Source organism: Ruegeria sp. CDSC021 (genome assembly GCF_059610845.1).
The window spans coordinates 793,518-851,188 of record NZ_JBXWOK010000001.1 but is presented as its reverse complement, the minus strand read 5'-3'; the positions used below and the strand labels follow the sequence as shown (position 1 = coordinate 851,188).

At 56.8% G+C, this 57,671-nt stretch carries 49 protein-coding genes (1 of these 49 only partly in view); 13 read left to right on the top strand and 36 right to left on the bottom strand.

Translation table 11 applies throughout. The features are described 5' to 3' along the window. Positions 1 to 545 carry the 5' portion of an adenylate kinase gene (locus AC2FGB_RS04235; RefSeq protein WP_142634327.1) on the bottom strand. The gene continues 139 nt to the left of window position 1, outside the view, so only the first 545 of its 684 coding nucleotides appear in the window; its start codon is at positions 543 to 545; its stop codon lies off the left edge, out of view. Positions 546 to 552: 7 nt separating this feature from the next. Beyond that, positions 553 to 2,517 (bottom strand): acetate--CoA ligase, encoded by a 1,965-nt coding sequence (gene acs, locus AC2FGB_RS04230; RefSeq protein WP_142634325.1) that lies wholly within the window; start codon positions 2,515 to 2,517, stop codon positions 553 to 555. 428 nt (positions 2,518 to 2,945) lie between these two features. Between acs and dctP the strand changes: the two genes are divergently transcribed. From dctP to AC2FGB_RS04215, 3 genes are all read left to right on the top strand, one after another. Beyond that, positions 2,946 to 3,962, top strand: coding sequence for a TRAP transporter substrate-binding protein DctP (gene dctP / locus AC2FGB_RS04225; protein ID WP_496693269.1), 1,017 nt, complete (start codon positions 2,946 to 2,948; stop codon positions 3,960 to 3,962). A gap of 65 nt (positions 3,963 to 4,027) precedes the next feature. Beyond that, on the top strand, positions 4,028 to 4,657 hold the full coding sequence (locus AC2FGB_RS04220; RefSeq protein WP_142634321.1) for a TRAP transporter small permease subunit: 630 nt from the start codon (positions 4,028 to 4,030) through the stop codon (positions 4,655 to 4,657). A 3-nt stretch (positions 4,658 to 4,660) separates the two neighbouring features. Further along, on the top strand, positions 4,661 to 6,064 hold the full coding sequence (locus AC2FGB_RS04215; protein WP_142634319.1) for a TRAP transporter large permease: 1,404 nt from the start codon (positions 4,661 to 4,663) through the stop codon (positions 6,062 to 6,064). A 67-nt stretch (positions 6,065 to 6,131) separates the two neighbouring features. On the opposite strand, the gene ocd is transcribed toward AC2FGB_RS04215, so the two are convergent. The 3 genes from ocd to rocF are packed head-to-tail and all read right to left on the bottom strand — an operon-like array spanning position 6,132 to position 9,022. Beyond that, complete coding sequence (gene ocd, locus AC2FGB_RS04210; RefSeq protein ID WP_142634317.1) at positions 6,132 to 7,172, bottom strand: ornithine cyclodeaminase; 1,041 nt, start codon at positions 7,170 to 7,172, stop codon at positions 6,132 to 6,134. A gap of 9 nt (positions 7,173 to 7,181) precedes the next feature. Further along, the gene (ctlX, locus tag AC2FGB_RS04205; RefSeq protein WP_271946611.1) at positions 7,182 to 8,102 is read right to left on the bottom strand and encodes a citrulline utilization hydrolase CtlX; all 921 of its coding nucleotides are present in this window, start codon (positions 8,100 to 8,102) and stop codon (positions 7,182 to 7,184) included. Then, entirely contained in the window at positions 8,102 to 9,022 is a 921-nt protein-coding gene (rocF, locus tag AC2FGB_RS04200) for an arginase (protein ID WP_142634313.1), read from the bottom strand. Before rocF ends, ctlX begins: the two co-directional genes overlap by 1 nt. An 86-nt stretch (positions 9,023 to 9,108) precedes the next feature. On the opposite strand from rocF, the gene AC2FGB_RS04195 reads away from it, so the two are divergent. After that, the gene (locus AC2FGB_RS04195; RefSeq protein WP_142634311.1) at positions 9,109 to 9,537 is read left to right on the top strand and encodes an Lrp/AsnC family transcriptional regulator; all 429 of its coding nucleotides are present in this window, start codon (positions 9,109 to 9,111) and stop codon (positions 9,535 to 9,537) included. 98 nt (positions 9,538 to 9,635) lie between these two features. Next, positions 9,636 to 12,245 (top strand): bifunctional lysylphosphatidylglycerol flippase/synthetase MprF, encoded by a 2,610-nt coding sequence (mprF, locus tag AC2FGB_RS04190; protein ID WP_496693268.1) that lies wholly within the window; start codon positions 9,636 to 9,638, stop codon positions 12,243 to 12,245. Positions 12,246 to 12,248: 3 nt separating this feature from the next. On the opposite strand, the gene AC2FGB_RS04185 is transcribed toward mprF, so the two are convergent. The 6 genes from AC2FGB_RS04185 to AC2FGB_RS04160 form a co-directional block, all read right to left on the bottom strand. After that, complete coding sequence (locus AC2FGB_RS04185; RefSeq protein ID WP_281972232.1) at positions 12,249 to 13,811, bottom strand: efflux transporter outer membrane subunit; 1,563 nt, start codon at positions 13,809 to 13,811, stop codon at positions 12,249 to 12,251. Between the two features lie 11 nt (positions 13,812 to 13,822). Further along, positions 13,823 to 14,968, bottom strand: coding sequence for an HlyD family secretion protein (locus AC2FGB_RS04180; RefSeq protein WP_281994737.1), 1,146 nt, complete (start codon positions 14,966 to 14,968; stop codon positions 13,823 to 13,825). Between the two features lie 21 nt (positions 14,969 to 14,989). Beyond that, positions 14,990 to 15,352, bottom strand: a complete 363-nt coding sequence (locus AC2FGB_RS04175) for a DUF3302 domain-containing protein (RefSeq protein WP_142634304.1) — start codon at positions 15,350 to 15,352, stop codon at positions 14,990 to 14,992. 34 nt (positions 15,353 to 15,386) lie between these two features. After that, positions 15,387 to 15,956 carry a disulfide bond formation protein B gene (locus tag AC2FGB_RS04170; protein WP_496687687.1) on the bottom strand — a complete coding sequence of 190 codons (570 nt, stop codon included), beginning with the start codon at positions 15,954 to 15,956 and terminating at the stop codon, positions 15,387 to 15,389. A 9-nt stretch (positions 15,957 to 15,965) separates the two neighbouring features. Further along, the gene (locus tag AC2FGB_RS04165; protein ID WP_271946630.1) at positions 15,966 to 16,121 is read right to left on the bottom strand and encodes a DUF5993 family protein; all 156 of its coding nucleotides are present in this window, start codon (positions 16,119 to 16,121) and stop codon (positions 15,966 to 15,968) included. 97 nt (positions 16,122 to 16,218) lie between these two features. Continuing rightward, positions 16,219 to 17,001 (bottom strand): DeoR/GlpR family DNA-binding transcription regulator, encoded by a 783-nt coding sequence (locus AC2FGB_RS04160; RefSeq protein ID WP_496687690.1) that lies wholly within the window; start codon positions 16,999 to 17,001, stop codon positions 16,219 to 16,221. A gap of 203 nt (positions 17,002 to 17,204) precedes the next feature. Between AC2FGB_RS04160 and glpD the strand changes: the two genes are divergently transcribed. Beyond that, positions 17,205 to 18,782: a glycerol-3-phosphate dehydrogenase gene (glpD, locus tag AC2FGB_RS04155; RefSeq protein ID WP_496693267.1), complete on the top strand. Its 1,578-nt coding sequence runs from the start codon at positions 17,205 to 17,207 to the stop codon at positions 18,780 to 18,782. Between the two features lie 38 nt (positions 18,783 to 18,820). Here the strand turns inward: glpD and AC2FGB_RS04150 are convergent, their stop codons facing one another. The 3 genes from AC2FGB_RS04150 to metG form a co-directional block, all read right to left on the bottom strand. Beyond that, positions 18,821 to 21,958, bottom strand: a complete 3,138-nt coding sequence (locus AC2FGB_RS04150) for an efflux RND transporter permease subunit (RefSeq protein ID WP_142634295.1) — start codon at positions 21,956 to 21,958, stop codon at positions 18,821 to 18,823. Between the two features lie 3 nt (positions 21,959 to 21,961). Beyond that, complete coding sequence (locus AC2FGB_RS04145) at positions 21,962 to 23,140, bottom strand: efflux RND transporter periplasmic adaptor subunit (RefSeq protein WP_142634293.1); 1,179 nt, start codon at positions 23,138 to 23,140, stop codon at positions 21,962 to 21,964. Positions 23,141 to 23,429: 289 nt separating this feature from the next. Continuing rightward, positions 23,430 to 25,148: a methionine--tRNA ligase gene (metG, locus tag AC2FGB_RS04140; RefSeq protein ID WP_281994733.1), complete on the bottom strand. Its 1,719-nt coding sequence runs from the start codon at positions 25,146 to 25,148 to the stop codon at positions 23,430 to 23,432. A gap of 217 nt (positions 25,149 to 25,365) precedes the next feature. On the opposite strand from metG, the gene AC2FGB_RS04135 reads away from it, so the two are divergent. Next, positions 25,366 to 26,121, top strand: coding sequence for an OB-fold-containig protein (locus tag AC2FGB_RS04135; RefSeq protein WP_496693266.1), 756 nt, complete (start codon positions 25,366 to 25,368; stop codon positions 26,119 to 26,121). A gap of 34 nt (positions 26,122 to 26,155) precedes the next feature. Beyond that, on the top strand, positions 26,156 to 27,817 hold the full coding sequence (locus tag AC2FGB_RS04130; protein ID WP_496693265.1) for a flotillin family protein: 1,662 nt from the start codon (positions 26,156 to 26,158) through the stop codon (positions 27,815 to 27,817). Between the two features lie 33 nt (positions 27,818 to 27,850). On the opposite strand, the gene AC2FGB_RS04125 is transcribed toward AC2FGB_RS04130, so the two are convergent. The 7 genes from AC2FGB_RS04125 to AC2FGB_RS04095 all read right to left on the bottom strand — a co-directional run bounded on the left by AC2FGB_RS04125 (position 27,851) and on the right by AC2FGB_RS04095 (position 34,781). Next, positions 27,851 to 29,074 (bottom strand): MFS transporter, encoded by a 1,224-nt coding sequence (locus tag AC2FGB_RS04125; protein ID WP_496687701.1) that lies wholly within the window; start codon positions 29,072 to 29,074, stop codon positions 27,851 to 27,853. Between the two features lie 70 nt (positions 29,075 to 29,144). After that, positions 29,145 to 29,741 (bottom strand): YceI family protein, encoded by a 597-nt coding sequence (locus tag AC2FGB_RS04120; protein WP_281994730.1) that lies wholly within the window; start codon positions 29,739 to 29,741, stop codon positions 29,145 to 29,147. Further along, complete coding sequence (locus AC2FGB_RS04115; protein WP_271946656.1) at positions 29,738 to 30,952, bottom strand: MFS transporter; 1,215 nt, start codon at positions 30,950 to 30,952, stop codon at positions 29,738 to 29,740. Before AC2FGB_RS04115 ends, AC2FGB_RS04120 begins: the two co-directional genes overlap by 4 nt. Before the next feature lie 61 nt (positions 30,953 to 31,013). Next, on the bottom strand, positions 31,014 to 31,640 hold the full coding sequence (locus AC2FGB_RS04110) for an ImuA family protein (protein WP_496687704.1): 627 nt from the start codon (positions 31,638 to 31,640) through the stop codon (positions 31,014 to 31,016). Positions 31,641 to 31,688: 48 nt separating this feature from the next. Continuing rightward, positions 31,689 to 32,270 carry a retropepsin-like aspartic protease family protein gene (locus tag AC2FGB_RS04105; RefSeq protein WP_496693264.1) on the bottom strand — a complete coding sequence of 194 codons (582 nt, stop codon included), beginning with the start codon at positions 32,268 to 32,270 and terminating at the stop codon, positions 31,689 to 31,691. Between the two features lie 40 nt (positions 32,271 to 32,310). After that, positions 32,311 to 32,931 carry a MarC family protein gene (locus tag AC2FGB_RS04100; RefSeq protein WP_142634274.1) on the bottom strand — a complete coding sequence of 207 codons (621 nt, stop codon included), beginning with the start codon at positions 32,929 to 32,931 and terminating at the stop codon, positions 32,311 to 32,313. Beyond that, the gene (locus AC2FGB_RS04095; RefSeq protein ID WP_496693263.1) at positions 32,928 to 34,781 is read right to left on the bottom strand and encodes an ABC-F family ATP-binding cassette domain-containing protein; all 1,854 of its coding nucleotides are present in this window, start codon (positions 34,779 to 34,781) and stop codon (positions 32,928 to 32,930) included. Before AC2FGB_RS04095 ends, AC2FGB_RS04100 begins: the two co-directional genes overlap by 4 nt. Before the next feature lie 106 nt (positions 34,782 to 34,887). On the opposite strand from AC2FGB_RS04095, the gene AC2FGB_RS04090 reads away from it, so the two are divergent. Together AC2FGB_RS04090 and ndk are read left to right on the top strand one after the other, a co-directional pair. After that, positions 34,888 to 36,090, top strand: coding sequence for a multidrug effflux MFS transporter (locus AC2FGB_RS04090; RefSeq protein WP_271946668.1), 1,203 nt, complete (start codon positions 34,888 to 34,890; stop codon positions 36,088 to 36,090). Between the two features lie 116 nt (positions 36,091 to 36,206). Further along, positions 36,207 to 36,629, top strand: a complete 423-nt coding sequence (ndk, locus tag AC2FGB_RS04085; protein ID WP_142634270.1) for a nucleoside-diphosphate kinase — start codon at positions 36,207 to 36,209, stop codon at positions 36,627 to 36,629. A 54-nt stretch (positions 36,630 to 36,683) separates the two neighbouring features. Here the strand turns inward: ndk and AC2FGB_RS04080 are convergent, their stop codons facing one another. The 10 genes from AC2FGB_RS04080 to AC2FGB_RS04035 form a co-directional block, all read right to left on the bottom strand. Further along, a complete protein-coding gene (locus tag AC2FGB_RS04080; RefSeq protein ID WP_496693337.1) occupies positions 36,684 to 37,031 on the bottom strand; it encodes a TfoX/Sxy family protein in 348 nt (115 codons plus the stop codon). Positions 37,032 to 37,088: 57 nt separating this feature from the next. Then, positions 37,089 to 38,459 carry a sensor histidine kinase gene (locus tag AC2FGB_RS04075; protein ID WP_282027448.1) on the bottom strand — a complete coding sequence of 457 codons (1,371 nt, stop codon included), beginning with the start codon at positions 38,457 to 38,459 and terminating at the stop codon, positions 37,089 to 37,091. Next, the gene (locus tag AC2FGB_RS04070) at positions 38,452 to 39,132 is read right to left on the bottom strand and encodes a response regulator transcription factor (RefSeq protein WP_142634264.1); all 681 of its coding nucleotides are present in this window, start codon (positions 39,130 to 39,132) and stop codon (positions 38,452 to 38,454) included. Before AC2FGB_RS04070 ends, AC2FGB_RS04075 begins: the two co-directional genes overlap by 8 nt. Positions 39,133 to 39,315: 183 nt before the next feature. Continuing rightward, on the bottom strand, positions 39,316 to 40,752 hold the full coding sequence (locus tag AC2FGB_RS04065) for a Do family serine endopeptidase (RefSeq protein WP_496693262.1): 1,437 nt from the start codon (positions 40,750 to 40,752) through the stop codon (positions 39,316 to 39,318). A gap of 753 nt (positions 40,753 to 41,505) precedes the next feature. Further along, positions 41,506 to 42,105: a nucleotidyltransferase family protein gene (locus AC2FGB_RS04060; RefSeq protein ID WP_142634260.1), complete on the bottom strand. Its 600-nt coding sequence runs from the start codon at positions 42,103 to 42,105 to the stop codon at positions 41,506 to 41,508. Positions 42,106 to 42,136: 31 nt separating this feature from the next. Further along, on the bottom strand, positions 42,137 to 44,554 hold the full coding sequence (locus AC2FGB_RS04055; protein ID WP_496693261.1) for a GcvT family protein: 2,418 nt from the start codon (positions 44,552 to 44,554) through the stop codon (positions 42,137 to 42,139). Positions 44,555 to 44,647: 93 nt separating this feature from the next. Next, positions 44,648 to 45,955 carry an HlyC/CorC family transporter gene (locus tag AC2FGB_RS04050; RefSeq protein WP_142634257.1) on the bottom strand — a complete coding sequence of 436 codons (1,308 nt, stop codon included), beginning with the start codon at positions 45,953 to 45,955 and terminating at the stop codon, positions 44,648 to 44,650. Positions 45,956 to 46,018: 63 nt separating this feature from the next. Next, a complete protein-coding gene (locus AC2FGB_RS04045) occupies positions 46,019 to 46,972 on the bottom strand; it encodes a site-specific tyrosine recombinase XerD (protein ID WP_496693260.1) in 954 nt (317 codons plus the stop codon). A gap of 2 nt (positions 46,973 to 46,974) precedes the next feature. Next, positions 46,975 to 48,498: a hypothetical protein gene (locus tag AC2FGB_RS04040; protein ID WP_496693259.1), complete on the bottom strand. Its 1,524-nt coding sequence runs from the start codon at positions 48,496 to 48,498 to the stop codon at positions 46,975 to 46,977. Next, positions 48,488 to 48,637 carry a hypothetical protein gene (locus tag AC2FGB_RS04035; protein WP_185956616.1) on the bottom strand — a complete coding sequence of 50 codons (150 nt, stop codon included), beginning with the start codon at positions 48,635 to 48,637 and terminating at the stop codon, positions 48,488 to 48,490. Before AC2FGB_RS04035 ends, AC2FGB_RS04040 begins: the two co-directional genes overlap by 11 nt. 79 nt (positions 48,638 to 48,716) lie before the next feature. Here AC2FGB_RS04035 and AC2FGB_RS04030 point away from each other — a divergent pair, with 79 nt between their 5' ends. Both AC2FGB_RS04030 and aroB read left to right on the top strand, forming a co-directional pair. After that, positions 48,717 to 49,304 carry a shikimate kinase gene (locus AC2FGB_RS04030; RefSeq protein WP_496693258.1) on the top strand — a complete coding sequence of 196 codons (588 nt, stop codon included), beginning with the start codon at positions 48,717 to 48,719 and terminating at the stop codon, positions 49,302 to 49,304. Beyond that, positions 49,305 to 50,411 carry a 3-dehydroquinate synthase gene (gene aroB / locus AC2FGB_RS04025; protein ID WP_496693257.1) on the top strand — a complete coding sequence of 369 codons (1,107 nt, stop codon included), beginning with the start codon at positions 49,305 to 49,307 and terminating at the stop codon, positions 50,409 to 50,411. Here aroB and AC2FGB_RS04020 read toward each other — a convergent pair whose 3' ends face one another. Together AC2FGB_RS04020 and ssb are read right to left on the bottom strand one after the other, a co-directional pair. Further along, positions 50,412 to 51,482: a site-2 protease family protein gene (locus AC2FGB_RS04020; RefSeq protein WP_496693256.1), complete on the bottom strand. Its 1,071-nt coding sequence runs from the start codon at positions 51,480 to 51,482 to the stop codon at positions 50,412 to 50,414. Positions 51,483 to 51,500: 18 nt separating this feature from the next. Continuing rightward, on the bottom strand, positions 51,501 to 51,998 hold the full coding sequence (ssb, locus tag AC2FGB_RS04015; RefSeq protein ID WP_142634245.1) for a single-stranded DNA-binding protein: 498 nt from the start codon (positions 51,996 to 51,998) through the stop codon (positions 51,501 to 51,503). Positions 51,999 to 52,205: 207 nt separating this feature from the next. Here ssb and AC2FGB_RS04010 point away from each other — a divergent pair, with 207 nt between their 5' ends. After that, positions 52,206 to 52,784, top strand: coding sequence for a lytic transglycosylase domain-containing protein (locus tag AC2FGB_RS04010; protein WP_496687729.1), 579 nt, complete (start codon positions 52,206 to 52,208; stop codon positions 52,782 to 52,784). Positions 52,785 to 52,925: 141 nt separating this feature from the next. Here the strand turns inward: AC2FGB_RS04010 and AC2FGB_RS04005 are convergent, their stop codons facing one another. The 3 genes from AC2FGB_RS04005 to AC2FGB_RS03995 all read right to left on the bottom strand — a co-directional run bounded on the left by AC2FGB_RS04005 (position 52,926) and on the right by AC2FGB_RS03995 (position 57,628). After that, positions 52,926 to 55,013, bottom strand: a complete 2,088-nt coding sequence (locus AC2FGB_RS04005) for a dipeptide ABC transporter ATP-binding protein (protein ID WP_496687732.1) — start codon at positions 55,011 to 55,013, stop codon at positions 52,926 to 52,928. Between the two features lie 91 nt (positions 55,014 to 55,104). Next, positions 55,105 to 56,568, bottom strand: coding sequence for an ABC transporter permease (locus tag AC2FGB_RS04000; protein ID WP_142634239.1), 1,464 nt, complete (start codon positions 56,566 to 56,568; stop codon positions 55,105 to 55,107). A gap of 13 nt (positions 56,569 to 56,581) precedes the next feature. Next, positions 56,582 to 57,628, bottom strand: a complete 1,047-nt coding sequence (locus tag AC2FGB_RS03995; RefSeq protein WP_142634237.1) for an ABC transporter permease — start codon at positions 57,626 to 57,628, stop codon at positions 56,582 to 56,584. Positions 57,629 to 57,671: the final 43 nt, after the last annotated feature.

The following is a 57,671-nucleotide window of genomic DNA, read 5'->3' as shown; positions in this document are numbered from 1 at the left end:
AGCCGTGAGGCGACGGTTTCAGCATTGTCATCTGCGCGGCGCTTGAACTCGGTCTTGCCGCATTTGTCGCATTTGCCTTCGACTGCGGGCGTTTTGAACCGATCATGGAACCCTTCGCCACATCCGGCACATGTGTAACGGCCGGAAATACGGATCACCATTTCAGCGTCTTCAACCTCAAGACTGATGGCTGCGTTGATCTGCTGACCGGTCTCTGACAGCAGCGCGTCCAGCGCCTGTGCCTGAACCGTGGTGCGGGGGAAGCCGTCCAGAATGACGCCCTTGGCGCAGTCCGGTTCGGCCAGGCGATCCCGCAGGATTGCAATTACGATATCGTCACTGACCAGATCACCCGCCTCCATGACAGCTTTGGCGGCTTTTCCGGCTTCGGTTCCCGCGGCAACTGCCGCCCGTAACAGGTCACCCGTGCTGAGTTGGACAAGCCCGAACTTGTCTTCGAGCATACGGGCCTGGGTACCCTTCCCGGCGCCCGGGGGGCCGAGAAGGATCAGTACGGTGGGTGTAGTGATCGTGGCAGCGTCCATCACATCCTCACTTGCTTGCGCGGTTTTCGATCAAGTTGTCGACCACGGACGGATCAGCCAGGGTCGATGTGTCACCGAGCGATCCAAAATCATTCTCGGCGATCTTACGCAGGATACGGCGCATGATCTTGCCCGAGCGGGTTTTTGGCAGGCCAGGAGCCCATTGGATCACATCCGGGCTGGCAATCGGTCCGATCTCGGTCCGAACCCAGGTGCGCAGCTCTTTCACAAGCTCGTCCGAGGGTTCGCGATCATTCATCAAGGTGACATAGCAATAGATGCCTTGCCCCTTGATATCATGGGGATAGCCCACAACCGCGGCCTCGGCCACGGCAGCATGTGCCACCAGAGCGCTTTCGACCTCGGCCGTACCCATGCGGTGCCCCGAGACGTTGATCACATCGTCCACACGTCCGGTGATCCAGTAATCGCCATCCTCGTCCCGGCGGCAGCCGTCACCGGTGAAGTAGTAGCCTTTGTAGTCCGAGAAATAAGTCTTCTCGAACCGTTCATGATCGCCCCAGACCGTACGCATCTGGCCGGGCCAGCTGTCCTTGATGCACAGCACGCCTTCGACGCCGTTGCCGTCGATCTCGACCCCGGATTGCGGGTCCAGAACCACAGGCTGGATGCCAAAGAACGGCTTCATGGCCGAGCCGGGCTTCATCGCGTGGGCGCCGGGCAGGGGGGTCATCAGGTGACCACCGGTTTCGGTTTGCCACCAGGTGTCCACGATCGGGCAGCGCCCACCGCCGACAACGTCATTGTACCAGTTCCACGCTTCCGGGTTGATCGGCTCACCCACAGTGCCCAGCGTGCGCAGATCGCTCAGATCGCATTTCTCGACCCATTCATTGCCTTGCCCCATCAGGGCGCGCAAAGCGGTAGGGGCCGTGTAGAATTGATTGACCTTGTGCTTTTCACAGACCTGCCAAAAGCGGGATGCATCCGGATAGGTCGGAACACCTTCGAACATCAGCGTGGTCGCGCCATTGGCCAGCGGGCCATAGACGATATAGCTGTGGCCGGTCACCCAACCGACATCGGCGGTACACCAATAGACGTCGCCTTCATGGTAATCGAAGGTGATCTCATGCGTCATTGCCGCATAGACCAGATATCCGCCGGTGGTATGCACCACACCTTTCGGCTGACCGGTCGACCCGGAGGTATACAGAATGAACAGAGGGTCTTCGGCGTCCATTTCCGCAGGCGCGCAATAGTCATCCGCCTCGAGCGCCATTTCGTTATAGTCGTAGTCGCGCCCGTCGATCCATGTGGTCTGGCCGTTGGTACGCTTGACAACCAAGCATTTCACCGTGTCCTTGCAGTGCAGCAGGGCCGCGTCTGCGTTTGACTTCAACGGTGTCTTACGGCCGCCGCGAGGGGCCTCATCAGCTGTAATCAGAACCTTGGCGTCGCATCCGTTGACGCGTGCAGCCAGGGCATCAGGGGAAAACCCTGCAAAAACAATCGAGTGGATTGCGCCGATACGTGCGCACGCCAGCATGGCATATGCAGCCTCGGGGATCATCGGAAGATAAATGACTACGCGGTCGCCTTTGCGCACGCCCATGGAAACCAGGATATTCGCCATCCGGCAGGTGCGGCGGTGCAGTTCGGCATAGGTGATGTGTTGGGCGGGTTCATTCGGGTCATCAGGTTCCCAGATGATCGCAGTCTGATCGCCGCGTGTATTCAGATGACGATCCAGGCAGTTGGCTGAAACGTTCAGAGTGCCATCCGCATACCAGTTGATCCCGACCGAGCCCAAATCATAGCTGACGTCTTTCACTTGGGTATAGGGTTTGATCCAGTCAACGCGTTTGCCCTGTTCGCCCCAGAATGCAACGGGGTCGTTTATAGAAGCCGTGTACATTTCGCCGTATTTCTTGGCATCGACATGCGCACGCGCTGAAATTTCTGCGGATGGCGGATAAACTTTGGCATCTGCCTGAGCAGCGGTTGTCATTCTGAGGTTCCTCCCTCTGGACTTAAATTCACTGGGACAATCTTGCCCGCTGAACAGGCAATGTCGACCTGTTTCCTCCCGATGCAGGATAATACGGAGATCAGAAAACAAAGAAATAAATTACAGAAATAGCAGGGTTTATTTGTTAATAAATTTCAATCCCTTTGAAGGAATTGTAAAGGAAATCGTAAGATGTCAAAAAAGCATATTTAAAACAGCAATATAGATGTTAATCACTTTTCAACTGTTTTCAAAGTGCTCGCCCGTGAAATTTACACATTTCATATACACCTTATGATTGTTAGCGCTGGCGGGCGGATTGCAGATTTTGGTGGGTGGTCTGGCAGGGGTTGGCACATATCGATGTTGGCGCTAGCTTTACGCGCAAGCGACCCAAAAAAGGGGGCGCATCAATGGGAGAAATCACTATGACTAAAATGTTGAGCGGTGCCGCCGTCGCCGCCCTGACTGTTGCATTCGTTACCGAAGCTGCAGCAACAGAATGGAATGCTTCGGTCTGGGGCAAACGCCGGGCCTTTACCGAACATGTCGAGAAACTGGCTGAACTGGTCAGCGAAAAAACCGGTGGCGAATTCACGATCAATGTCAGCTATGGCGGGCTGTCAAAGCCGAAAGAGAATCTGGACGGGATTGAGATCGGTGCATTCGAGATGGCGCAGTTCTGCGCAGGCTATCACCGCGACAAAAATCGGGCGATCACTGTACTTGAACTGCCGTTCCTGGGTGTGAGCAATTTGGAAGAAGAGGTGGCCGTCAGCCACGCTGTATATGATCATCCCGCCGTTAAGGATGAGATGGCTCAGTGGAATGCCCGGATCATCATGACGTCGCCAATGCCCCAGTATAATATCGTTGGAACCGGTGATCCGCGCTCAACGCTTGCAGATTTTGACGGCATGCGTGTACGTGCGACTGGCGGGCTGGGCCAGGCGTTTGAGGCCGTTGGCGGTGTTCCAACATCGGTGCCCGCGACCGAGGCGTTTAATGCGATGGAATCCGGTGTTGTTGATACAGTGGCCTTTGCTCAGCACGCACATTTGTCTTTCGGCACTATCAACGAAGCCGACTGGTGGACGGCCAACCTGAACCCCGGCACTGTAAACTGTCCGGTTGTGGTCAATATCGACGCCTACGAAGCGCTGCCTGCGGAACATCGTGAAGCGCTTAACAGTTCTGTCGACGAGGCCATTGCCCATTATCTCACCAATTACGGCGGTCTGCTGGAGCAGTGGGATGGTGTGTTGACCGAAAAAGGCGTGCAGAAAGTTCAGATCGACGAAGCCGTGCTGGAGGAATTCCGCACCAAGGCTGCTGATCCGATCCGCGAGCAGTGGATCGCTGACATGTCCGCGCAGGGTCTGCCTGCGCAGGATCTATATGATCTTGTTCAACTGACGCTGAAACAACAGCGTGGCGGGAACTGATCACGCGTTCCGGGTACCCTGCGCGGTACCCGGACACTGATTCCAATACAGAGAGGGCCAGCGGAATGGCAGGACAGGCGACGGTGCTTGCGGATGATAGCCGTCTGAGCAGGCTGGACCAGCTGCTGTTAAGGGCCGAGCGTACGCTTGCACTGATCAGCGGAATTGCCGTGTTCGGGTTAATGGTGCTGGCAGTTGTCTCGGTGAGTGGGCGCAACGCCTATAACGCGCCATTGCCGGGCTATGTCGATTGGATCGAGCAAGCCATGCCTTTGATTGCGTTTCTAGGTATCTCTTACGTACAACGCGATGGGGGCCATATCCGGATGGATATTGTCATTTCGCGGCTACACGGACGGGCTTTGTGGCTGTTCGAGTTGATTTCGGTCGTTCTCATCCTGGTGCTCATGTTGGCATTGGTCTGGGGCAGCTGGTCCCATTTCGACAGATCATTCGACTTTGGCGCACCTCTGTGGAGCCGGGACAGCTCGATCGACATTGGCATCCCGCTCTGGCCTGCCAAGTTACTGGCACCTATTGCGTTTTCGGTACTTTGCTTGCGGCTTGTGCTGCAAATCTGGGGTTATGGACGGGCCTTTGTGCTGGGCCTACAAAACCCAGTTGCGGTGCCGATGATACAGGACGCTGCTGCGCAGGCTGCCGCTGAAGCCGAACAATTCGAAGGGCAGGACTAGCATATGGACTCGATTGAGATTGGCCTCTGGGTCACCGGTGGTCTGCTGGTTCTGGTTATCACCGGAATGCGTGTGGCTTTTGCCGCGGCTTTGGCGGGGCTGATCGGTCTGGTTTGGATATTCTGGGCCAAATTCGGATATGATCCTGACCGATTTGGCAAGGCGCTGACCGTTGCGGTAAAAACCGCAGGGCAAGTGCCGCATTCCAAGGTTGCAGCCCATACGCTCAGCCTGATCCCGACCTTTATCCTGATCGGTTACCTTGCCTATTACGCAGGCCTCACGCGCGCGCTGTTCGAGGCGGCCAAGCGCTGGGTGGCCTGGGTTCCGGGTGGGCTTGCGGTCGCAACCGTGTTCGCCACCGCTGGGTTTGCTGCAGTCTCGGGGGCATCGGTCGCGACATCTGCGGTATTTGCCCGGATCGCGATCCCGGAAATGCTGAAGGTCGGGTACAACAAACAATTTGCGGCGGGCGTAGTTGCTGCAGGTGGCACTTTGGCCTCACTGATCCCGCCCTCGGCGATCCTTGTGATTTATGCGATCATCGTGGAACAGGATGTGGGCAAACTGCTGCTCGCCGGGTTCATACCGGGAGCGTTTTCGGCGGTTATCTATGGTCTGCTGATCGTCGGCATCGCCGTTGTGTTCAAAAATGTCGGCCCGCCGGTCACTGGCTTTACTTGGAAACAGCGTTTTGCCGCGCTGCCTGGTGCCCTACCGATTGTTGCGGTGATCCTGATCATCATCTGCTTCGTCTATAACCCGTTTGGTGAAAAAGCCTGGGGCACGCCAACCGAAGGCGGGGCAATCGGTGCCTTTATCGTGTTCTGCTTCGCGCTGTTCCACGGCATGAGATGGGCAGAGTTGAAATCCGCACTGCTTGAGACCGCCAAACTGACCGCGATGATCTTTTCGATCATCTGGGGCGTGCTGATCTATGTCAGGTTCCTGGGTTTCGCCGATTTGCCAAGCGCGTTTTCCGACTGGATCACGTCGCTGACAATGTCACCCATGCTGATCCTGATCTGCATCCTGCTGGCCTATGCGGTGCTCGGCATGTTCATGGATGCCATCGGGATGCTATTGCTGACTCTGCCGGTTGTCTATCCGGCAGTTATGGCGCTGAACGGGGGCGAGGCCGTCACCGCTGCGGAAAGTACGTTTGGGATGTCCGGTCCGATGTGCGCCATCTGGTTTGGTATTTTGGTGGTGAAAATGGCCGAGTTCTGCCTGATCACGCCACCGATCGGTTTGAATTGCTTTGTCGTTGCCGGCGTCCGCCCTGATCTGAGCGTTCAGGACGTGTTCAAGGGCGTGACGCCGTTTTTCATCGCCGACGCCGTGACGATTGCGCTGCTGGTCGCCTTTCCGGGTATCGTTCTGTACCTGCCTTCGCTGGCCGGGTAATTGGCATCTGACGAAGTCAATCTTTGGTGATACCTGCCCCCGGCTGGCGCGTGGGGGCAGGGTATCTCTATTTCGCTCGCATCAGCATTCCGTACAGATCGCGCGGATCGTCAGGGTCTGCCAGCATGTCCAGGGGTTCGTAGTAATCTGTGCCCCGGACTGCGGACTGGATGTAGCGCAGGGCTGAAAAATCCTCGATCGCGAAGCCTACGCTGTCAAACAACGTGATCTGACGATCATCTTTGCGACCCTCGGCCTGACCCGTCATGACCTGCCACAACTCGGTGACGGGATGATCGTCTTCCAGGGCCTGAATCTCGCCCTCAATACGTGTTTGCTCCGGGTATTCGACGAATATTTCAGAGCGTAGCAGGATATCCCTGTGCAGTTCGGTTTTGCCGGGACAGTCGCCGCCGATCGCGTTGATGTGGACGCCTGGGCCGACCAAGTTATCGGTCAGGATCGTGGCATTTTTCTTGTCCGCCGTGCAGGTCGTGATGATATGCGCGCCTTCGATGGCGTCCTCAGGGGATTTGCATTTCACGACCGAGAGGCCAGAGCCCGCCAAGTTGGCCGCACATTTTTCGGTAGCAGCCGCGTCGGTATCGTACAAGCGAACAGTATCAATCCCGCACATGGCCTTGAAGGCGAGGCACTGAAATTCGGATTGCGCGCCATTCCCGATCATTGCCATGGTCGAGGCCGATTTGGGCGCAAGATAACTGCCGACCAGGGCAGAGGTTGCTGCGGTGCGCAATGCAGTCAGCATGGTCATTTCGGTCAGCAGGGTCGGATAGCCTGTGTAGACGTCTGCCAGCAATCCAAATGCGGTAACGGTCTGTAGGCCCTCGGAGGTGTTCTTGGGGTGGCCGTTGACGTATTTAAACCCATAGGCCTCACCGTCTGAGGTTGGCATCAGTTCAATCACCCCATGTGGCGAGTGGGCAGGGATGCGGGGTGTTTTGTCAAAGCTTTCCCACCGTTTGAAATCAGCTTCGATTTGCGCCGCAATATCGGTGATCATACGTTCGACGCCGATGTGGTGGACCAGTCTCATCATATTGTCGACAGACACAAACGGCACCAGGGCCTTTTCAGATGGTTGCATTAGGGGCTCCTATCGGCGGGACAGGTGGATGCCCGCAATCATGCAGCGCACGGATCCACCGGCAGTTTCAATGGTGGGAATCGAAAGCGGCAGAGGTGTCGCGCTGGCTTCGATTGTAGCGATTTGTTCCGGGGTCAGGGCGGCAAGTGCCCGGCTGGACAGCGCCAGCACGGGACCATTCAGGCCGCTCAGTTCGATGGCGTTGCCAGCAAATTCAGCGATCTGATCATGTGTCAGGTCGATGACCGTGCGACCGGATTCTTCCAGCCTGGCTTTCACTGTCGCGCGGCGTTCGGGGTCCGCGATCATATCAAGACAGATCAGCGCGTATTTGGAGCCGATGCCCATCAGAACATTCGTGTGATAGACATCACGTCCTGCGGCATCATGCGCCTCGAATGCGATGGGCTCATAGTTGAAATGGGTGCAGAAACGCTCCAACAGAACGGGGTCGGCGCGGTTGGATTTGACCGTGTAGGCCACGCGGCCAATGTGGTCCAGAACCATCGCTCCGGTGCCTTCCAGCGCCAGTCTGTCCTGTTCAAGCCCGGAATAATCGATCACGTCCTGAACACGATACTCCTGTTTCAACATTTCTATGACGTCGGCGCGACGTTCGCGCCTGCGCGACGGCACAAACATCGGATAGATTGCCACATGTCCGCCGGGATGGGTCGAGAACCAGTTGTTCGGGAATACGCTGTCTGGTGTGTCGAGGTCTCCGAAATCGTCGAAGACATGAACCTTAATACCCGCATCGCGCAGCAGCGCCACCGCCTGATCATGTTCATCGCGTGCTTGGACAGACGTGGCCGCTGCCGAGCGGTTGGCCAAGGTCTGGAACGCATTGTCGTCGCGTGTCTCGGGGTTCGAAGCAAACGCATGGGGCCGGATCATCACAACGGCTGGTGGGGCTTGTAGAGATTGCATCAGAAGCTCCGGGTGGGGCGGTCAAAGATGCGGCGGCCCAGCAATGAGGCGGCCAGATCCACCATCAATTTTGCAGTGCGGCCGCGTTCGTCCAGAAACGGGTTCAATTCTACCAGATCCAGCGAGCAGACAAGACCGCTTTCGTGCAGCAGTTCCATCACTAGATGAGCCTCGCGTTCGGTCGCGCCACCTGGAACTGTTGTGCCAACTGCAGGAGCAATGGACGGATCAAGGAAATCCACATCCAGCGAAACATGAAGGATGCCATCCGCTGCCCGGACCCGCTCCAGAAAGGCCATCAGCGGTGCTTTGATGCCGTTTTCGTCGATGCTTCGCATATCGGCCAGCATTGCGCGATCCTGTTCCAGCCGAGCCCGTTCGGCTGGGTCGACCGAGCGCAGACCGATCATGCCGACCCGGTCGGTCGGAACTGGTGATGAAACCGGTGGAAAGTCGTCAAATCCGGGCTGTCCGGTGAAATAGGCTACGGGTGTCCCGTGCAGGTTGCCGCTATCGGTGCTCTCGGGTGTGTGGAAATCGCTATGCGCGTCCAGCCAGAGAACGAACAGTGGGCGTTCGATCCGCTCGGCGTGCTGTGCCATGCCCAAAACCGTGCCCATCGAAAGTGCATGATCGCCGCCCATGAAAATTGGCAGGCCTTGTGGGGCGACATCCTGCGCAACACGGCTGAGAGCCTTGGTCCAGCCGATACACTCGGGCAGGGCGAAGAGATGCGAATGTTCGGACATATCCGGAATGTCAGGTGTGATATCGCCGAGATCCCGTAGGTGAAGACCGAGATCGGAAAGAGCTGATTGAAGCCCTGCAACCCGATAGGCATCGGGGCCCATCCGGCAGCCCTGTCGACGCTTGCCCGAATCCATCGGGGCGCCAACCAGAATTACGTTGTTTGTATCCATATGGAATACTACTCCGGCAATGTGGCTTGCGGATAGGGATCAAAATGCTCAAAATGGAACCGCAAGTGACATAACGGAAGTATTGAATGGACGATTTGGATGGCAAGCTTCTCAGCGCTCTGCATCGGGATGCCCGTGCTTCACTCTCGGAACTGGCTGAAACACTGGGAGTCACACGCACAACAGTGCGCAGCCGTCTGCAACGTTTGAAGCAATCCGGCGAGATTGTGGGCTTTACGGTTCTGACACGGCAGGATGTGGCGCAAAGCCCGGTCAGAGGGTTGATGATGCTGGAAATCGAAGGGCGCGGCACCGAGCGCACCATGGCCCAAATTGCCGCCATGCCACAGGTGCGGGCTGTCCATTCGACAAATGGCGGTTGGGACTTGATTGCCGAGATTGGGACCGAGACCCTGGCCGAACTGGATGAAATCCTGTTTCGCATCCGCAGGATCGAAGGGATTACGCGATCCGAAACCAACTTGCTTCTTTCTACTCGGAAAGGCCGCGTCTGATTGCTGTAGTGCTTTGAGCAGCAAGGAATATGTGTAAAAGTTGCGATGCGTTCGCCACCCGCGCAAAGGCAGCTGCAAACCTGAAACAGGGAAATCACATGACTGATCAGGATACAGGCAAAGAACTCTGGGCCATCAGACTTGCCGAAAGAGTATCCGGTTTTCTGGAACGACCCCTGGTCAGAATCGCCATTCCCGTAATCGTCATGCTGGTCGCCCTGACCGTGCTGCATGAACTGTCTGCACATGTGAAATGGTCATCCGTTCAGACGGATGTGGCGAACACCTCTTGGACGCTGTTGTTCATCGCCTTGTGCTGGACCGCTTTTAGCTTTGTTTCCCTGTCTTTATACGACGTCTTTGCAGTCCAGAGCGTTGCCGACGGTGAGGTCCCTTTGCCGGTTGCGGGCATGGCCGGGGCCTGTGGTTATGCGGTGTCAAACTGCCTTGGGTTTTCCTACATCACGGGCACGGCGATCCGGTATCGGATCTACGCATCTTTGGGGCTGGATCTGGGGCGTGTCGCTGGGGTTATTGCGACCTCGTGGATCGCTTTCTGGTCTGGCATGACCTTGCTGTTGGGGGCTTTGCTGACCTTTCATCCCGACGGGATATCGAAGGTTTTACCAATCAGCGTTACGGTCGAGACGGTCATAGGATTGGGCTTTTTGATCGCTCTGGCAACGCTGTTCATCTGGCTGTCGAAAGGCGGGCGCAGGCTGGCCTATGGCGGGGTTGGATTTAACCTTCCCGGCGGCAAACTGGCCGGGTTGCTGACGCTGGCGGCCTTGGGCGATGTGTTTGGTGCGTCGATGGTTCTGTATGTGCTGCTGCCGACAGACCTTGGGATCGGCTACCCCTATTTCTTCACCATCTTTATTGGCGCGATTGCGGTCGGTATCCTCAGCCATGCGCCGGGTGGAATTGGCGCCTTCGAGGCGACTATGATCGCGGGACTTGGCGCGTCAGGCCGGTCGGATGTCATTGCCGCGCTGCTGCTGTACCGCCTGGTCTATACGTTTCTTCCCTTCCTCATCGCCACGCTTTCAATCGCTGTGGCATCAGCGCTGAGCCACCGGCGACATATTACTGGTGCAGCCACTTGGGTTTATCGAGTGATCCGTCCGATCGTGCCCATGGTGGCCGCAGGCGTGGCCGCAGTGGCCGGTGTGATACTTCTGGTCTCCGGCGCGTTGCCTGCAAGCAGCGGTAACCTGGGTGTGCTACGGGATTTCCTGCCCCTGTCCTTTGTCGAAGCGTCCCACCTGGCCGGAAGCGCGGTAGGGGTCTTACTGATCCTTGTGTCACGGGGGTTGTTTCGCAAGCTTTACCGGGCTTGGGTTGTGGCCATGCTGTTGATGCTGGCCGGTTTTGTCGCTTCGCTGACCAAAGGGCTGGATACGCACGAAGCGCTCAGCATGGTGGGTAGCATCGTTCTGCTGGCCATGTTCCGGGATGCGTTCTATCGGGTTAGCGGCGCGTCGATCTTCAGGTTGAACATACCTTGGCTGGTCAGCGTTCTTGCATTGCTTGCCGTGATCTTTTGGGTGGGTCTGTTTGCTTATTCCCATGTCGAATATCAAAATGCCCTGTGGTGGGAGTTTGCCTGGAACGGCGACGCCTCGCGGTTCCTACGATCCAGCCTTGTGGTTGCGGTCATCCTTGGGGTGGTTGCCGTTAGCTCTCTGTTCGGGCGCGAAATTCCTGTTCCAGTCCGCACAGAAATCCCCGAAGTAGTCGAACGTTTGGTGATGGAAAGCGAAGACACGGAATCCCAGATTTCCCTGACCGGGGACAAGCAGTTCCTGATCGCGCCGGATGAAACCGCTTTTCTGGCTTATGCCGATACCGGCAACGCACTGGTCACCAAAGGTGAGCCAGTAGGGGATGAAACCGCCGGTAAACAGCTGATATGGCAGCTGCGCGAGATGGCGGACCGTGAGGGTAAACTTTGTGCCTTCTACAGCGTTTCCACCAAATACCTGCCGACCTTTCTGGACCTTGGCCTGTCGATCCTGAAAATTGGCGAAGTAGCGCGGGTGCCGCTGAAAGATTTTTCGCTGGACGGAAAATCCCGCAAGCGGTTCCGTCAGGCCAAGAACCGTGCCGAACGCGAAGGGTATGTTTTCGAGATTATCCCAAAACAGGAACTAACCCCGATCCTGCCCGAGTTGCGCAAGATTTCGGATGACTGGCTGGCGCAAAAGGCTGGGGCCGAGAAGGGTTTTGCGCTTGGCGGATTTGATGAAACCTATCTGTCCTATTTCGACCACGCGGTGCTGCGGAATGGCGAAACAGGTGAGATCGTCGCGTTTGCTAACCTGTTTCAGGGCGGGCAAAAATCAGAACTGTCGCTGGATCTGATGCGGTATGAACCAGATAGCCCAAGTTTTGTTATGGATGCGCTGTTTGCCGAGATGATGTCATGGGGGGCCGAGCAGGGGTTCCACTGGTTCTCGCTGGGGGCGGCACCGTTTTCCGGGATCGAAAACCGGCAACTGGCATCGCTGTGGAACCGCATTGGCGGCTTTGTCTATGAACATGGCGAACAGTTTTATCACTTCGAGGGGCTGCGCTCGTTCAAGCAGAAATTCGAACCAGAATGGAGCCCGAACTATTTGGCCAGCCCCGGAGGACTGGCCGCGCCGCGTATTCTCTACGAGGTCAACATTCTGATTTCGGGCGGCTTGCGCGGTCTGACGAAATAGCGCTCAGTTCAGGCTGGCTTGGGTCGGAGCCTGTTGCAGCAGGTCTCCCCAATCGGTGCGATAGGCCATTTCGGCCAGCACGGTTTCCGGCAGGAACTCCTGATTTTGCCGGATTTGCCAACCACCGCCTAAACCTTTGTAGACTGCAACCAGATTGCTCGAGACCTGCTGGCGGGCTTCGATCAGGTTGGCCTGTGATCGCAGCAATGCGGTTTGCGTGTTCAGAACGCGGGAATAACTGGCGATGCCATCCCGGTATTGGTTCACCGCGATCTCGGCAGCTTTGCGCGATGCGGTGACGCTGTTTTGGTAGAATGTCACCTGTTTGCGTGATTGCGTATAGGCGACCATAGCACTTTCGACCTCGGAATAGGCGGTCAGAACGGTGTTTTGATAGTTCGCAATCAAGGCCTGATAAGCTGCGTCCTGGGCGCGGACATTATTCTTGATCCGCCCATAATTCAGCACATTCCAGACCACTCCGGCACTGGCCAGCCCAGTATTGCTGGCGGATGAAAACAGGTCCTGACTGCCCGAGGCCTGCAGGCCGATCGAACCGGACAGGATGAACTGGGGATACAGGTCAGCAATCGCGATCCCAACTTGCGCAGACTGTGTGGCAGCGGCCAGTTCTGCGGCGCGTACATCCGGGCGTCGGCGCAGCAATTCCGCTGGTACTCCAACGGCGACGTTGGATCGGGCCGAAGGGATACGACCGGAATTACCCAGCAACCCGGCCATGCGCGAGGGTGTTGTTCCCAGTAAAACAGCCAAAGCATTCTTGGTCTGCTGAAGATCGCTTTCAATCTCCGGCACCAGCGCCATGGTATTGTTCAGCAGGGCGGTGGCCTCTTGCACATCCAGTTCAGTGGTGACGCCGTTGTTGAAACGCAGTTGCGTCAGATCAACCGATTCCTGTTGCAGCTTGATATTCTCTCGTGCCACGAACAGGGTTTCTTGCAGCGCGCGGAAGCTTACATATAACGCTGCTACATCGCCGGTCAGCGTGACCAAAGCGTCATCGTAATTAGCGACCTGAAGTGCCAGATTGGATCGTGCGGCCTGCACACCCCGGCGTTGCTGCCCCCACACATCCAGTTCCCATTGGGCGTCGAAGCCAACCTGCGAGGTCGAGAATTCGGTATCCAGAGGGATGATCCGATTGATATCGGAAATCGGTCCGATATTGTCGCTGATCTGGCGCCGCTCGATCGAACCTCCGATGGCCTGCGATTGGGGGTAAAGCTCACCAAAGGCAATCCCAAGCTGTGCGCGGGCCTGCAATACGCGCGCACCGGCCACCTGTAGCGCCAGGTTCTGGGCATAGGCTTCGGCGATCAACCGGTTCAAAGTGGCGTCGTTGAAGGTCTCCCACCATTTTGCCACAGGGGCACTACGCGAGGTGAGGCCGCTGGGACCGACTGAGGGGTTGTTTACCTCGATCCATTCCTTCACGACCGGAGAGTTCGGTCGCACAAAATCAGGACCGACAGGTGCGCATCCCACCAGCAGCGCGGCACACAGGGCTGTGCCCATCAAACTGCGGTTTAGCCTGGCCCGTGTCATACAGCGTGTCCTTAAATGTCCAGTGGTCGGATGAAGTTTGCGAAGGAATAGAGGCGGATATTGATGCGCCGCAGGAACTCAAAGCTTTTGCCCTGGCCGGTATAGATTGCCACCGCGGCATGTCCACCGGCGGGAAAGACGTGGCCATCTGGAATTTCGACCGAAATCTGCACGGCAATATGTCCAGGAATTTTTGGCAGTTCAAATCCGGGCAGGCGGCCTGATGGCAGATATTGACCCTGGCGGGTTGCCCACCAGATTGCCTCGACTTTGCCGGTCAGGATTTCTCCGGGATATAAGTCCAGCGCGACCTCAACCTGTTGCCCGGGTTTCACAAATTTCAGGTTCTGCTGCCGGTAAGTGGCGAGAATATAGGGATTTTCCTTGGTCACAAAGCTGGCGATTGCGCCCAATCGGATGTCACCGACAACCAGACCCGGACGTGCCTGTTGTGAAACGATCATACCATCTTCGGGCGCGTAGATCGTAGTATTGTCCAGAAAGTACCGGGCCTTTTCCAACTGAGCCTGAGCTTGAACGATTCCGGTATTGACCCCGTCGATCTGCGAATCCAGCGCCAGCTTTGCCTTTTCCAGATTGGCTTCGGCCTCTTTTATCTTGGCCTGATCTTCCGTGACCTGCTCGTTCCAGCGATCCAGCTCATCCTCTCGGGCACCACCCGCAGGGACAAGGTTTTCATACCGTGCCTGCTGGGTCAGTGCATATGCCAGTTGCGCGTTTGCTCGCTCGACGGCTTCACCCGCGACGATCACATCCTGTTCCAGAATTTTGGCGTTCTGCTGGGCTGCAACCAACTGTGCGGATGCCTCTTCGAATTCAAGCGCAAAGACGGTGTCGTCGAACCGATACAGCGGATCCCCTTTCTTCACCTCTGTATTCGGCTCGACCAGAACCTCGGAAAGGATGGTTGGTTCAGTCAGGCGCGGTACGATCTGTATGGTTGAGCGGACCACGTGGCTGTCGATCGAAAATGGCTGGAAGAACCGCAGCGCAACCATAAAGATCAATAACAGATGAGCACCCACCCAGAAGGAAACGATGCCCCAGGCGATACTAAACTTAAGCCATTGTAGTTTGAAGAAGATCAGCCAGACAAAAATGATGTAGAAAAGCGTAATGCCAAGAGCGACAAACATATTGTGGGACTTCCTTTAGCCTTAGCTTTTTTGTGTTTCGTCCGGGTCCAGTGGATCGCGATATTCTTCGGTCAGATCACCGCCTAACCGTTTGATATCCTTCCGTATCGCATCGCGTTCATCATCAGGCATACGGCGGATATCGACAGTGGCTGCATCGTGGAAAGCCCACATAAAGGCGTGAATCCAGGGAACGACAGCCAGAAACCCCATCCAGCCCATGATCTTGACTGCCTCAGCATGCGGATGGTTGCGTTTGATTGCGATGCGGCCGGGCAGTCCCATTATGAACAGAAACAGCGCCATTACAGCGGCCAGCAGCAGTATAAGTGCGATAAATGTCAGATAGTCATAATAGCCTAGCGGCTGCCCCAGTAGTCCCATTCCGATGCCTCCATGAGGGAAGGTTTATCCATCCTCAGTTGTTGGTGTCCAGTTCGTCAATCAATTTGTAGCTTGTCGGCGGGTCAGCGCAGATACCTGGGCCACATTCCAACAAGGTCGACCCCGCATTCAGCGCGGCCAGCCCTAGCATCACAAAGAACGCGGTTTTGGCCAGCGTATTGCCCCCGAACCGTGGTTGATCGTCGGTTGTGTCCTGATATTGATGGTCGAAAAGCAGCATGATTGCCGTGCCCAGAAGGATCAGAAAAAAGCAGATCGCGGCCCATGTGTAGTAGTGATACCCAAAAACAGGCGAACCATAGTGGCCGGTACCCGGTACGATATGCAGCAAGATCTGGCGAACGGAAACGCTGATCCCAAACAGTGCCGCAAGCAACATCAACGCATAATGCTGCGGCCGGGCTCCGTATAGCAGGTTCAGGCCCAAACCAACGCCCACCGCTACGAACCCGACCCGTTGCAATAAGCAAAGCGGGCAGGGCAGTTCGTTCAGCGCCAGCTGGTATCCGAAGGCCAGTACAAGAACGAGGCTGACCGCCAGGGTTCCCAACGCGTTCAGGGTGCGGGAAAGCTCGGGTGTCATTGTGGCCTCCTACAGCTGAATGGTCAGTTGGCTGGTGGCATGAAACTTCAGCCAATAAACACTTAGGGCCATAGTGATGAAGAACACAACATTGGCCGCTTTGGTTTTTCTATAATAATTCAGCCCCATAGTAGCTGTGAGTAACGCAAATAAAAGCGCGATCATGGCCCGGATCTCCCCCTTGCCGTGCACTGATTGCAATATGTTGCGATACTGTCAGGGCCGGTCGCCTATGACAAGAACCACGTTTGGAATTACGCGTTTAATGCGAATCTCCGGTGGTTCGGCCGCTGTATACGACCCGCGTTCCCCATTCCTTACATTTACGTGCAAGCCCACTTGGAAGAAGTTGATCTGTAAAGAAAACGTCAACTTCGGACATCGAGGCAATACGGGCAGGGGCCGAGCGCTGAAATTTCGAATGATCGGCAACCAGAAAGCTGTGTCTGGCCTGTGCAATGATAGTCTGGCTGACACGGACCTCCTGGAAATCGAAATCCAGAAGATCACCATCGGCGTCCAGTGCGGAACACCCGATTACCGCATAATCGAACTTGAATTGTTCAATCGTTGAATTGGTCAGGTTGCCGATCAGACCACCGTCCGACCGGCGCAGAACACCACCGGCGACGACGATCTGGCAGTTCGTGTTTTCCACCAGGATACGCGCGACATTCATGTTATTTGTCACCACCATAAGATCTTTGTGGTTTAGCAACTGATGCGCGACAGCCTCGGTCGATGTACCGATGTTCAAAAAAAGCGATGCACCATCCGGTATGTTGGCAGCGCAAACCTGTGCGATACGGGTCTTGATTTCAGCATTCAGGGCGCGCCGGTCCTCGTAACCGATATTCGAAACGCCGGATCGCAGGACCGCGCCGCCATGAACCCGGTCCAGCTTGCCCAGTTCCGCAAGCTCGGAAAGATCGCGCCGGATCGTTTGGACCGTGACACCAAACTGCAACGCCAGATCCTCGACCATGACGCGACCATTCTGCTTGGCGATTTCTATGATGTCTGACTGGCGGAACGAAAGAGACAAGGGAAGCTCCGGTTATTGGGTTCTTTCGTTTTTGTTCCTTTTTTCGCAATATTGCAACCGGAAGAAATCAAACATCGTTTGGACAACAGCAAAAAATCGCTATTCTTGTTCGTTACGCGAAAAAAAACGAAAATCCACATTGACGAACCGAGTATCGAACGGGTTAATTGCCGCACGTTTTCAGCAAAAGGACTGACCTGCAAATGGCACAGCAGACTGGCCAGGTTACTGACCTATTCATCATAGGTGGCGGTATTAACGGTTGCGGGATCGCGCGTGATGCGGCCGGGCGGGGATTGTCGGTGACATTGGCCGAGATGAACGACTTGGCATCGGCCACGTCCTCGGCCTCGACCAAATTGTTCCACGGCGGCCTACGGTATCTGGAATATTTTGAGTTCAGGTTGGTCCGCGAGGCGCTGATTGAGCGGGAAACGCTGCTGCGGGCAATGCCTCATATCAGTTGGCCGATGCGCTTTGTGCTTCCCTACCACGATGGGATGCGATTTGACTCGGACACTCCGACCTCACGGCTGCTGAGTACAGTGATGCCTTGGATGCGTGGTCGTCGTCCAGCCTGGCTGATCCGTCTTGGCCTGTTCATGTACGATCACCTTGGAGGGCGGAAAATTCTACCCGGGACCTCTGCGCTGAATTTGCGTTCCGCGCCTGAAGGTGTCCCGCTGCAAAATAGGTTTGAGACCGCGTATGAGTATTCCGACTGCTGGATCGAAGATTCCCGTCTGGTTGTTCTGAATGCCCGTGATGCCGAGGCCCGTGGCGCCGATATTCTGGTTCGGACCGAAGTTCTTTCAGCCGAGCGGGTGGATGATGTTTGGCATGTGACGATCCGCGATAACCAAAATGACGAAACCCGTATCGTCCTGGCGAAGATGTTGATCAATGCCGGTGGGCCCTGGGTTGGCGATATCATCCAGGAAAAAATCCACGTGAACTCGCGCGAGGGGGTTCGGTTGGTCCGCGGCAGCCATATCGTAACCCACAGGTTATTCAACCATGACAAATGCTATTTCTTTCAGGGCGAAGACGGGCGCATCATCTTTGCCATTCCCTATGAGAGAGATTTCACCCTTATTGGAACAACTGATCAGGATCACCCAGACCCATCGGTTCCTCCAGTCTGTACCGAGTCTGAACAGGAATATCTGTGTGCGTTTGCGTCAAAATATTTTGAGCAGCCTGTGACCCGCGAAGACATCGTCTGGACCTATTCCGGTGTGCGCCCTCTGTATGACGATGGGGCCAGCAGCGCAACGGCCGCGACCAGAGACTATACTCTGAAGGTCAATGGGCTTGGCGGTGCTCCGGTTTTGAATGTTTTCGGCGGCAAGATTACGACCTATCGCAGATTGGCCGAAAGTGCGCTTGAGAAAATCGCTGAGTACTTCCCGGATTTGCCCGGTCCATGGACCGCTGGAGTTTCTTTGCCGGGTGGCGATTTCCCCGTTAGCGCAGTGCAAGACCTTATTGCCGGTCTGGAATTCGACTATGCCTTTTTGAATCGCACATGGGCGGAACGGCTGGTGCGCGCCTATGGAACCGAGGCGCGCGCTATTCTGGCCGATGCAAAGACCGCTGAGGATCTGGGGGAAGAGTTCGGGGCGACGCTGACCGAACGCGAATTGGAATGGCTGGTCACCAAGGAATATGTGCGCTGCGCTGAAGATGCCATCTGGCGCAGAAACAAGCTGGGCCTAAGACTTGATGCCGATCAGATCGCTGCCATCCAGCGCTGGATCGAAAAGCGCCTGGCCCATTAAAGAAAAGCCCCGCGTTTTTGGCGGGGCTTTTTTTTGATTTATGCGGCTTCTTCCGAAGGGTCGGGGTCGTTCTTTGTCCCTTTGAGCCATTCCCTCAGCCCCTGCATCAGGGCGTAAAGTACCGGCACAAGGATAACGCCAACCAGAGTTGCCGCCAGCATTCCGCCAAAGACGGCGACACCGATGGCCTTCTGGCTAGCCGCACCCGCGCCATTCGCGGCAAGCAACGGTACAACACCTAACAGGAAGGAGAGGGCAGTCATCATCACCGCGCGGAAACGTTGATGGGCGGCTTCGGCTGCAGCATCTTTGATCGAAAGGCCATTGGCACGCTGTTCCATTGCGAATTCAACGATGAGGATACCGTTCTTCGACGCAAGCCCCACCAGCATGATCATCCCGATCTGCGTGTACAGGTTTATGTCGCTGCCCACGATCGCCACTGCCGCAACCGCCCCGAACAGGGCAACAATAACCGATAGAAGAATAGACACAGGCATCGACCAGCTTTCGTATTGCCCCACGAGGAACAAATAAGCGAACAGGACAGCAAGCCCGAGGATAATGATCACAAGGCTGCCGGATGCAAGCTGCTGTTGCGCGGTACCTGTCCATTCAAACGCGTATCCCGAGGGTAGGGCGTTGGCGGATTCTTCTGTCATCACAGTGATAGCGTCGCCACTGGACAGCCCTGGCGCAGGTACAGCTGTAACTGTTGCGGAACGGAACAGGTTATGCCGTTTTAACAGGACTGGCCCCAACACGTTTTCCACGTCGATCAACGTACCCAGTGGAACCATATCGCCCTTGGTCGAGCGCACATACAGGTTCGAAATATCTTCGACCTTGTTCCGATAGCTCCCCTCGGCCTGAATCATCACGCGGTAGACGCGGCCGAACAGGTTGAAATCGTTCACATAGTACGAGCCTAGCTGGGCTTGCATCGTCTGGAAAATCTCAGCAACAGACACTTCCAGGGTTTTCGCTTTCTCACGGTCCAGATCGACAAATAGCTGAGGAACATTGGCCCGGAATGTTGTATAGGCCTGACCAATCTCGGGTCGCTGGTTTGCAGCATAGACGAAGGACCCAACGGCCGAGGCCAGATCCTGAGGCGTACCGCCCCCGACTTGCTGAACCTCCATTTCCACACCGGCTGACATGCCGAGGCCCTGAATCGGTGGCGGGTTGAAGGCCACGATCGAAGCGGCGGATTCGCCATTTGCAATCGCCAGAACCTTGCCCAGAATGGCATCGGCAGACAGGTCGGGATCTTGCCGCTCGTCCCAGTTGTCGAGGTTTACAAAAACGGTCGCTCCATTTGTGGTTGTGCCGTTCAGCAGCGAAAATCCGTTGATCAAAACTGTACTGGCGACCCCCGAGATATCGCGGATCTGGTCGTCGACCCGACCTGCGATAGTCTCGGTGCGTTCCAGCGTTGCCGCATCTGGCAACTGGATGTCCACAAAGAGATAGCCGTTGTCTTCAAGCGGAATAAAACCGCTTGATGTGTTCGACATGATCGTCCCTGTACCCATGGCCAGAACAACGATGACGCCCAGTCCGGCGACTGGCAGAATTAACAGTTTTCGGACAATGACAACATAACCGTCACGCAGCGTTCCGATGAAACGCTCAAACAGGGCCAGAATACCCTTGGGCGGACCCGAGCGTGCGCGCAGAACCAATCCGCAAAGCGCCGGAGACAAGGTCAAAGCGTTGATTGACGAAATCACGACCGCAGTCGAGATGGTGACTGCAAACTGAGAATACAGTCGCCCCGAGATGCCAGGCATAAAGGTTACGGGCACAAAAACGGCCAGCAGAACCAGTGTGGTTGCGATGACGGGTCCGGTGATTTGGCCCATCGCTTTCCGTGTCGCCTCAGGCGGGGACAACCCTTCGTCGGCGATAATGCGTTCAACGTTTTCAACCACCACGATGGCATCATCGACCACGATCCCGATGGCCAGTACAAGCGCGAACAAAGAAATTGTGTTCAGGGACATCCCAAACGCCAGCAGGAACGCGAACGTCCCGATCAGCGAAACAGGAATAGCAACCGCCGGAATGATCGTGGCACGCCAACTGCCCAAAAAGACAAATACGACCGAAATCACTAAAACGAACGTCAGCATCAGGGTGGAAACCACGTCGTTCAGAGATTGTTCCACGAAGTCGGTCGTGTTGAACGGAACCTGATATTCAACATCTGTTGGGAACGAACGCGACAGCCGGTCTAATTCGGCCTGAACACGATCTGAAACAGCCAACGCATTGGCACCGGGGGCTTGATAGATACCGATAACCGTTGCGGGTTCTGCCTGGAAATAACCCGAAGCCGAATAGAACTGCGCTCCAAGTTCGGTTCTGGCAATGTCCCTTATGCGTACGATTGCCCCTGCATCACCAGTACGGATGACAATATTGCCAAATTCAGCGGCCGAGGTCAGCCGGCCCTTGGTCTTGATCGTATATTGAAATGTCTGTCCCTCAGGGACCGGCGGCGAGCCTATCGAACCGGCAGACACTTCGATATTCTGTTCTCGGATAGCGTTTATGACATCACCCGGTGAAATCGACAGGGCGGTCATCTTGTCGGGATCCATCCAGATCCGCATTGCATATTCAAGGTTAGTCAGAACGTCGGCTTTACCAACACCCTGTACCCGCGCCAACGCATCTTTCAGGTTGATCGAAGCGTAGTTCGACAAGAATACACTGTCATAGGTGCTTTTGGGTGAGGTCAGCGTGACCAGCATCAGCATATTGGTCGATGCCTTCTGCGTAACGACACCCGACGAAGTCACCTCTGACGGAAGCGAAGACATGGCCTGCGCAACGCGGTTCTGCACGTTAACGGATGCAATGTCGGGGTCGGTGCCGACTTCGAAGGTAATATTCAACGAATACGAGCCGTTATCCGAAGAGGTGGACGTCATGTAGATCATGTCATCCACGCCGTTGACCTGCGCCTCGATCGGCGCGGCGACGGTGTTCTCGACCGTTTCGGCATTGGCACCGGTATAGGTGGCGGAAACGCTGACGACCGGTGGCGTAATATCAGGAAACTGGGCGACCGGCAGAACCATATAGCCGATCCCGCCCATGATCGTCAGGACAAGCGAAATAACTAGGGCCAGCTTGGGCCGGCTGATGAACAGGGATGAGAACATCTGTTACTCTCCCGGCTGCTCGGATGCGGTGACAGCATCCACTGCCACACCCGGGCGCACGCGCTGGAGGCCCTCGACGATCACGCTTTCCCCTTCGCGCAGGCCGTCTAGAACGATCACAGCAGTTCCGACATTGTCGCCGGTGGTGATATAGCGCTGTTCGACCATTTGCTTATCGTTAACGACCAGAACGAAATCACCGCGCTGATCACGTGACAAGGCCGCCTGCGGGATCAGAACCTGCAAGGTCGGCTCCAGGGCTTCGATATGAACGCTCAGGAACTGACCATCGAGGATCAACCGGTCGGCATTTGTGAATTCGGCCCGCATTGCAATCGTTCCAGTTAGCGGGTCGATATGGTTGTCAACGAAAACAATCGAACCTGTTTCGCCCAAGTCCGATCCATTGGGCAGCGTTACATGCACATTCGGGCTTTTGGGGCTTTCGGCCAGCGACGATGCATTCTCGCCATATTGTTCAAGAACCGAGGTAAACTGTTTTTCGTTCAACGAGAAATTCACATACACTGGTGCCTCGCTGACGATATTCACCAATGGTGGGTTGTTCGGGCCAACAACGTCCCCGACGCTGATAGCGACCCGCCCGATACGGCCGGTGAACGGTGCGTGGACCTTCGTATAGCTCAGATCAAGTTCGGCCTGTTGGATCGCGGCTTTCGCGGCTTTGACTTCGGCAATGGCTACAAGTTCGTTGGCACGGGCGATATCCCGTTCGCTTTCCGGAGTGGCATCGCGTTTGTAAAGTTCTTCCTTCCGGGCCAGGTCAACTTTGGCGAGCTCAAGATTTGCTTCGGCACGGTCCAGATCGGCATTCCGTGCATCTAGTGTCGCCTGATACAGGTCCGGCTCGATCGTGAACATAAGGTCGCCTTCATTCACCATCGCGCCGTCTTCAACATTCTGACTGTCCAGAAAACCGCTGACCCGGGCGACAATATCGGCCTTGTTCAGCGCCTCAGCTCGACCGATGAAAGTCGCCTCGTCCGTGATTTCTTGCGTGTAGGCCGCTGCGATGGACACTTTGGGCGGTGGGGCGTCACTTTTATCCTGCGCGGCAGCTGGCACCACCAACCCACACAGGGCCAAAGCTGCGGCATACCAAACGGATTTGGCTATGGGGTCATTCGGTCGAAAGCTGAAAAGTGTTGATGCAAGGATCATGGCAGAAGCCCCATTGAAACAAAAACTGGACACAACTCGGGTCGCCGCCAGCGGTCCGAGTCGCCTAAACTCTTCGTGAGGATGGCTGGTTTTGCTAGGTTTCTCAAGCGTGTTAGCCCGTAGGGCAATCGCTTACCCAAGGATATTTTTCTGTAGGGCGGCAGGTTTACGCAAATCGGCCAGGGCTAGTTCCCTGATCTGGCAAGGTCGTTTCCGGCAATCTGGATCAAACGCAAAATGAAAAAAGGGGGCCGTTAAGCCCCCTGTATTCTTTTCCCGGTCGGGTGTCTTAGGTGCGGACACCTGCAAAACGGTCCTGCCAGTCTTCGCGCTGTTCGTCGGTGATCTTGGCGAACAGAACATCGGGAACGGCAAAGTCGTGGCCTGCGGGCAGGGCGGACAGGGCCGCCGCAACATCGTCAGGCCAGGCGGTATCCATCGTGTTCATCGCGCTCAGCATACGGGCGGTGGTTTCGGGAATGAACGGCGCACTGAGCACGGCATAGAGCCGGATCAAGTTCAGACCCAGACGCACCTGTACCGCGGCCTGTTCGGGATCTTCCTTGAAGGTCGACCAGGGTGCCGCGGATTGAAGATACTCGTTCCCGGCAACCCAGATGGCGCGCAATTCCTGGGCGGATTTGCGAACTTCCATTGCCTCCATGAACCCTTCATAGGCGCGGACGCGGCGGGTCAGCTCTTCGATCAGGGCCTGCTCGCGGTCGCCATAGGTGCCGCCTTGGGGCACCGCCTCGCCGAATTTTGAGCGGCAGAACTTGGTGATCCGGCTGACGAAGTTGCCCAACACATCGGCCAGATCCTTGTTCACCGATTGCTGGAAGTTCTCCCAGGTGAATTCGCTATCGCTGCTTTCGGGCGCATGGCTCAGCAGCCACCAGCGCCAGTAATCGGCAGGCAGGATGTCCAGCGCCTGGTCCATGAACACGCCGCGACCTTGGCTGGTCGAGAACTGGCCGCCGTCATAGTTCAGGTAGTTGAAGGATTTCAGATGGTCGACCATCTTCCACGGCTCACCCGAACCTAGAATGGTCGCCGGGAAGGACAGGGTATGGAAAGGCACGTTGTCCTTACCCATGAATTGAACATAGCGCACGTCATCGGCACCTTTGTCAGTGCGCCACCAGCGCTCCCACTCGGCATCCGGCTTGCCGGTCGCATCAGCCCACTCCTTGGCGCAGGCGATGTATTCGATCGGCGCGTCGAACCAGACGTAAAAGACCTTGCCCTCCATGCCGGGCCAGTCCTGATCGCCTTTCTTGACCGGCACGCCCCAGTCCAGATCGCGGGTAATGCCACGGTCTTGCAGGCCGTCGCCGTCATGTAACCATTTCTTGGCGATGGAGGTGGTCAGGATCGGCCAATCGGTCTTGGAGTCGATCCAGGCGTTTAGTTGATCCTTCATTGATGACTGGCGCAAATACAGGTGCTTGGTTTCGCGCACCTCAAGGTCGGTCGAACCGGAAATGGCCGAGCGCGGCTCGATCAGGTCGGTCGGGTCCAGCTGTTTGGTACAGTTTTCGCACTGATCACCGCGCGCACGGTCGTACCCGCAGTTGGGGCAGGTGCCTTCAATATAGCGGTCAGGAAGAAAGCGCCCATCGGCGTGAGAATAGACCTGTTTCTCGCTCACCTCGCGGATCAACCCGGCGTCATCCAATTTGCCTGCGAAATGCTGGGTCAGCACCTTGTTCTGGGGGCTGGATGAGCGGCCAAAGTGATCAAAGCTCAGGCCAAAGCGCTGTGCGATATCGGCCTGCACACCATGCATCTCGGCACAGTAATCAGCGACCGGCTTGCCTGCCTTGGCGGCGGCCAGCTCGGCGGGGGTGCCGTGTTCGTCGGTGGCGCAGAGAAACATGACCTCATTCCCCCGGCCGCGCTGATACCGCGCATACAGGTCGGCGGGCAGTTGCGAGCCGATCAGATTGCCGAGGTGCTTGATCCCGTTGATGTAGGGGATCGCCGAGGTGATGAGAATCCGAGCCATGTTCCGTTTCCGCGTATGTAACTGCAGGCCCGTCTATCTTATGTCACAGCCCAGCAAAAGCCCGGCTTTTGCACGGATGCAACTTTCGGGTCCCGTGCACGGAAAAAACCCCTGAAAACTGATTTCACGACTGCTCCAAAGGCATCGTGTCAATTACCCATAGGTTGAAATATAGAATCACAACCTCTTGAAACTTTGTCATGACTCCCCATATTTAATGCATACCATAGTATACAATAACGGAGTCAGCCCACTGATGTTCAGCTTTCTACTCGAGGGTGCATTTGTGCCCTTTACCATCGCGATTGCTCTGTTGTTTGGCCTTTTGGGGCTGGAACTGGTGGCGCTGATGCTGGGTGGAAGCCTGATGGCGGGCGAGGGCGACGTTGACCTTGATCTGGTTGACGCTCCGGAATTGGACATCGGTGATTTCGAACTTGATCTGGATGCGGATGTCGATCTGGGTGAGTTCGAGCTGGCCGAGGTTGCGGCGGAAACGCCGGTTGTGACCTCGGACGGTCCTGCAAGCTGGCTGGGCTTTGGCAAAGTGCCGTTCATGATCTGGCTGGTGGTTCTGCTGGCTGGTTTCGGCCTGTCTGGCATCGGCCTGCAGCTGGGCCTGCGTGATGTGATGGGCTTTGATCTGCCCTCATGGATGGCTGCGATCCCGGCTGGGGCCTTAGGCATCTGGTTTGCGCGTGGCTTTAGCGCGGTCTTTGCCCGCCTGCTGCCGAAGACCGAGACCGAGGCTATGTCCGAACGGATGCTGGCCCGCCGTCGCGGTTTCATCTCGCAAGGGACAGCATCGCGTGGCCGCCCGGCCGAAGTGCGGGTCATGGATCGCTTTGGCAATGCGCATTACCTGCGCGCTGAGCCCCTGCAGGACAAGGATACGCTGGAACAGGGCACTGAAGTGCTTGTCCTGCGCGACCGACGGCAAGACCGGTTCGTTCTGGTCGGCTTGTCAAACTAACTAAATTTCAAACCCCAATCTCGGAGGAATTTGCATGGAACTTACATTCCTAGCCGTCACAGTTGTGACCATTTTAGCGGTCGTTATGTTCATCGGCCTTGTACTGGCCCGACTCTACCGCCGCGCAACCCGCGAGGTGAGCCTGGTGAAAACCGGTGCTGGTGGTAAGAAAGTCATCATGGATGGTGGCGTCATCGTCGTGCCGCTGTTGCATGAGGTCAGCCCCGTCAACATGAAGACCCTGCGTCTTGAGGTGCAGCGCAGCGCCGAGGCCGCTTTGATCACCAAAGACCGGATGCGTGTTGACGTGGGGGTCGAGTTCTATGTATCGGTCATGGCCACCGAAGAGGGCATCGCACGCGCGGCCCAAACCCTGGGCGACCGTACATTCGACGTCGAACAGCTGCGGGAAATGATCGAAGGCAAATTGATCGACGGTCTGCGCGCCGTGGCCGCGCAGATGACCATGGACGGTCTGCACGAAAACCGCGCTGACTTTGTGCAAGAGGTGCAGAATGCGGTCTCCGAAGACCTTTTGAAAAACGGCCTGTCGCTGGAATCGGTCTCGCTGACCGCGCTGGACCAGACCCCGTTCGAAGCACTTGATGAAAACAACGCCTTTAACGCCGTGGGTATGCGCAAGCTGGCCGAGGTGATTGCGACCTCGAAAAAAGAGCGCGCGCAGATTGATGCGGATGCCGAGGTGGAAGTGCGCCGTGCAGCGATGGAAGCTCAGCGTCAGAAGCTGTTGATCGACAAGGACGAAGAGCAGGCGCGCATCGAACAGACGCAACAGATCGAAACCCTGCGCGTGGCGCAAGAGGCCGAGATCGCCGCGCGGACCGAGGATTCTGTACGTGAAACCGAGCGTGCCCGGATTGCGCGCGAGGAAGCAATTCGAGCGGCTGACATTGAACGCGAGCGTAAAATCCGTGAGGCCGAGATCTCGAAAGAGCGTGAGTTGGAGGTTGCCGAGCAAGAGCGTCAGATCATCATCGCGCAGAAATCCGAAGAGGAAAGCCGCGCCCGTGCCTCTGCCGATCTGGCCCGCGCTGAGGCGACCAAAGCGACCGAAGCGGTGGTTACCGCCCGTCAGGTGGCCGAGGCCGAGCGACAGAAGCAGATCGTTCTGATCGAAGCGACGCGTGAGGCGGAACGTCAGGCCACAGCCATCCGTCTGGCCGCCCAGGCCGAGAAAGAGGCCGCCGCTGACCGTGCTGAGGCGCGCCGCGAAGAGGCGCAAGCCGAAGCGGATGCGCTGAACATCCGCGCCGAGGCCAAGAAGAACGACATGCTGGCCGAAGCGGAAGGTAAGCGCGCGATTGTCGAGGCTGACAATGCCCTGTCCGTTGATCAGATCCGTCTGAAGGTTGATCTGGCCCGGATTGAGGCGATGCCGACGATCATTGCGGAAATGGTCAAACCTGCCGAAAAGATCGACTCGATCAAGATCCATCAGGTTGGCGGGATCGGTGCCGCCGGTGGTGGCGGAGGCGCCAATGGCGACAAGCCGGTGGTGAACCAGGCGCTGGATTCGATCATGGGCATGGCCGTGCAGATGCCCGCGCTGAAAAAGCTGGGCGAAGAGCTGGGCCTGTCGATGGAGAACGGTGTAGGCGGTATCGTCAACGGCGCGCTCGAACCGACTGTTGATCCGGTGGAAGAGGTCGACAAGGAACTACGGACCGAACACTAAAGCGAATGGGCCGGGATATTCCCGGCCCTTTTTCTATCGCCCCTCGCGCGAACGTTTCAGCAAGCGTCCGATGGTAAACGAGGTCCGCGGTGAATAGACATAACTGGTGCGTTCCTCGGGTGTCGGTCGAGACCGCATCCGCGCCAGACCAAAGATGATTAGGAACACGTGGCCAAGCGCTACAAAGGCAAAAAGCGCGCCGGGTCCAAAGGATTGGATCAAGGTGGATGACACATAAGGCGAGGCAATCGCACCCAGCGCATACCAGAACATCAGCGCGGCAGAGAGCTCGACCCGTTGTTCGGTTGTGGCAAAGTCATTGGCGTGCGCGGATGAAACCGAGAAAATCGGGAAGGTCGTAAAGCCGAACAAACACGCGGCCAGCATGACGCCGACGGTCCCGGTGTTGCTGGCGGCCATGGTCACACCGCAGCTTAGGACGGCGGCTACCGAAAGCCAGATCAGTACCCAGCGCCTGTCGTATTTATCGGCCAGCCATCCCATCGGATATTGCGCCAACGCGCCGCCCAGCACGAAAGACGCCAGGAAAAACGCGATCTGATCGACGCCAAGCCCGACCTCTTGCCCGTAAACAGGGCCGACCATCCGAAAGGACGCCGAGCTTAAAGCGGCAACCACCACCCCGGCCACCGCCAGAGGAGAGCTGTTCCAGGCCAGTTTCGGGCGCAGCCGCGGGGCGTCGGGCGTTTCGGGCTGGCTGGCGCGCGTCAGTGTTAGCGGCAACAGGGCAGCGCAGCACAGGATCGCCAGCAAGTTATACGAGACATATGATGCTGGCGGCAGAACTGCGATGATCAGCTGGGCGCAGAGGGACGCGCCCATATCGACGATGCGATAGGTGCCCATGGCGCGCCCGCGCGTCTCATTCGTGACCTTTGCGTTCAGCCAGGCCTCGATCACTGTGTAGCACCCGGCGACACAGGCGCCTGACGCGATCCGAAGGGCCGCCCAGATATAAGCGTTGTCCGTCAGGGTGTGCCCCAGCAACCCCATTGCGCCCAAAGCTGTGCAAACGGCAAATGCCCGCGAATGGCCGACGCTTCCCATCAGGCGCGGGGCCCACCAGCATCCCACAAAGAAGCCAACGAAATGAGCCGAGCCCAACAGACCAATCTGCCCAGTGGTGAAATTCAGGGTCAGGCCGGAAATCGCATCCAGCGGGCCAACGCCACCGGTGGACAGTTGAAGCAGAATGACGGAAAGAAATAGGGCGGCAAAGGAAATGATCGTGCGCATGATGGGCTCAGATTGCGATATTTCCAGCGCGGTGCGCGCGGCTTATCGACTTTGTGGCGTCGTTTTTGATCTATCCAGTCTTTTTGATCTTGGCCCGGATATCAAGGCCAACAGTTTCCTTTACGAGGTCGGAATAACCCGAGGCGCCAAATTCGTGACGGTTCAGTGAACCGCTGAGTTGGATGGAGAGGTTATTCAAGTTGTCTCGGGCGCTGCCGGGCGGGCGAAAAATATTGGCGCGCAATGTGATTGGTCGCGTTACACCACGCAAGGTCAGATCTCCTGTGATCTCGGCCCCGTTCGAGATACGTCCACCGTTGCCAAGCTGAATATCGGTCGAGGTGAAATGAATTGTGGGAAATCCTGTGGCGTCCAGAACCCCAGCGCTGAGCATGGGTTTGCGGGCAAAGGGCAGGTTGGTTCGCGCCTTGGCAACGTTCAGCGAAACATCCACCCGGCTGTTGGCCAGGTCGGTCATGTCAATTCGGATATCTGCAGATCGTATCGGCATGGTTCCGGACTGTGTGATTCCGGACAGCTCGAACGTAAAATCTACGGAAGTGCCATTGCGGACCAGTTCATAGGGACGCAACCCGGCCAGAGCCGGGTGCGCAAATGGCAGGGCGGTCAACCCGGACAGTACAGCGCGCCTTGTCAGTTGGGTCATATCATCACCTCCTGCCTGCGGGGCCGCGATCGCCTTAGCAACATCAGCAGGATAACGATGTTCAGCCCGTTCCAGAGGATGCCATTAATAAAGGCCAGTTGATAATTTCCGGTTAAGTCGTAAATCCACCCGGACATCCATCCGCCCAGTGCCATGCCCATGATGGTCATCATCATGACAAAGCCAACGCGTGCTCCGGCCTCTTGCGGGGGCATATATTCACGTACGACCAGCGCATAGCTGGGGACAATGCCGCCCTGCGCCAGACCGAACATGAGGCTGATAATGTAAAGTGAGGCCATCCCGTCATAGGGCAGGAACAGAAATAGGGCGATACATTGCAGGAAAGAGCCGACCAGCAATGTCATCAACCCGCCTAGCTTGTCGGCGACCAACCCCGAGATCACTCGGCTGACCACGCCGCCCAGCAACATCAGCGAGAGCATCTCGGCCCCGACCGCCGGGCCATATCCGAGCCCGACGCAGTAGGACACGATATGGACCTGCGGCATCGACATGGCCACGCAACAGCCGATTCCGGCCAGACCAAGAACGTATTGCAAGCTGCGCGGCGATATTCCCACGCTGCGCGCGTTGATCTGCGCATTGGCGGCGGCGGTTTGATGGGCCTCGATCGGGACTTGCCGGCGCAACAGCAGAGACAGGGGGATGACAACGAGCAGCGTTATGACCGCCAGCGTCAGATAGACCTGCTGCCATCCCTCACGTGCAAGGATGCCTGACAGAAGCGTTGGCCAGATCGCCCCGGACAGGTAGTTTCCGCTGGCAACCAACGCCACCGCAATCCCGCGGCGTTTCATGAACCAGTGTGAGATATCCGCGATCAGAGGGCCAAAACCAACAGCCGTGCCCAACCCCAACAGCAGATGGGCCAGTGACAAGAGCAGCATATTCGGCGCCCATGTTGCCAACAGATAGCTGACCGCGCTCAGAAGGGCGGCACCGATCAGTGCCTTGGTCACGCCTAACCGATCAACCAGTTGTCCCAGCCACATGTTCCCCAGTGCAAACCCGATCATCGACAAGACATAGGGAAATGAGGCTTCGGCCCGACCGGCGCTGAATTGCGCCTCGATCGCGGGCATCACGACGATTACCGCCCACATGCCCACATTCGCCACCGTAGCGATTGCGAGGGTGATCAGAAGGCGAAGCCAAGAATAGCGGCTGTCATGGATTGGATGGCTCATACCGGAACGCTAGGGTTGGATGTGGCACTTGGCTAGTCACAAGTGCCGTGAGCCGCGTAACTTATTCCCCCCAATACACATCTTGGGCTTTGATCCGCGTCAGGTTCAGCCCGGCATGAGGCTTGGTCTGGGTGGCCTGCCAGCTGACCGGGGGCAGGGCGCGGGCGCGACGGCGGGTCAGGGTCCAGCAGGGAACCCCGGCGTGATGATCCGCAGCCATGTGCCAGCGGGTTTCAACCCCCTGTGCGCCGCCATCGCCAGGGGTCAGTAGCAGGCCCAGCGGGGCTGGCCCCATCGTGCCGCCTTGTTCCGCGGCCAGATGCATCCGTCGGACCGACGTCAGGCCGGGCGCCTCGGGCAGATCGCAGATCACCAGTGGGGTTGCCCCGCTGCGCAACGCTTCTTCCATGCACCACAGCAGATCCTCGGCATGGTTGGGGCGGGCAAACAGGAACCGAGCAGGATCGGCAAAGGCCATCATCCCGCCTGGGTGCAACTGGCTGGCCTCCCACGCGGGGGAAATCCACAACACCGGCCCCTGTGCCTGACCGGCCAGCCACATGGCAAAGCTGCGCCGGGCGGGGCCGCAGGCCTCGTGCACGCGGGCCAGTTGCAGGGTGATCTGCGGATGGAGATTCAGCCCTGCCATTTGTCGTGCGGGTTTGCGGCCAAGAAGATGTGTGGACATGCTATTACTCTAGCATGTTCTTATTATGTTCTCAATATCGAGAGGGCATCAGCGCGACAGGATCAGACGCCCATCCGCGAATTGAATATTCGAGAACCGGTGCAGGTAATCCATGCCCAGCAAGGACTGATCCAGCGCACCTTCATTCACCCAGGCCGAGACATTGCGATCCGTGATCGGCCCCAGTTCAAGGCTGTCCAGCCGTATCGGGGCGGTGCGCACCTCGCCATTGGCCGTTAGGGCCCGCCCGAAATAGTTCAGCAGATCGGGGTCAACACCGATGCGTCTGGCATCCGCCTCGTTCAACACAATCTGGCTGGCGCCGGTATCGACCAAAAAGGTGATGGGTTCTCCGTTGACCAGAACCGGTAGATAGTAATGCCCGTCATAAGCGCGCGGCACTTCGATGCTTTCGCCGGTCACGGTCATCTGCGGGGCAGGGCCCACAGTGCTGCGGATATCGCCCCATAGTCCATAGGCGGCAATGATGCCGATAAAAATAAACACCCAGGCCAGAGCCTGTTGCAACGTTTTGTTCAGGCTTTGCCGGTTCTGAGAGATAAACCAGGCCACGACCGCTGCGCCCAGCAATCCAAGATAGGCCAGATTTGCAATGCTGTCGCCGTCCATACCGCTACCTTACTGAGTCACTCGAATCCAATATGGGGATTTATGACGCAAATCCAAAGGCTTTTAGCCCATCCAAGATAAACTGAACTGACAAGGCCGCCAGCAGCATGCCCAGCAGGCGGGTCAGCACATTCAGCCCGGTCTTGCCCAGAATTCGTGCCACCGCGCCTGAAGACAGGTAGGTGACGAACACCATCGCCACTACGATCAGCATCATGCCGATCACCACGGCCAGACCCTCTATGCCCGGATGCTGCCCGGCCAGCAGGATCATTGTGGCAATCGCGCCGGGTCCTGCAATCAGGGGAATACCCAACGGAAATACCGAAGGATCAGGATGCTCTTCTTCTTCGGCGCTGTTTTCGCGCCGCTTGGTGCGCCGTTCGAACAGCATGTCCAGCGCTGTGAGGAACAACAGAACGCCGCCCGCAACGCGGAACGCCTCCATCGAGATGCCAATAAAGCCCAGAACCGCCTCGCCGAATGCGGCGAACATGGCCAGAATCCCAGCCGCCGTCAGACAGGCGCGCACCGCTATTGTATAACGCGCATGCCGATCCATGCCTTGTGTCAGGGCCACAAAGATCGGCGTTTGTGCTGGCGGATCAATGACCACAAGCAATGTTGTAAACGAGGTGATGAGAAAGGCTGTATCCATCATGCTGCGGTCTCTGCCTGTTCCAGCCGCTCTGCTGCAACCACCCAAAGCGCCTCGGCTTTTTGCATGGCCTCGACCACCTCGGCAAATTTCCGGTTCCAGGTCGCCAGGTCGTTGATCTTGTCGTCTTCATACAAACTGGGGTCAGCCAGTTTGGCCGAGAGTTTTTCGTGCATATCCGTCAACTTCTCGATCCGTTCCTCGCATTTGCGCAGATCGGCGCGCAGGTTCAGAACCGCCTCGCGCGATGGGCGTTTGGGCTTGGCCGTCAGCGGCTTTTCCTTAACAGGTTTGTCGCGGCCCAGCAGTAGGGACCGATAGGATTCCAGATCCCCGTCAAACTGTTTGACGGATCCGTCCGAGACCAGCCAAAGGTGGTCCGCCACCAGCGAAAGCAGGTGCATGTCATGACTGACCAGCACTACGGCTCCGGAATAGGCGGTCAATGCCTCAACCAGCGCCTCGCGGCTTTCGATGTCCAGATGGTTGGTCGGTTCGTCCAGAATCAGCATATGTGGGGCGTCGATGGTGGCCAGCAGCAGCGACAGGCGCGCCTTTTGTCCGCCGGACAGCCGCCCGACCTTGGTTTCTGCCTGATCGGCATTCAATCCGAACCCGGCCAAACGCGAGCGCCACTTGCCCGGAGCTTCATTCGGGCGCAATCGGCGCAGATGATCCAAGGGCGTCTCGTCCACATGCAGCTCATCCACCTGATGCTGTGCAAAATAGCCGATGCGCAGCTTGGTGCTGCGGCTCATCTTGCCAGCCATCAACGGCAGACGATCAGACAGCAGCTTGGACAGGGTCGATTTGCCCTGACCGTTCTTGCCCAGCAGCGCGATACGGTCATCCTGATCAATGCGCAGGTTCAGTTTGCGCAGCACCTCGGTCTCGCCGTATCCCGTCACACCGCCTTCGATCTGAATGATCGGGGGCGACAGTTCTTCGGGTTCTGGGAAGGAAAAAGCGCGCAGAGCAGCCTCTTGCGGGGTCGAGACCAACTGAATGCGTTCGATCATCTTCAGGCGCGACTGAGCCTGAACTGCTTTGGACGCCTTATAGCGAAAGCGATCCACGAAGCTTTGCAGATGCGCGATGCGCGCCCTGGCCTTGGTGTTTTCCGATTCCGCCTGTGCCAGACGTTCGGCGCGGCGTTCCGCGAATTTATCGTAAGGCACCGCGTAATAGGTCAGCTTGCGGTCTTCCAGATGCAGGATCGACCCCACAGCGCGGTTCAGCAAGCCGCGGTCATGGCTGATGATGATCACCGTGTGCGGGTATTTCGCCAGATAGCTTTCCAGCCACAGCGCGCCTTCCAGATCCAGATAGTTGGTCGGTTCGTCCAGCAGCAACAGATCAGGCTGCGAGAACAGCACCGCTGCTAGCGCGACGCGCATGCGCCAGCCGCCGGAAAAGTCCGAACAGGGTTTCAGTTGATCCTCGTCATCGAACCCCAACCCCTTGAGGATCGAGGCTGCGCGCGCTTCGGCCGACCAGGCGTCTATATCGGCCAGCCGGGTCTGAATATCGGCGATGCGTCCGGGGTCCGTGGCACTATCGGCTTCAGTCATCAACGCGCTGCGCTCGGTATCGGCGGCCAGAACGGTATTGATCAGCGAGACATCGGACGAGGGCACCTCTTGCGCCACGCCACCAATACGCGCCCGTTTCGGGACAGCGATACTGCCCGATTCCAGCGCCAGTTCCCCCCGGATCAAGCGAAACAGGGTGGTCTTGCCGGTGCCATTGCGCCCCACTAGTCCAACCTTGTGGCCATCGGGGATGGTTGCGCTTGCGCCCTCGAACAAAGGGCGGCCTTCAACGGCATAGGTGATGTCTTGAATCCGTAACATATGCTGCTCTTAGCAGAGCCGTTATGCCGCCGCCAGCAGCTTGCATGTTCAACCGGCATTCAATGTGTTAGCGCTGATTTGCCTGAAGTTTTCACACGGTTCCATCATGCATACAGCCCGAACACCTCCGTCGTTGGTCACGCTGGTCTTTGCCACGGCGTTGTCGGTACTGACGCTGAATATGTTCCTGCCATCGCTGGCGCATATGAGCGTGGACTTTCAGGTGGATTACGGCCTTATGAATCTGGCGGTTGCGGGATATCTGGCGGTTTCTGCTGTGCTGCAACTGATCATGGGTCCTCTGTCGGATCGATATGGGCGCAGGCCGGTCCTGTTGATCTGCATGTCGATCTTTGTGGTCGCATCCATCGGCTGCGTGCTGGCTGGGTCAATCTGGGTGTTTCTGGGTTTTCGCCTCATTCAGGCTGTGGTCGTCGCCGGGTCTGTGCTGTCCAGCGCCTCAATCCGCGACCGCTATCCCCCCAACGAGGCGGCCAGCAAGCTGGGCTATGTCGCAATGGCTATGGCGTTGGCGCCAATGCTGGGACCGATGTTGGGCGGCGCGTTGGACATGCTGTTTGGCTGGCGCTCGGGGTTTGTTCTGTATTCCTTACTTGGCACCGGTCTGCTGGCTTTGCTGTGGTTTGATATGGGAGAGACCAATATAAACCGCGCCCCAACATTCGCGGCGCAGCTGAAGGAATATCCGCATCTGTTCCGCGCCCGCAGGTTTTGGGGTTATGCCCTATGCGCGGCATTTTCGATCGGCGGTTTTTTCAGTTTTATCACCGGTGCACCGTTGGTTGCAGCTGCTTGGTTTGATCTGAGCCCCGCGATGCTGGGTCTTGGGATCGGCATTATCACCGGCGGGTTCATGGTCGGGAATTTTGTCACTGGCCGATTGGCGGCGCGGACGCAGTTAACAACGATGATCCTGATAGGGCGGAATGTAGCCACGGCAGGGCCGCTTTGCGGGCTGCTTCTGTTTTGGGTCGGGCTTGGTACGGTTTGGGTCTTTTTCGGCTCGGCCATCTGTGTCGGTTTCGGCAATGGACTGACCAACGCCAATGCATCGTCGGGCGTGATGTCGGTTCGTCCCAAACTGGCAGGCAGCGCGGCGGGCCTGTCAGGTGCAATGATCGTTGCGCTGGGAGCGGTTCTGACGACGATCACCGGCGCCTTTGTCAGCCCTGAAAACGGACCTTTTCTTGTGCTTGGCATGATGTGCGGGTGCAGCTTTATCGGCCTTCTGGCCGTGCTCTATGTTCGTCGGATCGACAGTCTGGACCCGTTGCCCAGCACATTGTGACCGGCAAAGCGCCGGAGCAGGGCATCATAACACTTTTCATAAGCCACAGACCATGATACGCGGCCCGCGATGGATTTCGGCGCGGGCCCCGCGCCCTATTTTAAGGAGAGGCCGACATGGCACTGGAACGCACATTCTCGATCATCAAACCCGATGCAACCCGCCGCAACCTGACTGGCAAGATCAACGCCAAGTTTGAAGAGGCCGGTCTGCGCATCGTAGCGCAAAAGCGCATTCACATGACCAAAGCACAAGCTGGCAAGTTCTATGACGTCCACGCCGAGCGCCCGTTCTATGACGAACTGTGCGAATTCATGTCGTCCGAGCCGGTTATTGTACAGGTTCTGGAAGGCGAAGGCGCCATTGCCAAGAACCGCGAAGTCATGGGCGCTACCAACCCCGCAGATGCGGCCCCCGGCACCATCCGCGCCGAGTTCGCTGAATCGGTTGGCGAGAACTCGGTCCACGGTTCAGACGCACCGGAAACCGCAGCGGTTGAGATCGCCTATTTCTTCTCGGGCATCGAACTGGTCGGCTAATCTGTTTTAAGATCAAGCCTATAAAGCCGCTCCCGGGGTCGGGGGCGGCTTTTTCTATGCGGGTTTCAAGTCGTCCGAAGATATCCGGACGCCGATCGCATCCAAGTCGGCAATCATCTTCGTTTGCGGCGCAGTGCTGTTGCTGGCTTTGATTGCGTCGAACCTTTGCCGCAGGGCTTTTTTCTCTTCGCCTTGGCAATCGTTCCAGGGGCGGCCTTGCAGCCCCATCACCAAAACATAATAGCCGATGAAATGAGGGCGCGATCCTGCCTGCAAGAGTTTTGCATAGGCCGCGTCGGGGCCTATCTCGCGCAGTTGCTGGGCCGAGTGGATACCGGCACGCGCGCAAGCCTGTTCATAGGCCGGGCCGAGATTACGGATAGTTGAGATCGGGTCAGACATAATCGACGTTTTAACCGGTGTCAGAATTACTGTCACCCGATCCTTTTGCCTTGGGGGTCAGGGTTTGCGTGACAGACGGATTGTGGCCTCAAGCCCCGGGTCACAGTTGCGGGCGTCGAACATGCCTTTGTGCATATGTGAAATCGCGGCAACCAAAGCCAGCCCAAGACCTGCATTGCGCTCGGTTCTTGCGGGGTCAAGCGTCACAAAGGGCATCTGCAGGCGGGCCAGATCGTCCTGAGGAACCCCCGGGCCGCGATCCCGCACGCTGAGGTTAGCGTACCGGCCGTCATCCGCAATATTGATCGTGATGGTCGAACCATCAGGCGCGTATCGCAGAGCATTTTCCAACAGGTTGGACAGTGCCTGAGACAAAAGGGGGCGGTGGCCGGGAAGGGGGGCAGTTGACCCTGTAACTTCAAGTGTTACGCCCTGATCCGTGGCAACCGGATCATAGAGCTCGACCACGTCCGCCACGAGTTGATTAAGGTCGACATCTTCGAACTGCTCTCGCCCGACACCTGCTTCGGCACGCGAAATCTCAGTCAGTTGGCCCAGAACCCGCAGGACATGATCAACCTCGGTCGTCGCGCGCGCGATGTCGATTTCGCGATCCTGTTCGGATTTGCGGCTATCTGACAGGGATTCGACCCGCTGTTTCAACCGCGACAAAGGAGAGCGTAGATCATGCGCGATCGAATTCGAGGTTGTCCTTAGATTGCTGACCAACTCCTCGATCCGGTCCAGCATCGTATTGAGCGTACCTGAAACCTGATCGAATTCATCACCGGTCCCGCGCAAGGGCATCCTGCGCGACAGGTCGCCTGAAACGATATTTTCTGCGGTCGAGGCGATGTCAGACAGGCGCGAAAAGACGAGCCTGGTAAACAGCCAGCCTGTCAGGACGCTCAGCGCCAGCGCGATTGCCAGCGCGAAGCCGACCGAGCGTAAAAGAACACGGTCAAACTGCTGTCGTGCCAGCGCATCCCGCCCGACAAGCAGGCGTTCTCCGCCCGGCAGACGAATGGATGCAGCCGAGATTGGCACCAGCTGTTCGCTGTCCGAGCGTCGCAGTTCTAGTTGGACCCAACCACTTCCGGCAGTGATGTCATCGGGCCATTGTCTCAGGTTGCCAGCCAATTTCGTCCCGTTGCGGTCGGTCAACAAGTAGAGGGCATCCCGTTCAGAGGCGGTGGGAATACGGCGTTCGATGGCTGTCAGCAAACCGATGAGCCCGCGCCTTTCGTATTCATCGGCCAGACCGGTCAATTCCGCGGAAACCACCGAGCGGGTTTCGCTTTCGATACTGCGATTTGCGGTGACATAGACAAGGGCCAGCACGGTGGCTGTCAGCAATGTGCTCAGAACCATGCTGGCCAGAACCAAACGCGTTCTGGAATTATTGAACGAAAGCCGTAGGTTATCCATCAGATATCATGTAACCTGCGCCCCGGACTGTTTCAATCAACGGGATCTCTCCGCCTTCATCCAATTGGCGGCGCAGTTTCGAGATATGGACGTCAACCACATTGGTGTTCGGGTCGAAATGATAATCCCAGACACCTTCCAGCAACATGGTGCGTGACACTACGCGGTTCTTGCGTCTCAGGAAGAATTCCAAAATCTGAAATTCACGCGGTGTCAGGGTAATCTCTCGCCCGTTGCGAGTGACTTTGCGGGTCAGCAAATCCATATCCAGATCGCGGCAGGTCAGGGTTGGGTTTTCCTCAGATTCCTGCGGGCGTCTTAACAGAGCTTCGATCCGCGCATGCAGTTCCTGAAAAGAGAACGGTTTGACCAGATAATCATCTGCACCGGCCCTCAGGCCTTTGACTCTCTCATCGACCGCGCTCATTGCGGTTAACATCAGAACCGGAGTTTTCAGACCCGCGGCGCGCATGGATTTGATCAGTGACAGGCCGTCTAGACCGGGCAGCATTCGATCCAGAACGATGGCGTCAAAGCCACCATCTGTGGCGTGATACAGCCCTTCGCGCCCATCCGCGGCCTGTTCGACGACATATCCTTCCTCGCTGAACCCTTTTGCTATGAATTCCCGGGTGTCTTCATCATCTTCAACGATCAACAGGCGTCGGCTCATGATCTGAAATCCTTTCTACCGGAACTTAAACACAATTTTTCAAACAAAGTACAAGATTTGACCGGTTTAGATGCCGGGTGCGTCGTTGCGCACCCGGCTGCTCCGGCAGATTGCGGACAATTCAATCATGCCAGAGAGGCGCCCGCCAGATCTCCCCATCACGTGGCGCGCGCAGGTGTTCGATCAGGCGATTTCCACCGCAACAAAGATCTGGTTGCCGCCACGGTTGATCAGGACAAGCGCGGGATCAGTTTTTTCACTGTCCAGCGCGTCTTTCAGCGCGTCAGGAGTGGCCGTGTCCTGGTTGCCCAGCTTCACGATCACGTCGCCACGCTGAAGACCGGCTTTGGCTGCAGGGCTGTCCGGTTTCAGGTCCGTGACGATCACACCGTCAATATTCTCGGCCATGCCCAGTTCCGCACGGTTGGTTTCTGTTAGTGGTGCAACGGTGACGCCCAGGGCGGTGCCCGAAATGCCTTCATCCACTGACTTGTCAATTTCGGCCGATGCGGACTGATGCTGTCCAATCGTCAACTTTATGTCTTGCTCACTGCCGTTGCGCAAAACTGTAAGCGTGCTTTCTGTTCCAACCTTGGTAGTTCCGACAAGGATCGGCAGGTCGCTGCTGGACTCGACGGGTTCGCCGTTAAAGGTCAGGATGACGTCGCCCTGTTCCAGGATGCCTTCGGCAGGGCTGTTGGCAACAACGTCCGAAACCAATGCGCCGTTTGAGGCATCAATTCCCATCGCCGCAGCGATCTGAGGGCTGACATTCTGGATTGACACACCCAGCCAACCGCGGCTGACCTGGCCATCATCGCGCAGATCCGCGGCAATATGGTCCACAATGTTCGACGTGACGGCAAAACCTAACCCGACCGACCCACCGCTCGGGGAATAGATGGCCGAGTTCACGCCGATAACCTCACCATCCATGTTGAACAGCGGGCCACCGGAATTGCCTTTGTTGATGGCCGCATCCGTCTGGATGAACTCGGCATAAGGTCCCTGCGAAATATTGCGGTCCTTGGCCGATACAATCCCGGTCGTCACGGTCGAGCTGAGGCCAAACGGGTTCCCGATGGCGACAACATCCTCGCCCACACGGATCACATCGCTATTGCCAAGCTCTACGGCCTGAAGTGGCTCGCCCGCGTCGATCTTGAGAACCGCGATATCGGTCAACGGGTCGGTACCGATCACCTCAGCCTCAAAAGTTCGGTCATCATTGAGGCGCACGGTCACGGTCGCGGCATCGTCGACCACGTGATGGTTCGTAATGATGTACCCGGCTTCATCCAGCACAAAACCTGACCCCAAACCCTGAGAAGGACCACGACGGGGGGCATCGAACCCTTCAGGCACGCCAAAGCGTTTGAAGAATTCACCGAATGGTTGGCCTTCGAAATCAAACTGCTGTCCATTTTCCGGGCCCTTGGCGGCGTTTTGTTCCGCGATGATGGTCACGACAGAAGGTGACACGCTCTCAACTAAATCAGCCAGCGCTTCGTCAGCTTTCGAGGGCAGGGCAGTCGTCGCCAACAATGCCGCACTCAGCGCTGAGACGCCTAGCCAGTTTGATGTGCGTGGCATAAGAAGAGAGGATTTACGGATGCTCATTTTGGTCTCCTGATTGAAGCACGCGACATTGGCCGCGCCTTGGATCAAGAGATGCTGCATCAGTCTGTGACTTTCCTGATTGGTTGGTTAATAAATCTTAATTTTGCCACAAACGAGAGGCTCTATCCCGGCGTCGGGTGGCAAAGATTCGCGGAAATCTTCCGAATCATAAGGTGAGAATCGGTGGATTGTTGCCTGTTCGGCAGTCAAATGATGATTTTAGTTGAATTAAATCTGTTTGATAAACAAAGCGAGCGCTCAGAAATTGATGGATTTATGACACAGCCATTGGTTGTGAGTAGATCTGATGTCATAGGCTGAATTTGCCGGAAACATATCATATTATGAACATGTTATATATATGGTCTGTGATAAATGGAGTGTACTTGCATTTAGATTTTCTCGGACGAACAACCTATAGTAGAAACACATTGAGAGAAATGTTGCGTAAAAACCAAACTGATACATCAGAAAATGCAAGTTTAGGCCAATTTTACGTTGTTTGAGAGCATCTGATAGGTGACGATGGTCTTGCCCAAGCGAAGGGAAGTCGGCGGCACTAGGGGGTGCCAACGGCTTGTCACAGTCTCTGGAAGCGCTGAGCGGCATGTTAACGAGGGGGTCTTGTTTAGGTTCGGTTGCGGAATATTCGGAATGCCTAGTGTGTTCTGGACGCGCTTTCAGGATCAGTGAAAAGTGGTAGTCCTTAATTGGGTAACCGGCCCGGTCTTCATTGACCGGGCCGTACTCGTTTTAACTGTTGCGATTTTTGGTCCAGATATCCCATGCTTCGGGCGTGTCCAGATCCAGCACGGCATGTTGGCCGGGGAGCACACATAGATGGACCTTGTCCGGATGGTCCCGAACCACAGATTGTGCGCCTTCGTCTCCGGTCAGGCGGCTGATCTGATCGAACAGGAGACGGCTGAAGATCACAGGGTGGCCAGGCTGTCCTGACGCGGTCGACCCGCGCCAGATCAGCTTATCCGGATACGCCTTAGTTGCCTTGATCAGCGTCTGAAGGTCATCCAGAGTGATTTCAGGCAGGTCAGCTAGCAGAACCATGACGGCTTCGGCCTCTTGCCCAACAGCAGACAGGGCCCCTCGTAAGCTGGCATTCATACCTTCTTCCGCATCTGCGATTTCGACCAGATGCAGGTCCAGCCCCTGCAACACGTCGTACCTGGGATGAGGCTTGGACGGCAGGGCAACAATAACCGACGATGCAGCCCGTGCCGTCTGGGCGGAACGGAGCAGCAGCGGGCAGCCATCAATTTCTTGCAGCAGCTTATCTGCGCCTCGCATACGCCGGGATTGTCCGGCGGCCAGAAGGATGATGGGTATTTGCGTCATGCGCCGACAATGCAGACGTATGAAAGCAGTGTCATCCCCTCATACGCGCGCCATCGGCGTCGAATAACGGTTCTGAGATCACGCGTGCCTTGCACAACTGGCCAAGTATTTCGATTTCTACTTCCAGCCCGTCCGCAGCGCGGTCTGTTGGCAGAAACCCCATGGCAATGGACTTGCCTGCATAGTGTGAATAGCCACCCGAAGTGCAAAACCCGGCGACCTTTCCGCCCAGCCAAACCGGCTCATACGCGTTGACATCAGCGTCCTCGGCATCAACCTCGAACGCGACCAGTCGACGGGCAGGGCCAGAGGCGCGTTCAGCCTCGGCAGCTGCGCGGCCAATGAAATTAGCGTTCTTAGAGAAGGAAATAAACCGATCCAGACCGGTTTCCGCGGCTGTGTAATCAGGCGAGAATTCTCGCATCCAGGATCCAAAGAATTTGTCCAGACGCAGGCTCATCATCGCGCGCATGCCAAATGGAACGATGCCGCGTTCTTGCCCGGCCTGCCATAAGGTCCACCACAACTGCCTTTGTGCCATGGGATCGCAGTAGATCTCGTACCCCAAATCGCCGGTATAGCTGACGCGCTGGACGATACAGTCGGCCATCCCAACGGTCATGCGGCGCAGATCGAGGAACCGAAATCCGCTCAGGTCATCACGGGTGCAGGCCGCCAGAACCTGCGTGGCTTTTGGGCCTGCGATCTGGAACCCGTTCTGCCGATCGCTGATGTTTTCGACAGTCACGCCATTCTGCGCATTTTGCAGGAACCAGCGCATGTGAAACGCCTGAGAGCCGTAGGAGGCGGTCAGGCGGAACTCGGTCTCATCAAGACAGGAAACGGTAAAATCACCGATCAGCTTGCCCTTTGGTGATAGCATCGGGGTTAGCGACACGCGGCCCGGTTTCGGGATTCGGCCCGCCATGATCCGATCCAGCCAATCACGGGCAGCAGGTCCAACAATGCGGTATTTACCAAAATTGTGCACTTCGTTGATGCCAACACTTGATCGCACGGCCCGAACTTCGCGCCCGGTGGCATCGAATGCGTTGGATCGGCGGAACGAGGGCGTTTCATAGCCCGGTTCATCCCCTTGGGCAAAGTAATTGGGCACCTCAAGCCCGTATTGCTGACCCCACACAGCACCAAGATCGGTAAAGATATCATACATCGGCGTTGTGCGGGCTGGGCGGGCTGCCGGCAATTCCTCGTTCGGATAAGAGACGCTGAACCGCTTCTGATAGTTCTCGATGACCTTTGGACGGGTATAGCCCGGGCTGATCCAATCCCCGAACCGCGCCACGTCCATCGCAAAGACGTCGCGCTCTGGCTCACCCTCAATCATCCATTGCGCCAGTGTCAGACCAACGCCGCCGCCCTGGCTGAACCCGGCCATCACGCCGCAGGCCGACCAATAGTTGCGCAACCCCGGAACCGGCCCGACCAGAGGATTGCCGTCCGGTGCAAAGGTAAACGGCCCGTGGATCACCGATTTCACACCAGCCTCGGCCAGAACAGGAAAGCGGCGATAGGCGAATTCAATACTATCGGTGATCTTATCGAAATCATCGGGAAGAAGCTCGTGACCGAAATCCCATGAGGTGCCGTCGACAGCCCAGGGCCTGCAGGTTTGTTCATAAAAGCCGATGCACAGACCGCGTCCCTCTTGCCGCAGATAGCTTTCGCCGGCGGGATCCATGACATGGGGATGTTCGCCACCTGCGTCGATAATTGCATCGATTTGGGGGATCGAGTCGGTGACCAGGTACTGATGTTCCATCGGATGCAGCGGGAAATAGACACCGGCCATGGCGCCAACCTCGCGCGCCCAGAGCCCACCAGCGTTGACCACATGTTCAGCATGAATCGTGCCCTTGTTGGTGACCACATCCCAGGTGCCATCGGGGCGCTGATTTGTTTCGTGCACCATGCAATGGGTTTCGATTGTTGCGCCGCCCATCCGCGCCGCTTTGGCATAGGCATGGGTGGTTCCGGACGGATCAAGATGTCCGTCCAGCGGATCATAGAGCGCGCCGATGATGCCGTCGGTATTGGTGATCGGTGCGATTTTCCTTATCTCTTCAGGGCCTACGATTTCGGTCTCTAACCCCATAAAGCGGTGCTTGGCACGTTCGGCCAGGAGCATGTCAAACCGGTCGCGGTCGTCGGCCAACGTTATGCCGCCAACGTGGTGCAGGCCACAGGACATGCCGGTGATCTCTTCCAGCTCTTTATACAGCCGGATCGTATAGCCTTGCAGTGCGGCCATATTAGTGTCGCCGTTCAATGTGTGGAAACCACCCGCCGCGTGCCAGGTCGAGCCACTGGTCAATTCGGACCGCTCCAGCAGCATCACATCCGACCAGCCCAGCTTGGTCAGGTGATAAAGAACCGAACACCCGACAACGCCGCCACCGATTACAGCTACCTGAGTTGTTGTCTTCACGTCACAGACTCCCCTTGCGATATAGTCAAAGCCTGCAATCGCAGAACCAGGGATACTGTTCCGTTCACGACAAAGGCTGTCGCAGCGAGAGGATCAGAGGGGACGGATCTTCAGCTCTGTGATCCTGTTGCCTTCGCGCGCGACGACTTCGAATCTGAAACCGTGGAACGAGAATACCTGACCCGTGATCGGGATCATCTGCGCTTCGTGGATGACCAGACCGGCCACGGTATTGGCCTCTTCGTCGGGCAAAGACCATTCCATGGCGCGGTTTACATCGCGGATCGTCATGGCGCCTTCAACAAGGTACTGGCCGTCTTCGGTTCGCGTTACCGGGACGTCCTCATCAATATCAAACTCATCAGCAATCTCGCCGACGATTTCTTCGAGGATATCTTCAAGCGTGATTAGACCCCTGAGTGAACCATATTCGTCGACCACCAGCGCAAAATGGCTATGCATCCGCAGGAATTCCCGCATCTGATCGTCCAGGGTGGTCGTTTCAGGCACAAAATAAGGGGCGTTCGCTACCTTTGAGACATCGAACTCTTTCAGTCGGTTGTTTTCACGTTCGCTGCTTCCTGCATGAGCATACATAGCGCGGAACAGGTCTTTGGCGTGAACAACCCCAACGATGTTTTCTGGTTCGTCCCTAAAGACAGGCAGGCGTGTATGGGGGCTTTCAAGGCATTGTTTCAGGATCGCCTCGGGAGCGTCATCCGCATCAACCATCTCGATATTCGAACGATGGAGCATGATCTCTTCAACCGCACGTTCACCCAGATCCAAAGCGCCCAGAATGCGGTCACGGTCTTCCTTCTCGACCACGCCTTCGGAATGGCCCAGATGCAGGGCCCCAACGATTTCGTCGCGCACGGCCAGAATGTTGCTGTCCGGGTCGATCTGTACACCGAACAGGCGTAAAACTCCCCGTACCAATAGACGTACGGCCGAAACGACCGGTGAGAATAGGGTGACAACCACGCTGATGATCGGAGCAACGGCGGATGCCGCTTTTTCCGAATTGGTTATGGCATAGGTCTTGGGCAAAACTTCAGCAAAGATCAGAACCAGCAAGGTCATGACCAGGGTTGCCAATGCTACGCCGCTTTCGCCAAAGAGGCGCGTGAACATCGCTGTGGCCAACGAGGCCGCAAGAATGTTGACCAGGTTGTTGCCCAGCAAAACCGATCCGATCAGCCGTTCGTTGTCGTCGGTGATGTCCAGCGCCTTCTGCGCCCCGCGCGACCCTTTGTCCGCCTGCGCCCGCAGCTTGCCGCGTGACGAGGCCGTCAGAGCCGTTTCAGAACCCGAGAAAAACCCCGATAAGAAGAGCAATAGCAATATGGCACCGGACGTAAGCCAGAATGTGCCGTCGATCAGAGAAGTTGAGGGTTCCATCGGTCCTTAGCTGCTTGTGTTTCTGCGTCTGTTATGGGGGCGCGGCTTGACTGGATCAAGGAGTTAGCCCTTTTCAACTGGATCTTTAGCTAATGGGTGATGCTGCAACACCAGTTCAGCCAGCCGTTCTTCCAGGACATGAGTATAGATTTCTGTGGTCGCCACATCCGCGTGACCAAGCAATGTTTGGATCGATCGCAAATCGGCACCGTTGGCAAGAAGATGTGTCGCAAAAGCGTGACGCAAGGTGTGCGGTGTAACCTTTTCGGGCGAGACCCCACCGTGAACCGCCAGTTCCTTGATCAGATGATAGAACATATGCCGAGTCAGATGCCCGGCCTTGCCACGTGAGGGAAAAAGAAATCGGGAACTCTGCCCACCCTTTGTAACACGCTTTTCCTCAGTCTCATCCCGAGCCGCCAACCATGCCGAAAGCGCCTGTCGAGCCGGTGGGGACAGTGGAACCATCCGCTCTTTGCCGCCTTTTCCCAATACCAAGAGCATCCTTGGATCGCCGCGCGCCGATGACACCGGCAACGATACCAGTTCAGTGACACGCATCCCGGTGGCATACAGGATTTCCATCAGGCAGGTATTGCGCAGCTTTTCGGTGTCGTTTCGCCCGCTTTCGCGCGCAGCAATCAATAACCGGTCCACCTCGGATACATCCAGAGTTTTCGGCAGCCGCTTTGGCCGTCCTGGACCTTTGATCTTGATCGCGGGGTTTGTCGAACGCCAGCCTTCTTCGAATGCGAACCGATAAATCTGTTTTATGGCAGATAAACGGCGGGCGCGGGTGGATTGAGCCAATCCCTGTGCGTCGCAACTGATCAGGTAATCCTCAACCTGCTTGGCGTCGGCCTTGGCAAACCCAATTTTCCGGCGCCGCAGCCAGGCCGCAAAATCCTTGAGATCGCGGCCATAGGCAACAAGCGTATTTTGGGCAGCGCCTAACTCGGCGGCCTGTGCTTCCAGAAAGGTCGAAATCCAGATTTCGTCAGAGCCCGGAGACGTCATGATCACTTGCCCTGCAGGATCAGCAGGTTCAGCGCGGCGCGGCGCGCGGTATCTTCTAGACCGACCCGGCGCAGGGTTGCCATGGCTGCTGTCAGGTCGACCAGATTTCCCCGCGATCCATGGGCAAACAGGACCATCGTCTCCAGAAGCGCCTCACCGAGGCGGCCTTCGTCCAGCATGTTGCCAATATCGGTTGGCACCGGCGCCGCCCATGCAAACCCCTCTGCGATGGCATCCGCCAGCGGCGAAGGGGAGGGCGCGCGCCCCGGATCACCCTGAGCCAGCGCAGCCAGAAACTGACTTTCTTCAGAATTGTCCGGAGCCGACAACGCCGCTGTTTCATATAGATCTGACAGCAACAGAATGCGCCACCGCAGATCCTCGGCCGCGGGTTTCTGTAGTTTGACCTGAGAGAGGCGCCCGGCGAAAAGTTCAGCGAATGGCACTTCCAGGCCGATATTGCGCATCTGGTTCCAAACCACCGGCAGAGCTTTGGCGATCTTTGCCGAATTGCCAGAATCAAGTGCATTTTCGAACCGCTGTATCGACGATACCCGGTCCCATACGGCTCCAGACGCAGCCGGAGACCGTTCTGTATAGAGCCCCAGCAGTTGATTTGGCGTTAGCGCCCCAACGCGTGTCAACCGTTCCGCGGCTTCGACCTGAGCCTTCCAGCCCGCAACATCCCGCAGATCCGCATTTGCGAAGACGCGGGGCAAAGCAGCCGAGGGCAAACGTTCGCCAATAGCTTCGAACAAGCGGAACATCAGGGGCGAGGGGTCGTCCGGTTGCGGCAGATACTCGGCGTCTTCGTACAGTTCAGGGCTTAGAAACCTGTCCAGAACCTCCAGCTCTTGTGGTGCCAGAACCTGTAGGGCATGGGCTGCCTCAAGCGTGAGAGCGGCCGAGTCCCAATCCCCACGCCGGGCCTTGCAGAAAATCTGAGCGGCATAGTCCCGTGACAAATGCGGCTGAGCAATCAGCGCCGTGCAACTGCGATCTTCATCCCCGGTCAGAAGGGTGGCGTCGAACCAGCGTTGAAATCGGTCAAGACTGTTCGTCGGGCCTGCCAGTTGTACCAATGATTGCGTGGGGTCCGCAGCGCCAAGATGCATGAGGCGGTCGAGCCGCGCCAAAAGCAAAATCTCTTCCCCTTTACTGGACGTCGGTGCCCGAGCTTCGGTTAAAAGCAACGTGAACAGCAAACGCTGCATTGCAGGGTTGTACTTGACCGGGACGCTTTCGATCAGTTCGGACAGGCGTTGGGGATCGCTGTTCTGCCACATGTCGACAGGCAATCCTGTGACAGTCGAAGCAACCAGGCCCAGGGGTTGTGACAATGCCTGAAGCGGGGTCACAAGAACATCGGGCTGACCGCCGGGCTGCGCCACGGGTGGCTCAAGCAAAACCGTCCCCGGAAGGTTTTCCGGAGGATTGGCCAGCCATTCAATAACAGAAAGGGGTTCCTGCTGCGCCTGCGCTGTTCCTGCAAGAAACAGCGCAACCACCGCCACTTTATTCGACATTCAGTATTACCGGCTCCCTGACCTCGCTTTGCGGCGCAGAGAAATCTGCACCAAAAAACTCACCCAGGTAGACATATCCCACCAGCCCGATGAAACACAGGCAAATCAGATATATCAGGAACTTGATCAGACGGCCCATGGTCAAACGCTGCCTCAATTTTCTCTTTTGACCAAGTTATAACTGGCATTTTTCCTAAGATCACGTCATTCACGATGAAATGAGCGAAATTAAGCATAACACCCATGCGGCATCTGCCGTTTCGGACTATACACTGCACAAAACAGTGGTGCTTGTAGGTATGATGGGGGCCGGAAAGACCGCCGTAGGCCGCGCTTTGTCCGCTCGGTTGGGGGTTCCTTTCCTCGATAGCGATGCCGAAATCGAATCAGCGGCCAACATGACCATCCCCGAGATATTCGAGCGTGATGGCGAAGCCTTTTTTCGCAGCAAGGAAAGCCAGGTCATCGGGCGGCTTTTGGTCGAGGAAAAAGGTATCCTTTCTACCGGCGGCGGTGCCTTTATGACCGAACAAAACCGCGACATGATCACTCAACGCGGGGTGTCCGTTTGGTTGCGCGCCGATTTGGGTGTGTTGTGGAACCGCGTTCGCCACAAGGATACGCGCCCGCTTTTGCGCACCGAAAACCCGTTCGCGACCCTTCGTGCATTGTACGATCAGCGTGTTCCGATCTATGAACGCGCCGATCTGGCGGTTTCGTCCGACGGGGATGTCTCGATTGAAGATATGGTAGAGCGTGTCGTCAAAGCTCTGATGACGCGACCTGATGTTTTGGAACGGAAATAGATGCACCAAACCGTACATGTTGAGCTTGGGGATCGGTCCTATGATGTTGAGATCGGCCCCGATCTGCTGATGCAGGCCGGTCAGCGCATAGCGCCTTTGCTGCCGCGACCCAAAGTAGCGGTTCTGACCGATGAAAACGTGGCGAGCCTGCATCTTGACGCGTTGCGGGATGGGTTGGCCAGCGCAGGGATCGAAATGTCCGCATTGGCGCTGCCCGCGGGCGAAGCCACCAAAAGCTGGCCGCATTTTGAGCGTGCAGTCGAATGGCTGTTGGCCGAGAAAATCGAGCGGCGTGACGTGGTGGTTGCGTTCGGAGGTGGGGTTATAGGTGATCTCGCCGGATTTGCCGCGGCCGTTTTGCGCCGGGGCGTACGGTTTGTTCAGATACCAACTTCGCTGCTAGCGCAGGTCGACAGTTCGGTCGGCGGCAAAACCGGGATCAACGCACCGCAGGGCAAGAACCTGATTGGCGCATTTCATCAACCCTCACTGGTGCTGGCGGATACTTCGGTTCTGGGCACAATGACCGACAGGGATTTCCTGTCCGGTTATGGTGAGGTCGTAAAATACGGGCTGTTGGGGGATGCAGCATTCTTTGAATGGCTCGAGGGCAATGGCCCCGATGTCTCGGGCGGGGATATGGCCGCGCGGGTTCGGGCCGTCACCCGATCCGTTCAGATGAAAGCCGACATCGTCGCTCGTGATGAGACCGAGCAGGGGGATCGCGCCCTGCTGAATCTCGGGCATACGTTCTGTCATGCGCTTGAGGCTGCGACCGGGTATTCTGATCGTTTGCTGCATGGTGAAGGCGTTGCGATTGGATGCGCACTGGCATTCGAACTGTCGGCGCGACTTGGTTTATGTTCGCAAGAGGACCCAAGCCGGGTTCGGGCACATCTGCATGCGATGGGCATGAAAACCGACATTTCCGATATCCACGGGGATTTGCCCGACGCCGAAGCGCTGGTCGAGCTGATGGCGCAGGACAAGAAGGTTATCGATGGCCAACTGCGTTTCATTCTAGCCCGAGGCATCGGGCAGGCATTTGTCACGTCGGATGTTCCGCGGGATGCGGTTTTGAGTGTCCTCAAGGACGCGCTGGGTTGATCAACGTCCGCGAATGATCATTAACTCGCCAATATTTTCACGGGTAATATAGCCGACCATTTGATCTGACCGCGTGCAGACGGCAACTGCGGGGGCACCCCCGTGGAACTGTTTCAGAACCGCTTCCAATCCGCTGCTCAGGGTCACTGTCGGGATATCCTCAACCATGATTGAACTGGCCAATTCTGACCGGGGAATATCTTTGGCGAGAGCAGCAAACAGCCGGTCGCGCGTGACAAAGCCCTGCAGTTTCCCTGTTGCATCCAACAATGGAAATTCATGCTGAGTGGTGTGAATGACCGCTTGAGCGGCGGTCGCAAGCGTGTCGCTTGGCGATAGGGCGTGAAACTCGGTGATCATGGCGTCGCGGGCCAGAACCTGACGCGCCACTGATCGCATTGCGACGTCCTGGCTTTCTGCATTGGCGGCAACGAATACAAAAACCGCGATCAGAACCAACAACGGATTGCCTGTGCTTAGCCCCAGAAACCCCAATCCTACCGCCACTATCTGACCGGCAAATGCGGCAATGCGCGTGGCCTTGACCCGATCCATCCTCAGGCAGAGCAGTGCGCGAAAAACGCGTCCACCATCCATCGGGAATGCGGGGATAAGATTAAAGGCAGCCAGAAGAAGGTTCACATAGGCGAGGCGGTTCAAAAGCCCGGTCTCGGGTGAATCAATATTGGCGAGTGTTTCAAATGGCATTCCTGCGCCCAAAAAAACGAGGATGATCCAGATGACGACGTTTACCGCAGGACCGGCCAAAGCCACCGATACCTCTTGCATGGGGTTCTCTGGCATCCGTTCCAATCGGGCAAGACCGCCGATCGGCAATAAAGTAATGTCCGGAGTTTTTATGCCATAGCGCCGCGCCATCAGCGCATGACCAAACTCATGCGCGACCACACATGCAAAAAGGGCAAGCACGAAAATCAGATTCCCGATCGTGGCCTGCATCCCTCCGGTAGAATAAGCAGCGAATCCAACCCATGCCAACAAGAGGAAAAAGGTGACATGGACCTTCAGTTCCGACCCCAAAAGTCGGCCGAGCGAGAAGGACCATGTCATGATGTGTCTCCGGTGTGCTTAGAACGGAATCTCGTCGTCGTCTATTCCACCAGATGCGGGTGCCGGGGCGCTGGATTGTCCGCCATAGGGGTCACCATAGCCACCACCTGCCTGGCCGCCACCGTAACCGCCGGATTGACCACCGCCACCGCCGCCGCCTTCTCCACGCGCATCCAGCAAAGTCAGCTCGCCGCGATAGGGGCGCAAAACCACCTCAGTGCTATAGCGGTCCTGACCGGACTGATCCTGCCACTTGCGGGTTTCCAGCTGACCTTCGATATAAACTTTGCTGCCCTTGCGCAGATATTGCTCGGCAATGCGGGCCAATGGTTCTGAAAAAATCGCGACCGAGTGCCATTCTGTCCGCTCGCGGCGTTCGCCGGTGTTGCGGTCTTTCCAGGTCTCGGAAGTGGCGATGCGCAGATTGCAGACCTTGCCACCGTTCTGGAACGACCGTACCTCGGGATCACGCCCCAGATTTCCCACCAGAATGACCTTGTTGACAGAACCCGCCATGTATTTCCCCGTTCTTAACTGACTTGAGTGCGCCCGAATCTGGCGCTGTGTATTTCTGAGACCCTATACGCCCTGAACCATGGTTGGAACATGGATCATGAGAAATGAACTGGTCGGGAGTTTGCACATAGAAAATTTACCATGCTTTCATTATTGGCTGAAATACATATACTCACTCGGGTTCGTGACAGTGCGGGACAGGCATTAATGCGTTTCAGATTTGGTTTTTTATTGGTTCTATGCTTTGCGTTGACCTGTGGACTCGCTGCGGCGGATACGCTGTCTACCAAAAGCCGTAAGGACATCTTTCTGAAGCAATCCAAATATTTGGACGGCCGTGCGGCCACCCAGTACCGCGATTCAGATCGGTTGAAGCCTAAGACGCCTCAACCACAATTCAGTAAGCGATATTCCGGCAACTATCGGGGTGAGTACCTGGCGATGGCGCGGCAAGCGGCTCGTAAACACGATGTTCCCGAAGAACTGTTCCTGCGCCTTGTTCAGCAGGAAAGTGGATGGAATCCCCATGCCGTGTCACATAAAGGCGCCTTGGGTCTGGCCCAGTTGATGCCCGGGACCGCACAATTATTGGGCGTGAACCCGCGCGACCCGAAACAGAATCTTGAAGGTGGAGCCCGGTATTTGTCCTGGCAATTCCGCAAGTTCAAATCCTGGCGGCTTGCGCTGGCCGCCTATAATGCCGGACCTCAGGCTGTTGAAAAACACGGTGGCGTACCACCCTACAAGGAAACCCAGAATTACGTGAAGGTGATTTGGGGCGGTTAGGCCACCCGATGAATTGCCGGATCAACAGGTGATGCGGCTTGGCCAAATTAGCGCGTTCAGTGACAGGCTGCTTGCGGTCGTGTCGCTTAATTAGGGCGCCGGAACCACCTTACCGACGCCCTTGTTGCGTACCCAATCCCATTACTCAGCGGCGATTTTTATGACGGGTTCCATACGTGCCAGGATGTCGTCTGCCAGATGGCATTTGACCTGATGACCGTCTGCCAGGGTTTTCACGGGTGGGACATCTCTTTCGCAAAGACCGTTGGGGACTTCGGACTTCCAGCGACAGCGGGTCTGAAACGGACAGCCAGGAGGCGGGTTCATCGCTGATGGGATGTCGCCTTCCAAGACGATGTGCTGCTTCTCGACCGAGGTATCGGCGATGGGGACTGCGCTCAGCAGGGCTTCTGTATAGGGGTGATAGGGCGGCGCAAACACCTGATCAGTGGTGCCCAGCTCGACCACATGGCCCAGATACATCACCATCACCCGGTCGCTGAGATAGCGCACGATCGACAGGTCGTGGCTGATGAACAGCAGTGTGGTTTTGTGCTCGCGTTGGATCTCCATCAGCAGGTCGGTTACCGCCGCCTGCACCGATACATCCAGCGCCGAGACCGGCTCATCCGCCACCACGATCCGCGCATCCCCGGCAAAGGCCCGGGCGATGCCGACACGCTGTTTCTGACCACCCGACAGCTGTCGAGGCATCCGCTCGGCAAAGGCGCGGGGCAGTTTCACCAAGTCCAACAGTTCGAGCATCCGCTTCTTGCGCTCGGCTTCGGACTTACCGACGCCAAAGATTTCCAGAGCGCGGATGATCTGACGGCCCACGGTCATCGAAGGATTCAACGTGTCGAATGGATTCTGGAACACCATCTGAACCTCGCCCACCGTCTTGGCGTCGCGCTCTTCGATGGGCACGTCCTCGATATTGCGGTTGTCCAACAGGATCTGCCCGTCCGTGGCCGTCTCCAACCCCATAAGAACTTTGGCAAAGGTGGATTTGCCGCAGCCGGATTCGCCCACAATGGCGAGTGTCTCGGATTCATGCGCCTCAAAGCTCAGCGTTTCGTTGGCTTTGACTACCTTAGCTTCGCCGCCGCCGAACAGTGCATTTGCCGCAACCTCATAGTATTTCTTGAGATTTTCCATCTTTAGAACAACGCGGCCAATCTCACCTTTTTCCTTTTGGTCGGCCAGGGTGATGGGCGCGTTCCAGTCGATCTCCTGAAATTTCAGACAGCGGGTATGATGCCGGTCATTGCCTGGCACGGCCTCCATCAGAATGTTCTGCGCGTCACAGCGACCTTCCTCGAAATAGTCGCAGCGTGGGCCAAAGTTGCAGCCCGGAGGGCGCTCATGGGGCAGGGGGAAATTGCCCGGAATGGCCACCAGCGGGCGCGCGTTCTTGTCCGCACCCGGCAGTGGAATCGACCGGAAGAGCGCCTGCGTATAGGGGTGCTGCATTTCGTCGAACACATCCTTGATTGAGCCGCGCTCGACCGCTTCGCCGGAATACATCACGCACAGCCGGTCGCAGGTTTCCAGCACCAGCCCCAGATTGTGGCTGATGAACAGCATAGAGGTGCCGTATTTCTTGCCCAGATCCTTGACCAGCTCGACCACCGCGGCCTCGACGGTCACGTCAAGCGCGGTGGTGGGCTCGTCCAGGATCAGCAACGATGGCTTGGACATCAGCGCCATCGCGATCACGATGCGCTGTTGCTGGCCACCCGACAGCTGGTGGGGGAAAGAATTCAGCATCCGTTCAGGGTCGGGCAGGCGTACGTCGGTGACCACTTCCAGCGCACGGGCATAGGCCTCGTCCTTGCTGACGCCCTCGTGGATCATCGGTACTTCCATCAGCTGCCGACCGATCTTCATCGCGGGGTTCAGGCTGGCCATAGGTTCCTGATAGATCATGGCTATTTCATTGCCGCGAATATCGCGCAGCTCCTCGGCCGTCATCTCGGATAGGTCACGACCCTTGAACTTGATGGATCCGCCAACAACACGCCCGTTCTTGCCCAGATCCTGCATGACGCCCAACGCAACGGTGGATTTCCCGCACCCCGATTCCCCAACCAGCCCCACAGCTTCACCAGGCTGCACGCTGACCGAAAAATCCATCACTGCAGGGATCTCGCGCAACCGCGTGAAAAACGAAATCGACAGCTTGTCGATCTCCAATATCGGGCCCTCATAGGACGCAAGTTTGGTCATCTGTGTTGCTCCTCACCAGATCCCGGGGATCCCCTTCATCTGGCCAAAAATACCTCGGGGGTCCGGGGGCAGGCCCCCGGCCGCTCATACATCAGTCCTTCAGACTTTCTTCGCGCAGGCCATCAGCCAACAGGTTCAACCCAAGAACCAGTGTCAACAGCGCCAGCGCAGGTGGCAGGGCAGGGTGCAGATAGATCGATAAGAGCTTGCGCCCTTCATTGATCGTCGACCCCCAATCGGGACTTTCGGGTGGTAGCCCGAGGCCAAAGAATCCCAAGGTTCCCAAAAGGATGGTCGTATAGCCAATGCGCAGACAGAAGTCGACGATCAGCGGCCCGCGCGCATTGGGCAGGATTTCCCAAAGCATGATGTACCATGGACCTTCACCACGGGTTTGCGCTGCGGCAACATAATCGCGGGTTTTGATGTCCAACGCCAGGCCACGCACGATACGGAATACCGTGGGTGAGTTTACGAAAACCACCGAAACGAACACGACCAGAATGCCGCCGGGGATATTGAACAGGTCCAGATAGGTGGGCAGTCCCCAGATGTTGTAGCTGTTGGTTTCGATGATGTAGCCGTCTGTTGAAATCAGAGATAGATAGAGCCACATCGCGATGCCCAACACTCCGATCAGCAGAGGTGTGCGGAAATTGGGCCGCGTATAGAACCGCGAATTTAGCAGGACGCAAAGAAACAGGATCGGAAAGACGAACAACACGGCTGCCATATAGTTCGGCACACCGGTTGCCACGATCTCGGGCGTGACCAGCAGATAGAACAGCAGGATTACCGGGAAGGCCAGTATCAGGTTTGCCAGGAAGGACAGGAACGTGTCCAGACGTCCGCCATAAAACCCCGCAGGCAGGCCCAGAGTAATCCCGACCATGAAGGCAAATATGGTTGCCATCGGTGCGATCTGTACCACGATCCATGCCCCTTTGACCATCCGGCTGAACACATCGCGGGCCAGATTGTCTCCACCCAGCAGATACCAGGAATATGTTCCGTCCTCAGTGCTGGGCATTGGAGTTCCGGGCAACTTGTTCTTCATACCTGAAACCTGCGCCAGCGGATCATGCGTAACGATCAGGTCCAGCGCACCAAAAATTCCGGTAAAGACCCAGAACATCACAAGGCCAAAACCGATCATGCCGATGGGGCTGTCAAACAGTTTGCCGTAAAGGCCCAGCTTGCGCTTGAAGGCGATCGACATTGCAAACAGGATGATCAGCGACATCCAGACAGGTAAAAACTGCCGAGAGATCGCTCCGATAATCCCGGCGCTTGTCCCCATCAAAATGCCAAGCACCACATATGCCAGACACAGCGCGACGCAGGCGAAAAAGCTGTATCTCAGCGCGATCTGCGTCAGGCCGCGCAGGCCGGTATCTGCATTGATTGTGCCGTCGATATTCACGACGACCGGCGTTTCGGGCAACACGATGCTGCCCAAGATCCAGACGATGATTGATACCCCTAGTGCAACCAGTGCGATCATCAGCAAGGGGTTCAGAATGGCGATAGAGCCGGTCCAGGTAAGTGGTTCCATGTTCTGTCCCTCCTTACGAAATTCGGATGCGTGGGTTGAGGTAGACATAGCCGATATCCGAGATCAGCTGCGTTACCAGCACCACAAAGACCGACACGACCGAAATCGCCAGCAGCAGCTGGATGTCGTTATTGCCTGCTGCCTGAACCAGCGCCCAGCCGAACCCTTTATAGTTAAAAAGGGTCTCGACGATCACCACGCCGTTCAGCAGCCAGGGAAACTGCAGCATGATGACTGTGAACGGTGCGATCAGCGCGTTTCGCAGCGCGTGCTTCATGACGATATTCGGGAAGGAAACACCTTTGAGCCGCGCGGTACGGATATACTGCGCCGTCATCACCTCGGTCATCGAGGCGCGGGTCATACGAGCGATATAGCCCATCCCGTAGAGAGCAATAGTCAGTACCGGTAGAAAGAAGTTCTCAAAGGTCGGGTTCTCCATCGCCTGTGTCGCGGTGCCTTTGAACCATTTCAGGCCAACGGCGGACGAAGTGAAGATCGCGATAAAGATCACGCCCGAGACATATTCAGGGGTCGCTGTCGTCGTGATGGCGAATGTTGAAAGGGTCCGGTCGGTGGCCGATCCTTCTTTCATACCCGCCAGAACCCCAAGGATCAGCGCCGAGGGGACCATCAGCAACATAACCCAAAGCATCAACCGACCGGTCAGGGCCAACCGGGTGCCAACAACTTTCGAAACTTCCTCTTTGAAAACGGACGAGTATCCCCAGTATCCCTGCAGGATGCCACAGAAGCTTGGCGAGCTTTCTGCGGTTTCACCGGGCAGGATACATCTTCCTTGTACGCTGCCGTCTTCGTTGGTGTGCCGATAGGATGGCAGCACGCCCAACCATTCGCCGTATTTGATCGGCGTCGGCTGCAGATACCCGTTTTTCAGCAGATAGCTTTCAACCTGTTCGTCGGACATCCGAAAATTGCCCTGCGTTTTCGCAAGCTTTTCGAGGTTTGGATACAGGTTGGTGAGGAAGAAGACCAAGAATGTCAGGCACAAAGCTGTGATGAGCATGATGCCGACACGCTTTAGAATGAATAGTCCCATATTAGCCCCTGTTGGTGGCCAGTGCAGGTGTCAAAAGCCCCAC

Coding starts and splice junctions, on each gene's coding strand:
- acs (WP_142634325.1), bottom strand. CDS start 2,517: ATGACAACCGCTGCTCAGGCAGATGCCAAAGTTTATCCGCCATCCGCA.
- dctP (WP_496693269.1), top strand. CDS start 2,946: ATGACTAAAATGTTGAGCGGTGCCGCCGTCGCCGCCCTGACTGTTGCA.
- AC2FGB_RS04220 (WP_142634321.1), top strand. CDS start 4,028: ATGGCAGGACAGGCGACGGTGCTTGCGGATGATAGCCGTCTGAGCAGG.
- AC2FGB_RS04215 (WP_142634319.1), top strand. CDS start 4,661: ATGGACTCGATTGAGATTGGCCTCTGGGTCACCGGTGGTCTGCTGGTT.
- ocd (WP_142634317.1), bottom strand. CDS start 7,172: ATGCAACCATCTGAAAAGGCCCTGGTGCCGTTTGTGTCTGTCGACAAT.
- ctlX (WP_271946611.1), bottom strand. CDS start 8,102: ATGCAATCTCTACAAGCCCCACCAGCCGTTGTGATGATCCGGCCCCAT.
- rocF (WP_142634313.1), bottom strand. CDS start 9,022: ATGGATACAAACAACGTAATTCTGGTTGGCGCCCCGATGGATTCGGGC.
- AC2FGB_RS04195 (WP_142634311.1), top strand. CDS start 9,109: ATGGACGATTTGGATGGCAAGCTTCTCAGCGCTCTGCATCGGGATGCC.
- mprF (WP_496693268.1), top strand. CDS start 9,636: ATGACTGATCAGGATACAGGCAAAGAACTCTGGGCCATCAGACTTGCC.
- AC2FGB_RS04185 (WP_281972232.1), bottom strand. CDS start 13,811: ATGACACGGGCCAGGCTAAACCGCAGTTTGATGGGCACAGCCCTGTGT.
- AC2FGB_RS04180 (WP_281994737.1), bottom strand. CDS start 14,968: ATGTTTGTCGCTCTTGGCATTACGCTTTTCTACATCATTTTTGTCTGG.
- AC2FGB_RS04175 (WP_142634304.1), bottom strand. CDS start 15,352: ATGGGACTACTGGGGCAGCCGCTAGGCTATTATGACTATCTGACATTT.
- AC2FGB_RS04170 (WP_496687687.1), bottom strand. CDS start 15,956: ATGACACCCGAGCTTTCCCGCACCCTGAACGCGTTGGGAACCCTGGCG.
- AC2FGB_RS04165 (WP_271946630.1), bottom strand. CDS start 16,121: ATGATCGCGCTTTTATTTGCGTTACTCACAGCTACTATGGGGCTGAAT.
- glpD (WP_496693267.1), top strand. CDS start 17,205: ATGGCACAGCAGACTGGCCAGGTTACTGACCTATTCATCATAGGTGGC.
- AC2FGB_RS04150 (WP_142634295.1), bottom strand. CDS start 21,958: ATGTTCTCATCCCTGTTCATCAGCCGGCCCAAGCTGGCCCTAGTTATT.
- AC2FGB_RS04145 (WP_142634293.1), bottom strand. CDS start 23,140: ATGATCCTTGCATCAACACTTTTCAGCTTTCGACCGAATGACCCCATA.
- metG (WP_281994733.1), bottom strand. CDS start 25,148: ATGGCTCGGATTCTCATCACCTCGGCGATCCCCTACATCAACGGGATC.
- AC2FGB_RS04135 (WP_496693266.1), top strand. CDS start 25,366: ATGCATACCATAGTATACAATAACGGAGTCAGCCCACTGATGTTCAGC.
- AC2FGB_RS04130 (WP_496693265.1), top strand. CDS start 26,156: ATGGAACTTACATTCCTAGCCGTCACAGTTGTGACCATTTTAGCGGTC.
- AC2FGB_RS04125 (WP_496687701.1), bottom strand. CDS start 29,074: ATGCGCACGATCATTTCCTTTGCCGCCCTATTTCTTTCCGTCATTCTG.
- AC2FGB_RS04120 (WP_281994730.1), bottom strand. CDS start 29,741: ATGACCCAACTGACAAGGCGCGCTGTACTGTCCGGGTTGACCGCCCTG.
- AC2FGB_RS04115 (WP_271946656.1), bottom strand. CDS start 30,952: ATGAGCCATCCAATCCATGACAGCCGCTATTCTTGGCTTCGCCTTCTG.
- AC2FGB_RS04110 (WP_496687704.1), bottom strand. CDS start 31,640: ATGTCCACACATCTTCTTGGCCGCAAACCCGCACGACAAATGGCAGGG.
- AC2FGB_RS04105 (WP_496693264.1), bottom strand. CDS start 32,270: ATGGACGGCGACAGCATTGCAAATCTGGCCTATCTTGGATTGCTGGGC.
- AC2FGB_RS04100 (WP_142634274.1), bottom strand. CDS start 32,931: ATGATGGATACAGCCTTTCTCATCACCTCGTTTACAACATTGCTTGTG.
- AC2FGB_RS04095 (WP_496693263.1), bottom strand. CDS start 34,781: ATGTTACGGATTCAAGACATCACCTATGCCGTTGAAGGCCGCCCTTTG.
- AC2FGB_RS04090 (WP_271946668.1), top strand. CDS start 34,888: ATGCATACAGCCCGAACACCTCCGTCGTTGGTCACGCTGGTCTTTGCC.
- ndk (WP_142634270.1), top strand. CDS start 36,207: ATGGCACTGGAACGCACATTCTCGATCATCAAACCCGATGCAACCCGC.
- AC2FGB_RS04080 (WP_496693337.1), bottom strand. CDS start 37,031: ATGTCTGACCCGATCTCAACTATCCGTAATCTCGGCCCGGCCTATGAA.
- AC2FGB_RS04075 (WP_282027448.1), bottom strand. CDS start 38,459: ATGGATAACCTACGGCTTTCGTTCAATAATTCCAGAACGCGTTTGGTT.
- AC2FGB_RS04070 (WP_142634264.1), bottom strand. CDS start 39,132: ATGAGCCGACGCCTGTTGATCGTTGAAGATGATGAAGACACCCGGGAA.
- AC2FGB_RS04065 (WP_496693262.1), bottom strand. CDS start 40,752: ATGAGCATCCGTAAATCCTCTCTTCTTATGCCACGCACATCAAACTGG.
- AC2FGB_RS04060 (WP_142634260.1), bottom strand. CDS start 42,105: ATGACGCAAATACCCATCATCCTTCTGGCCGCCGGACAATCCCGGCGT.
- AC2FGB_RS04050 (WP_142634257.1), bottom strand. CDS start 45,955: ATGGAACCCTCAACTTCTCTGATCGACGGCACATTCTGGCTTACGTCC.
- AC2FGB_RS04045 (WP_496693260.1), bottom strand. CDS start 46,972: ATGACGTCTCCGGGCTCTGACGAAATCTGGATTTCGACCTTTCTGGAA.
- AC2FGB_RS04040 (WP_496693259.1), bottom strand. CDS start 48,498: ATGTCGAATAAAGTGGCGGTGGTTGCGCTGTTTCTTGCAGGAACAGCG.
- AC2FGB_RS04035 (WP_185956616.1), bottom strand. CDS start 48,637: ATGGGCCGTCTGATCAAGTTCCTGATATATCTGATTTGCCTGTGTTTC.
- AC2FGB_RS04030 (WP_496693258.1), top strand. CDS start 48,717: ATGAGCGAAATTAAGCATAACACCCATGCGGCATCTGCCGTTTCGGAC.
- aroB (WP_496693257.1), top strand. CDS start 49,305: ATGCACCAAACCGTACATGTTGAGCTTGGGGATCGGTCCTATGATGTT.
- AC2FGB_RS04020 (WP_496693256.1), bottom strand. CDS start 51,482: ATGACATGGTCCTTCTCGCTCGGCCGACTTTTGGGGTCGGAACTGAAG.
- ssb (WP_142634245.1), bottom strand. CDS start 51,998: ATGGCGGGTTCTGTCAACAAGGTCATTCTGGTGGGAAATCTGGGGCGT.
- AC2FGB_RS04010 (WP_496687729.1), top strand. CDS start 52,206: ATGCGTTTCAGATTTGGTTTTTTATTGGTTCTATGCTTTGCGTTGACC.
- AC2FGB_RS04005 (WP_496687732.1), bottom strand. CDS start 55,013: ATGACCAAACTTGCGTCCTATGAGGGCCCGATATTGGAGATCGACAAG.
- AC2FGB_RS04000 (WP_142634239.1), bottom strand. CDS start 56,568: ATGGAACCACTTACCTGGACCGGCTCTATCGCCATTCTGAACCCCTTG.
- AC2FGB_RS03995 (WP_142634237.1), bottom strand. CDS start 57,628: ATGGGACTATTCATTCTAAAGCGTGTCGGCATCATGCTCATCACAGCT.